Source organism: Nostoc sp. LPT, from assembly GCF_017115165.1.
In the GTDB taxonomy this organism is placed as follows: Bacteria; Cyanobacteriota; Cyanobacteriia; order Cyanobacteriales; family Nostocaceae; genus Nostoc.
The window spans coordinates 1-50,319 of the sequence record NZ_JABXKF010000033.1 but is presented as its reverse complement, the minus strand read 5'-3'; the positions used below and the strand labels follow the sequence as shown (position 1 = coordinate 50,319).

At 41.8% G+C, this 50,319-nt stretch carries 38 protein-coding genes, 2 tRNA genes, 1 pseudogene and 1 CRISPR repeat array; of the genes and pseudogenes, 15 read left to right on the top strand and 26 right to left on the bottom strand.

All coding sequences use genetic code 11. From position 1 onward, the window contains the following. Positions 1-224 precede the first annotated feature (224 nt). From HWQ58_RS08020 to HWQ58_RS08010, 3 genes are all read right to left on the bottom strand, one after another. Entirely contained in the window at positions 225-407 is a 183-nt protein-coding gene (locus tag HWQ58_RS08020; RefSeq protein WP_292860061.1) for a type II toxin-antitoxin system RelE/ParE family toxin, read from the bottom strand. Then, positions 407-673: a type II toxin-antitoxin system ParD family antitoxin gene (locus tag HWQ58_RS08015; protein WP_292860058.1), complete on the bottom strand. Its 267-nt coding sequence runs from the start codon at positions 671-673 to the stop codon at positions 407-409. The genes HWQ58_RS08020 and HWQ58_RS08015 overlap by 1 nt, the downstream gene beginning before the upstream one ends. Positions 674-770: 97 nt before the next feature. Next, positions 771-1,001: a hypothetical protein gene (locus HWQ58_RS08010; protein ID WP_292860055.1), complete on the bottom strand. Its 231-nt coding sequence runs from the start codon at positions 999-1,001 to the stop codon at positions 771-773. A gap of 54 nt (positions 1,002-1,055) precedes the next feature. Between HWQ58_RS08010 and HWQ58_RS08005 the strand changes: the two genes are divergently transcribed. Continuing rightward, on the top strand, positions 1,056-1,535 hold the full coding sequence (locus HWQ58_RS08005; RefSeq protein ID WP_292860052.1) for a hypothetical protein: 480 nt from the start codon (positions 1,056-1,058) through the stop codon (positions 1,533-1,535). 33 nt (positions 1,536-1,568) lie between these two features. On the opposite strand, the gene HWQ58_RS08000 is transcribed toward HWQ58_RS08005, so the two are convergent. Further along, positions 1,569-3,953, bottom strand: a complete 2,385-nt coding sequence (locus HWQ58_RS08000; RefSeq protein WP_366837556.1) for a filamentous hemagglutinin N-terminal domain-containing protein — start codon at positions 3,951-3,953, stop codon at positions 1,569-1,571. 327 nt (positions 3,954-4,280) lie between these two features. Continuing rightward, positions 4,281-4,583, bottom strand: a complete 303-nt coding sequence (locus HWQ58_RS07995) for a hypothetical protein (protein ID WP_292860049.1) — start codon at positions 4,581-4,583, stop codon at positions 4,281-4,283. 1,749 nt (positions 4,584-6,332) lie between these two features. On the opposite strand from HWQ58_RS07995, the gene HWQ58_RS07990 reads away from it, so the two are divergent. The 3 genes from HWQ58_RS07990 to HWQ58_RS07980 all read left to right on the top strand — a co-directional run bounded on the left by HWQ58_RS07990 (position 6,333) and on the right by HWQ58_RS07980 (position 11,405). Beyond that, entirely contained in the window at positions 6,333-7,292 is a 960-nt protein-coding gene (locus tag HWQ58_RS07990) for a ribonuclease Z (protein WP_292860046.1), read from the top strand. Positions 7,293-7,860: 568 nt separating this feature from the next. After that, positions 7,861-10,053: a polysaccharide biosynthesis tyrosine autokinase gene (locus HWQ58_RS07985; protein WP_292860043.1), complete on the top strand. Its 2,193-nt coding sequence runs from the start codon at positions 7,861-7,863 to the stop codon at positions 10,051-10,053. A 206-nt stretch (positions 10,054-10,259) separates the two neighbouring features. Then, a complete protein-coding gene (locus HWQ58_RS07980; protein ID WP_292860040.1) occupies positions 10,260-11,405 on the top strand; it encodes a SpoIID/LytB domain-containing protein in 1,146 nt (381 codons plus the stop codon). Between the two features lie 115 nt (positions 11,406-11,520). On the opposite strand, the gene HWQ58_RS07975 is transcribed toward HWQ58_RS07980, so the two are convergent. Beyond that, a complete protein-coding gene (locus HWQ58_RS07975; protein ID WP_292860037.1) occupies positions 11,521-12,819 on the bottom strand; it encodes a hypothetical protein in 1,299 nt (432 codons plus the stop codon). Positions 12,820-13,156: 337 nt separating this feature from the next. Here HWQ58_RS07975 and HWQ58_RS07970 point away from each other — a divergent pair, with 337 nt between their 5' ends. Further along, positions 13,157-13,636 (top strand): hypothetical protein, encoded by a 480-nt coding sequence (locus HWQ58_RS07970; RefSeq protein WP_104907408.1) that lies wholly within the window; start codon positions 13,157-13,159, stop codon positions 13,634-13,636. Between the two features lie 89 nt (positions 13,637-13,725). On the opposite strand, the gene HWQ58_RS07965 is transcribed toward HWQ58_RS07970, so the two are convergent. From HWQ58_RS07965 to HWQ58_RS07935, 7 genes and pseudogenes are all read right to left on the bottom strand, one after another. Continuing rightward, a tRNA-Gln gene (locus HWQ58_RS07965) sits at positions 13,726-13,797 on the bottom strand. 254 nt (positions 13,798-14,051) lie between these two features. Next, positions 14,052-14,846 (bottom strand): WecB/TagA/CpsF family glycosyltransferase, encoded by a 795-nt coding sequence (locus tag HWQ58_RS07960; protein ID WP_292860032.1) that lies wholly within the window; start codon positions 14,844-14,846, stop codon positions 14,052-14,054. 747 nt (positions 14,847-15,593) lie between these two features. Further along, positions 15,594-16,374: pseudogene (locus HWQ58_RS07955) on the bottom strand (IS982 family transposase); the annotation flags it as partial. 101 nt (positions 16,375-16,475) lie between these two features. Continuing rightward, positions 16,476-16,730, bottom strand: coding sequence for a hypothetical protein (locus HWQ58_RS07950; RefSeq protein WP_292860029.1), 255 nt, complete (start codon positions 16,728-16,730; stop codon positions 16,476-16,478). A gap of 34 nt (positions 16,731-16,764) precedes the next feature. Then, positions 16,765-16,848: transfer RNA gene (locus tag HWQ58_RS07945), tRNA-Leu, on the bottom strand. 106 nt (positions 16,849-16,954) lie between these two features. Further along, positions 16,955-18,079 carry an alpha-hydroxy acid oxidase gene (locus tag HWQ58_RS07940; protein WP_292860026.1) on the bottom strand — a complete coding sequence of 375 codons (1,125 nt, stop codon included), beginning with the start codon at positions 18,077-18,079 and terminating at the stop codon, positions 16,955-16,957. Positions 18,080-18,562: 483 nt separating this feature from the next. Continuing rightward, complete coding sequence (locus HWQ58_RS07935; protein ID WP_292751326.1) at positions 18,563-18,796, bottom strand: hypothetical protein; 234 nt, start codon at positions 18,794-18,796, stop codon at positions 18,563-18,565. A 160-nt stretch (positions 18,797-18,956) separates the two neighbouring features. Here HWQ58_RS07935 and HWQ58_RS07930 point away from each other — a divergent pair, with 160 nt between their 5' ends. Beyond that, entirely contained in the window at positions 18,957-21,092 is a 2,136-nt protein-coding gene (locus tag HWQ58_RS07930) for a flavin-dependent dehydrogenase (protein WP_292860024.1), read from the top strand. Between the two features lie 42 nt (positions 21,093-21,134). Here the strand turns inward: HWQ58_RS07930 and HWQ58_RS07925 are convergent, their stop codons facing one another. Then, the gene (locus HWQ58_RS07925; RefSeq protein ID WP_292860021.1) at positions 21,135-22,676 is read right to left on the bottom strand and encodes a hypothetical protein; all 1,542 of its coding nucleotides are present in this window, start codon (positions 22,674-22,676) and stop codon (positions 21,135-21,137) included. 1,020 nt (positions 22,677-23,696) lie between these two features. Here HWQ58_RS07925 and HWQ58_RS07920 point away from each other — a divergent pair. From HWQ58_RS07920 to HWQ58_RS07910, 3 genes are all read left to right on the top strand, one after another. Next, complete coding sequence (locus HWQ58_RS07920) at positions 23,697-25,151, top strand: aminotransferase class V-fold PLP-dependent enzyme (protein WP_292860018.1); 1,455 nt, start codon at positions 23,697-23,699, stop codon at positions 25,149-25,151. Positions 25,152-25,274: 123 nt separating this feature from the next. After that, positions 25,275-26,561 carry a sulfite oxidase gene (locus HWQ58_RS07915; protein WP_292860015.1) on the top strand — a complete coding sequence of 429 codons (1,287 nt, stop codon included), beginning with the start codon at positions 25,275-25,277 and terminating at the stop codon, positions 26,559-26,561. Positions 26,562-26,597: 36 nt separating this feature from the next. After that, positions 26,598-27,437 (top strand): sulfite exporter TauE/SafE family protein, encoded by an 840-nt coding sequence (locus tag HWQ58_RS07910; protein ID WP_292860012.1) that lies wholly within the window; start codon positions 26,598-26,600, stop codon positions 27,435-27,437. Positions 27,438-27,459: 22 nt separating this feature from the next. Here HWQ58_RS07910 and HWQ58_RS07905 read toward each other — a convergent pair whose 3' ends face one another. The 6 genes from HWQ58_RS07905 to HWQ58_RS07880 form a co-directional block, all read right to left on the bottom strand. Continuing rightward, positions 27,460-28,959 carry an Ig-like domain-containing protein gene (locus HWQ58_RS07905; protein ID WP_292860009.1) on the bottom strand — a complete coding sequence of 500 codons (1,500 nt, stop codon included), beginning with the start codon at positions 28,957-28,959 and terminating at the stop codon, positions 27,460-27,462. Positions 28,960-29,005: 46 nt separating this feature from the next. Further along, the gene (locus HWQ58_RS07900; RefSeq protein ID WP_292860006.1) at positions 29,006-29,779 is read right to left on the bottom strand and encodes a TIGR03943 family protein; all 774 of its coding nucleotides are present in this window, start codon (positions 29,777-29,779) and stop codon (positions 29,006-29,008) included. An 84-nt stretch (positions 29,780-29,863) separates the two neighbouring features. Beyond that, a complete protein-coding gene (locus HWQ58_RS07895; RefSeq protein WP_292860003.1) occupies positions 29,864-30,916 on the bottom strand; it encodes a permease in 1,053 nt (350 codons plus the stop codon). Between the two features lie 661 nt (positions 30,917-31,577). Further along, positions 31,578-32,585, bottom strand: coding sequence for a WD40 repeat domain-containing protein (locus HWQ58_RS07890; RefSeq protein ID WP_292860070.1), 1,008 nt, complete (start codon positions 32,583-32,585; stop codon positions 31,578-31,580). A 138-nt stretch (positions 32,586-32,723) separates the two neighbouring features. Next, positions 32,724-33,017 carry a hypothetical protein gene (locus tag HWQ58_RS07885; RefSeq protein ID WP_292860067.1) on the bottom strand — a complete coding sequence of 98 codons (294 nt, stop codon included), beginning with the start codon at positions 33,015-33,017 and terminating at the stop codon, positions 32,724-32,726. Between the two features lie 366 nt (positions 33,018-33,383). Continuing rightward, positions 33,384-33,554 carry a hypothetical protein gene (locus tag HWQ58_RS07880; RefSeq protein WP_099099534.1) on the bottom strand — a complete coding sequence of 57 codons (171 nt, stop codon included), beginning with the start codon at positions 33,552-33,554 and terminating at the stop codon, positions 33,384-33,386. A gap of 576 nt (positions 33,555-34,130) precedes the next feature. Between HWQ58_RS07880 and ald the strand changes: the two genes are divergently transcribed. Continuing rightward, positions 34,131-35,222, top strand: coding sequence for an alanine dehydrogenase (ald, locus tag HWQ58_RS07875; RefSeq protein ID WP_292860000.1), 1,092 nt, complete (start codon positions 34,131-34,133; stop codon positions 35,220-35,222). A 301-nt stretch (positions 35,223-35,523) separates the two neighbouring features. Continuing rightward, a CRISPR array of direct repeats spans positions 35,524-36,862; the repeat unit is 37 nt; unit sequence ATTGCAATTTAATAAAATCCCTATTAGGGATTGAAAC. A gap of 74 nt (positions 36,863-36,936) precedes the next feature. Here the strand turns inward: ald and HWQ58_RS07870 are convergent. The 3 genes from HWQ58_RS07870 to HWQ58_RS07860 all read right to left on the bottom strand — a co-directional run bounded on the left by HWQ58_RS07870 (position 36,937) and on the right by HWQ58_RS07860 (position 40,213). Continuing rightward, entirely contained in the window at positions 36,937-37,641 is a 705-nt protein-coding gene (locus tag HWQ58_RS07870; protein WP_292859998.1) for a DevA family ABC transporter ATP-binding protein, read from the bottom strand. An 89-nt stretch (positions 37,642-37,730) separates the two neighbouring features. Then, a complete protein-coding gene (gene devC, locus HWQ58_RS07865; RefSeq protein WP_292859995.1) occupies positions 37,731-38,906 on the bottom strand; it encodes an ABC transporter permease DevC in 1,176 nt (391 codons plus the stop codon). Further along, positions 38,903-40,213, bottom strand: coding sequence for an HlyD family efflux transporter periplasmic adaptor subunit (locus HWQ58_RS07860; RefSeq protein ID WP_292859992.1), 1,311 nt, complete (start codon positions 40,211-40,213; stop codon positions 38,903-38,905). Before HWQ58_RS07860 ends, devC begins: the two co-directional genes overlap by 4 nt. A gap of 419 nt (positions 40,214-40,632) precedes the next feature. Here HWQ58_RS07860 and HWQ58_RS07855 point away from each other — a divergent pair, with 419 nt between their 5' ends. Then, on the top strand, positions 40,633-41,247 hold the full coding sequence (locus tag HWQ58_RS07855) for a TetR/AcrR family transcriptional regulator (protein ID WP_292859989.1): 615 nt from the start codon (positions 40,633-40,635) through the stop codon (positions 41,245-41,247). Between the two features lie 159 nt (positions 41,248-41,406). Here HWQ58_RS07855 and infC read toward each other — a convergent pair whose 3' ends face one another. Next, entirely contained in the window at positions 41,407-41,919 is a 513-nt protein-coding gene (gene infC / locus HWQ58_RS07850) for a translation initiation factor IF-3 (protein WP_104907695.1), read from the bottom strand. 215 nt (positions 41,920-42,134) lie between these two features. On the opposite strand from infC, the gene HWQ58_RS07845 reads away from it, so the two are divergent. Continuing rightward, positions 42,135-43,436, top strand: a complete 1,302-nt coding sequence (locus HWQ58_RS07845; RefSeq protein ID WP_292859986.1) for a DEAD/DEAH box helicase — start codon at positions 42,135-42,137, stop codon at positions 43,434-43,436. Positions 43,437-44,000: 564 nt separating this feature from the next. After that, the gene (locus HWQ58_RS07840) at positions 44,001-45,653 is read left to right on the top strand and encodes an adenylate/guanylate cyclase domain-containing protein (RefSeq protein ID WP_292860064.1); all 1,653 of its coding nucleotides are present in this window, start codon (positions 44,001-44,003) and stop codon (positions 45,651-45,653) included. Positions 45,654-45,811: 158 nt separating this feature from the next. Here HWQ58_RS07840 and HWQ58_RS07835 read toward each other — a convergent pair whose 3' ends face one another. Next, positions 45,812-46,435 carry a Uma2 family endonuclease gene (locus HWQ58_RS07835; protein ID WP_292859983.1) on the bottom strand — a complete coding sequence of 208 codons (624 nt, stop codon included), beginning with the start codon at positions 46,433-46,435 and terminating at the stop codon, positions 45,812-45,814. Between the two features lie 259 nt (positions 46,436-46,694). Between HWQ58_RS07835 and HWQ58_RS07830 the strand changes: the two genes are divergently transcribed. Both HWQ58_RS07830 and HWQ58_RS07825 read left to right on the top strand, forming a co-directional pair. Further along, positions 46,695-48,062 (top strand): NAD-dependent succinate-semialdehyde dehydrogenase, encoded by a 1,368-nt coding sequence (locus HWQ58_RS07830; RefSeq protein ID WP_292859980.1) that lies wholly within the window; start codon positions 46,695-46,697, stop codon positions 48,060-48,062. Positions 48,063-48,290: 228 nt separating this feature from the next. Then, positions 48,291-49,934: an acetolactate synthase large subunit gene (locus HWQ58_RS07825; RefSeq protein WP_292859977.1), complete on the top strand. Its 1,644-nt coding sequence runs from the start codon at positions 48,291-48,293 to the stop codon at positions 49,932-49,934. Positions 49,935-50,059: 125 nt separating this feature from the next. Here HWQ58_RS07825 and HWQ58_RS07820 read toward each other — a convergent pair. Continuing rightward, positions 50,060-50,319: hypothetical protein (locus HWQ58_RS07820; protein ID WP_292859974.1), on the bottom strand; the 260-nt coding region annotated here is incomplete at its 5' end.

Here is a 50,319-nt window from a genome sequence, read left to right as displayed (position 1 = left end):
TTGTACTTTTTATTTACCTTTTATGGGTTTGTTCGGTTAGGTGCAAGATGTGAGTCACTGCGGATAAAGTTTGGATTTGTGGGTTATCATGACATTCACTCATCGTCTGGCTGATCAAAAAGCGCATCCAAATCACGATAGCCACTAACCACTCGCAGAACTTCAATTCCGGTTTCAATTGGGCGATAAAATATTAAATAATCATCAACTGGAAAGCTCCGCAATCAAGGCAAAAGCTCAGACCTCTTACGCCCCATGCTGAGAAACATTGCTAAATTATTACACTTACCGTTGATTTTATTGAGAAATCTATCCGCTGCATCCAAACCACTGGTATCAGCAATAAAATCGATAATATTTTCAATATCTCGACTAGCCGGAACAGTAAAAGAGCAAATATTCCTCATTAACTAGCCTGTTCCCGACGCTCTTGTAACTTCTGTTGTAGCTGGTGGAAAACTGTTTCACCATCAATAACCTCTCCTCGTTCGGAAGCTTCAACACCAATCATAATCAAGCGTTGTAACTCCTCAAATCGTCCCTTGTAGATATTTTCTCTTACTTCCAATTGCTTGATAGCTGCCAGAATCACTTCTTCAGACGAAGAGTATTTACCGCTTTCAACCTGACTTTGGATAAACTGCTCAAGCTCTGGAGTTAATGATACATACATTAATGTTTACCATAATTTTTGCTAAAGGTATTCTTATTCTATCCAAGAGATGAATTAGAGAATAGGCGATGCCTACGGCTGGCTACACTTACACAGTTTATCTTTCAGTCTTTGGAATTGCTGAGAGTAAAGCACGGAGAGCGTTGTTAACAGCTTCTGAGGTTTTAAATATCTCAGCAACATCAGCATCGAGGGTAACTGTCAAAGGAGCTTTTTCTTGCTGACTGGCGAAACGGTTGGGCAAGGCTTTGCGATAGTCAAAGTTATACTCTGGAAGCAAGTCATCATCTGCATTGTTGCGGAATTCACAGGCTTCTGAATTCTTCATAATCTCTTCGTTCTTTCTTGGTTGCTAGACGTGCGCTAATGATACGGATAACGTTTGCTCATCGCGTTTGTTATTTCAGCAACAGCATTTGCTATATTGGCGTACGCATTTGCTATATCGGCGTACGCATTTGCTATTTTGGCGAACGCATTTGCTATTTTGGCGTACGCATTTGCTATTTTGGCGAACGCATTTGCTATTTTGGCGAACGCATTTGCTATTTTGACGTACGCAATTGTTATTTCGGCGTACGCAATTGTTATTTCGGCGTATGCAATTGTTATTTCGGCGTATGCAATTGTTATTTCGGCGTACGCAATTGTTATTTCGGCGTACGCATTTGCTATTTCGGCGAACGCAATTGCTATTTCGGCGAACGCAATTGTTATTTCGGCGATGCCTACGGCTGGCTACGCCTACACAATTGCTGATTGCGTTTATCCTAAAACAATCTTAAGACAAAGACCTCTCCCTGATTTGACTACGCAAAACCTGTCCCTCTTTAGATCAAAGAGGGACAAGCTTGAACTTTAGTTCAAGGTAGGGAGAGGTTTGTTGAACTCACGCCTAATTAGCAGGGCAAGATTTAGAGGTAAGCGAGGAGTTATAGAGCGTCGCTGCAGGTACTTGAGCAACTAGAACCACGTTCCCATTGGCATCCATTACCCATCCTTGGGCTTCTACAATTTGAGTCGGTTCATTGACAGAATTAACTTTCTGTGATTTTTCTTCTGTGTTTCGCTGCCCCTGAACAACGGCTCTTTTCTGAATACCGCCAGCACGATTCTGACTCTGTGGAGAGAGTGTGATCCAATCTGCAAGCACTGCATCATCAGCTATCAATGGCTCCGTGGGATCGGCTACTAGTCCTCCACGTCCAGTGGTAATAAATGAATTTCGTGCTATTTTTCCACCAGTACTACAACTAGCAACAATTTGCCGCGAAGCATCAACCAGATTTACGGGTAGTTCTACTAATCCTTTACTGGGGTCAGCATCTGGTGAGTTGATTTGTACAGTGCCGTTTAATGAAGGGTTTTGCTGAGAAAACGCCGTGATGTCATTTGTTTGGAGATTATTCGGGTCTTTTTCTTCTGGATCAAGCCTCTCTACCTCTGCACCTGTGCGGGGTACAAAACCAAAGATATTCTTAGCAGTGATTGTGATTTTACCACCAGAGCCGAAGTTGGCGTTGGCAGTGATATCGCTATTTCCAAAGGGAGTGGCAACAAGGAAGCCATTTGGTGCATTGATGGTAATATTACCGCCATCTCCATCACTCCTTGCATTAGTGGATATTTGGCTATTGCGGCGCATTAGTAATAAGTCCCGCACCTGTAGCGAAATATTACCACCTTTACCTGATTCACTATTAGATGTGAGTTTTCCTTCGTTGTCCAAAAGTATAGAGCGAGCATTTATATTTAGTTCACCTGCTGAACCTAAGTTGCTTGTATTCCCTATGTAAGTTCCAAATGTTAAAATTTCACTACTCACAGTTACTTCAGCTTTGTCCCGGACAATCAATTGTCCTGTGGTAATTGTCAATTTTCCGGCATCTCCGGAACCATTAGTAGAAGCAAACAAGCCACTGGAAAAACCATTTGTTGTAGTTCCCATTAGCTCTACAGATTGGGAGGCGTTGACCGTCAAATTTCCTCCTGATCCTGTGGCTATTATAAATTGTGAGTCTTTCAACGTTCCACTAGAATCTGTTGATACACGTCCCCCATTTTGAATAAGCAACTTCCCGGTGTTGATTATTAAGTCACCCGCTCTGCCAGCAGCACCAGTTGAACTAAACAATACACTAGGTCGATCAAAATTACTCATTGGTATGGTAGAGCTACCAATTACCTTTACGGATTCGGGGGCGTTCACGATCAAATTTCCCCCATCACCCTCACCTATAGTAGAAGTGAATACTTGTGCACCATCCTGAACAACTAATTTCGTGGTGTTAATCGTTAAGTCTCCGCCTTTTCCCGCACCTGTAGTCTGAGTTGTTAAGCTTACAAAATTGCCAATTAGTTCAACTGTCCTACCCTGCACCTTGATATTTCCACCATTCTTGCCACTAGTAGCTACCTGAGATGGAAACTCTTTACCGTCAACAGTTCGTCGGATAAGTTGAATGTTCTGAAAATTCTGGACACCTTCATACCCAAAACTCCAGCCTTGGTTTGTTTGATTTAGACTCACCAGACTATTGCTAGCGACACTACCTAACTCAATTTGTCCAGACTGTGCTGTTAAATTTCCCCCATCCAGTGTTATGTCGCCGCCTACAAGTGCCAATGTTTTGCCTGGCTTCACCTGTATACCAACATTTCCATCAAGACTATTAGTCGCGTTATCTGGACTCTTTGCTTGAGATTGATTGCGGATAGAAGCCGCAGCGGCTCCGAATTGTAAGCCGATCGGAACACTTACTGTTAATAGGGGTGTGATTTGGCTATTTGTAGAACTAAACTTAGTACCATCAGCAAAGTTGAGACTACTTGCTGTACTCGCCACGAATGAACCACCGATGTTTAAAGAAGCATTAGGGCCAAAAATAATCCCGTTGGGATTAATTATAAACAAGTTAGCTATGCCGTTAGCTTTCAGGATGCCATCAATATTAGAAATAGACTTGCCTGTCACTCGGCTGATGATGTTTTGAATATTTGTCCCGTTGTTAAAGTAGGCTGTGCTGTTAGTAGGTACAGAAAAATTTTCAAAGCTGTGGAACAAGTTAGTACCGCGAATTGCTCCACCATCGATTTGGTCAATAGGATGTCCATCAATATCTAGCTGGGGTGTAACAACTGAACTTTCAGACCCTAGAGTATCATCCTTTTGAATTTGGGCTAAGGCACAACTTCCACATAATAAAAGTGTTCCAGCAAGTGTTAATCCACTTGCTAGTCCTAACTTACAATACCAAGCGGTTGGTCTTTGGTGTATCACAGAATTTGCACCCAAAAAAAGTAATTTAGTGTAATTTTATTGCCAACAATCCAAGAATGAGGATAAACATTAAGCTAATAATGGTGGATCTTTCAGTACCTAAATTCATTATACAAATTATTGTTTTTAGCCTAAAACTATTTTCTTGTGGTCAATCTTGAGCTTATAAAATTGTCAACTTGACAACTGACAAACTTATTGATTGAAATCAATGGTGTAATAAAATACCTAACATTAAAATGCAATTTACAGGATAAATCTATTACATTTATTCTCAATGTTTTTAAAGTATGGCAATTAAGTTGACAATACTATTAAAGCTAATAATTAACCACAAATCATACCTTGATTAGTGATAATACAACCTTTAAGTACAATTTTATTACATGGTATTGCCGCTACAAAATTCTGAACTTTATGGTTGTCAACAACATGACTATTTTGGATTTTATCTAGGTTGAGAGTGCAATGAACTTCAAGGATATTTTCTCCTGATATACCATATTTTTCTAGCACATTATTTAAGTTAGAGTTCTTCATAATTTCATGCATTTCCTGCTGAATCTCGTCTTGTACCTGCTGTAATATTTGAGCATCTATAACTGTTGACTGTACTGTTTGAGATTCCATGAATTTTGCTCTCCTTGCAGACTGGTAAATGTGTGAACTTGTTTTGTGATGTACTAAATTAACGTGACTTCGATTAGTACAGTTTGGCAACAAAGGAATCAATAATACAAAGTCTAGAGTGGTACAAAAGCATTAAGTTTCTAACGCTCTTGTGAACTCTGATAATTATGACTTCAACTTAACTAGTAATAATTACGCACTGTGTAACAAAACTTCATATATTTCTGTCGAATTTCTTTAAAAGATTGATGAATTTGGCTAATGACCATTGATCGCTCAAGAGAATTGAGTAATTGATACCTCCTCAAGTCTCACACTCTGCTTACGGTTTGGATAAATCCAGAAGCTTTATTAAGGCGATCGCTTATATAAAGTTCATTGCAAAGCAGCGATGTCTATGGTAAGCTACGCCAAAGCACTACACCTGATTTGAGTAGAAGAGGCGATCGCTTGTGTGAAGGTCATAGCGAAGAAGCGATCGCACCCACAGCTTAGTTTAGTAGAAGGGGCGATCGCTTGTGTGAAGGTCATAACGAAAAGAGATCGCACCTAGAGCTTAGTTTAGTAGAAAAGGCGATCGCTTATATAAAGGTGATTGCGAAGAAGCGATCACACTGATACCTGAGTTTAGTAGAAGGTGCGATCGCTTGTATGAAGGTGATGGTGAAGAAGCGATCACACCTACAGATGAGTTTTAGTAGAAGAGGCGATGAGGTCATCACTTGTGTGAACGAAAGTGGGATACTCCCAAATTATTTAATGGCACGGGCAGTTAACAAAGTCGTGTACATCATTTGACCAGCAAGTGCACTGCGGTAGATTTCTTTTAGATTGAGTTCCACCTTTAATAATTCTGATACTCTTCTGTGTTGCAACGCCAAAATTATTAGATAGAGTAGCATCCTGGTTAACTTTGGCAATAGTAGAGTTTCCAGAGAAAACTATTGCACCACTTATTGCAATTCCTAGACCCTTAACCCAGTACGGAAGATTGCTCATACTTAATATCACAGCTTTCTAAAAAAGTAAAAATTGCTGTACAGCAGCGAAGCTTTAGCAATATGAAGCAGGATACATCAAAATCGATAATCAGTTTTTTATTTTTTGTCAGAGTTTATAGAGTTTCACTTTTGTACACAATTAATAAAGATTTGGCACACAACAATCTTCTACCTTAATGCGAAACATATATTACATTACAATCTTTTAAATCCCTCGCTTTCCATCCCGCCAGGGAATCAAATTTCCTTATTTTTGGGTGTGGGTATTGAGGATGATGGAAAAAGCGATACCTTCAGTGGGCTAGCGCCAACGCACACACAGCTTAGTTGAGTATAAGAAGCGATCACTTATATGAAGCTCATAGCGAATTAATGATACCTTTAGTGGGCTACGCCAACGTACCAACACTTAGTTATTATAAGGGGCGATCGCGCCGAGAAAAGTTACTGAGAATTAAACATTAATCCAAAGACTGTTTAACTTATCTCAATTTTTAATTAGCAGCGCAAGAAGTAGTGGTGAGCGAGAAATTTTGCATAAAATATGACTTAGACAGAAAGTCTTGTATAAGTCACACTGAGCGAACGGTTTCGATAAACTCAGAAACTTCATTAAGGCGATCGCTAACTATGCCCAATGCCCAATGCCCCATGCCCAATCTCCAAAATCCTAAATATTTTACTCATTAACCGTGCCACTATAGAAAATAGAGCTGCAAATTGAGCAATAGGAAGACTAAAGAACACTGTGCAGATAACATTCTTAGGGACGAGTTCCGGTGTACCCACGCGATCGCGCAATGTTTCCAGTGTCGCTCTGAGATTACCCCAAAGGGCAGAACTGTGGTTATTCGACTGTGGCGAAGGTACTCAGCATCAAATTATGCGGAGTGAACTGAAAATTAGTCAACTCTCCCGAATTTTTATCACCCACATGCACGGCGACCACATCTTTGGCTTGATGGGACTTCTTGCTACTTGCGGCTTGGCTGGTAATGTGAAACGAATTGATATCTATGGCCCACCTGGATTAAATGATTACATTCAATCCGCCTCACGTTATTCCTACACGCACTTTTCTTACCCAATCAAAGTTCACGCCATCCGTCCAGGAATAATTTATGAAGACGATGACTTCACTGTTAGCTGCGGTAATTTGCATCATCGGATTACAGCTTTCGGCTACCGCGTAACCGAAAAAGACCGAGCCGGACGTTTTGATGTGGAAAAAGCCAAAGCGTTGCAAATTCCTCCTGGTCGGGTTTACGGTCAACTCAAGCGCGGTGAAACAGTTACCCTTACGGACGGACGGGTGATTGATGGCACCCAATTGTGCGGCCCTACAGAAATTGGTCGAAAGATTGCCTATTGTACAGACACAATTTATTGTGATGGTGCAGTGGAATTAGCTGATGATGTCGATGTATTAATTCACGAAGCAACCTTTGCCCATCAAGATGCAGATATGGCTTTCCAGCGATTGCATTCCACAACCACAATGGCAGCGCAAACAGCTTTAGCTGCTGGGGCGCATCAACTGATTATGAGTCATTTCAGTCCCCGCTATGCTCCCGGAAATACTTTGGAGTTGAAGGATCTCCTCAAAGAAGCTCGTGCTATTTTTCCCCGTACTGATATGGCTTACGATTTTATGATTCATGAAGTACCCAGACGGCGGGAAGTAGAGTTAACCAAGGTAGGCGTTTAAATTTTGGATTTTGGATTTTAGATTTCTTATTGAACGCTTCTAATCTAAAATCTAAAATTAACCAGGCTCTATCTTAGATTTGAATAGTCTCAATTAGAATGTCAAGCAAATAAACAGAGTTCAGTTTTCCGAGTAAGTCAACTATTTAACCAACAATTTACAATTAACTAGATGTATCAATAATATACAAATATTATGGGTTAAATATTTTTCTCAGTGTGTTTTATCTTATAAGTTATCAAAATAACATTAAAATATACTAAGATTGGAAATTGGATAATTTTATACTCAAATACTTAGGAAAAATAATTAATTTTTCGTCAAGATTTTTCTTCCTTAAATAAAATATTTATTAAAAATTTATCCTTCCAACACTGATTAAGAATTTATATGCATGAATTGATGAACATGAAAGCACCAGTTGGCATAATATTGTGCCAAATTAGCTTGTCATTGTTGGAAGAATAATTAAGTATGCGATCGCAGCTATTAGGTGTAAAAAATCATTTCATATTTCTCATAAATCTTCCAAATAAACATAGTGTTTCGATATTAAAGGAGCTTAATAGTGGCTAAGATTAGTCTGAATCAAGAGCAACAGGTTACTACTTCAGCAAAAGGCACAGTTGACATCAGACAACTATCTACTATTTTGCTTCGCCGACGCTTTCTGATCTTTGGGGTTTCCTGTGTAGTTATGTCAGCTGCTAGCCTCTTGGCTATCAATGCCAAACCTACTTACCAGAGTAATATGCAGATATTGGTGAATTCCAATTTATCTGAAGGGGCACAGTCAAATACTCAAGTTACTAATTCAAATTCTCAAGTTGTTGATTCCACTACTCAGATGAAACTCATGCTGAGTTCTAAGTTGCTTCAGAAAGCTGTAGATTTACTCCATTCTGATTATCCTGATATTACTTTACAAGATATCAATGGTCAAAAAGAACATAACAAAAAAGCACCTTTAGAGGTAACACCAGAAGCGGGAGGCATAGGAGCAAATAAAGTTTTTAATCAGGCATTTAAAGTTTCTTTTAATGATCAAGACCCAGTAAAAGCACAAAGAGTACTTCAAGCTCTACAGAAAGTCTATCAAAACTACAACAAACAGCAGCAAAAAGAACGTCTTAATCAGGGATTAGCTTTTGTAAACACTCGCCTACCTGAGATAAAAAAAGAGGTGAGTAAAGCTGAGAAAAACTTAGAACAGTTTCGCAAAAAACATAAATTACTCGATCCCGAAGTCCAAAGTAAAATTCTGCTAGAATCTCTAGCCGATATTCAACAACAGCTACAAACCACTCGTGCCAACCTTCAAGATGTAAACGCTCGCTACGATAATCTAGAGCAACTAATAGCGTCTTCGTCTCAGCAGAATACACTAATTTCTTCTCGTTTAAATCAGTCAAGTCGCTATCAAGCATTATTAAGTGAAATTCAAAAGACTGAACTAGCGTTAGCTAAGGAGCGGCTCCGCTATACAGATGATTACCCATCGGTACAAAAATTAAAACAGCAACGTCAAAGTCAACTGTCCCTATTACGAGAAGAGGTAAAAACTATTACTAATAGCAATAAGGAAAAACCCTTATTCAAAGGACAAATACTAGGGGTTGATCCAACGCTTGTAGATGAGTTTGTTTTGGTACAAACAAGTGTTTTAGGACTAACTGCCAATGAAAAAAATCTAGTCGAGTCAGAACAGCAACTACGCTCTGAGCTAAACAAATACCCAAGTTTAATAGCAGAGTATAATCGTCTGCTACCAAAGGTAGAAACTAGTCGCAAAAACCTTGAACAACTACTCCAGGCGCAACAGTCATTGGGACTGAAAATTGCTCAGGAAGGATATAACTGGCAAGTTTTGTCAGAACCTTCTCCCGGTACTTATATGGGTAATAACAGATTATTACTCTTGCTTGGAGGAGCGGTAATTGGGCCGATTTTAGGTATCTTAGTAGCCCTGACTTTGGAAAAGTTTAATGACGCTATTTATTCTGCCGGAGATTTAAAGAAACTGACGAACCTACGTGTACTGGGATCGGTACCAAAACTACCGTCACGTGGTATCAAAAAGTGGCGGCTGGGACTGCCTTGGAATGGCCGAGGAAGCTCAGATTATTCTGTAATAGAAGCTAGTAATAAATTGCCCGTCCATGAAACTTTGGACATGATCTACCAAAATATTCAAATATTAAAATATCCCTTACCGTTCAAGTCGCTGATGTTTACTTCAGCACTACCAGGGGAAGGGAAGACAACCTTAGTATTAGGTCTTGTAGCTAGTGCTACCCGGATGCATCGACGGGTATTAGTAATTGATGCTAACCTACATAATCCTAGCCTGCACAAAATCCTGGAACTATCCAATGACTGGGGGCTATCTCTGTTATTAGTTGATGAGACAACTACTCATTTTCAAGATTACATCCAGCCGATTCACCCCTCCATTGATATTTTGACTGCTGGGCCAGAACCAGAAGACACAGTGAAGTTGCTCAGTTCTCAACGGATGAAAGAACTAATAGAGGTGTTTGAGCAAAGTTATGACCTAGTACTAATAGATGCTCCATCTATTTTAGGCACGGTTGATGCCAGGATTGTGGCATCTTTTTGCAGTGGTATTGTAATGGTAGAGCGCATGGGGAAAGTGACTCGAACTGAACTGACTCAAGCAACAGAAATTTTGAGTAAGTTGAATTTAATTGGAATTATCGCTAATGAAGTGAGCAATTCTCAAAAGGTATTGGCATCGTAAATCGGAGAATAAAAGTTTCTCTTCCACAGCAGTCAGATTTGGACGATTCACTTTCCCTAATATCTGATTTCTACCTTATAGTTAAAGCAAAATGCATAATTAGTAGGAGGTGGCAACCTCCTGCGTTGGAGAACTGTCTCATCTTAAAGTAGTAGACGCCATAATCCAGAGCGTCAATTAGATACTAGTGTGATTAGATGATCGGTATGAAATTCCAACTTTACTTAGGCTTTTTATTTTCTCAGATTAAAGTACGTTATTGGTGGGTAAGTATCTTTTTGTGGATAGCTTTGGTTGCCCCAGCCCAAGCGTCTGTAATTTTACGTGTGGCAATTGAGAGGGGCGTTAATCAGGTAAAAGTGGGTAGTTCCACCACTGGGATCGTTAAGGATAGTACTGGCCGGACTCTTGGACAGTTGCCAGCAATGAGTGCATATTATGCCCAAGCCGTTACTGGCGGTGTTGCTTTAGACAAGTGGCAGTCTGGTTTATTTTGGATTGAGCCAACTGGCAAAGGATTTGTTTATATTGGCGATCGCTGGTATCGAGGCAGAACTCTGGTTGTCCCCACAGAAAAAGGCTTAACCGCTGTTAACTGGGTTGATGACCAAGAATATCTCTACAGCGTTCTCGGTGGCGAAATGGATGCTAGCTGGCCCCAAGAAGCTTTAAAAGCTCAAGCGATCGCAGCCCGTACTTATGCCCTCTACGAACGAGAAAAACAACGGAATAATCCCGTTTACGATTTAGGCAATACCCCCGATCGCTGGCAAATTTACAAAGGTGTCATCAGTGAATCTCCTGCTACTTATGCCGCAGTGGATTCTACTCTAGGGCAGGTACTAACTTACAAAAACCGGATTATTCTCTCAGTCTTCCACGCTTGTTCTGGGGGACACACTGAAAACGTAGAAGATGTTTGGGGAAGCAGCGAACCTTATCTACGTGCTGTTCAAGACTACGATCAAAATATCCGCGAGTGTAATTGGGTGAAAACCTTCTCGCCCAGTGAAATTAGCGCTAAATTTCCTGAGGTGGGCAGTGTGACGGCGATGATTCCAGAGACATACTCACCTTTTGGCAGTGTTAAAGTTTTAAAAATTGTCGGCAACAAGGGCACGAAGGTGCTAGAAGGCGAGAAAGTGCGAACAGCCCTGAAGTTAAAAAGTACCAAATTTAGCGTTACTAAGGGGGCTGATGGTAGTTTTGTACTGCAAGGGCTTGGCTACGGTCATGCTTTAGGCATGAGTCAGTGGGGGGCGTACAATCTGGCTCGGCAAGGAGTGAACCATCTGCAAATTTTGGGACATTATTATCAAGGTGTAGCCCTAACACCGATTCAGGCGAAGTAATCAGAAATTGGGGATTGGGCATTGGGCATGGAGAAGAGATGAGGGACACAAGGAAGAGGGGGGAGATAAGGGAAAGATTTATTCAAATAATTCCCCCTCATCTCCCCCTACTCCCCTATTCCCCACTCCCACGTTCTAAGCGCCGTTGCCATTCAGCATCAATTTTTGCAGAACGTTCAACTTCTTGGTCGAGTAAGTCAGTTTCGCTAGAATACACTAAATCTTCGTTGCCAATGACTTTTTCTGTTGCAAATTGTTGGGCATAGTTGATTTTTTGTTGCAAAAGTGCATCAGGACTTGCCAATAGCCTTGCTCTGGAAAGGCGATCGCGGTTGCGATCGCCTATTTTGCGATTACGCCACTGAATCCAGAAATAACGCAATAACGGTATGCCTAAAAAACCTGCTCCGTAAGCCAATAGCAGCCAATAAATTCCTTGTACAAAAGCTACCAGTCCACCTAACTGGACGGCAACAGTTCCATCTCTCAGTAAACTTCCCAGTACTAAAGCACCAACAAAATTTAGTATCCCTAACCCAGCACTCAGCATAATTTGCCCGGAACTTGCGGCGCTAAAACGCCAGGGAAATTCCTCTAAGCGATCTGATATTGCATGACGGCGTTTTTTAACTGCACTCACCTGCAACTCCGGAAAGTAATAAACAATTTGCCCTTCTGGACTTACCCCTGGTTGCCCATTAAATCGCGTTAGAACGGGCAGCATATAATCTTCGTACTCTCTTGTGTATCCCTCACCGATGTCATCCAAATATGGGGCAATTTGTTCTGCCACCACTGCACCACTGTTACTCCGAATCACCGTAGCAATTTCTTGCCAGCGACGTTCTTCTAAGTTGGCGTTCGGATTACCATCGCCAAACAAAAACGAAAAAACAGCTTCAAAGAAATTCAGATTGCTTTCTTCCTGGCTTCCACGTCGCGGTTCCTGGTAGTGGGTGTCATAATTTGGGCTAAGATACCAAAATAAATTTGGAAAATAGAAGAAGCCCCCACCGCCAGAATTACTGCCTCGATTGTCGCCGTCACGGTCTGAATTGATAGAGGTAATGATAATGAAGATGGTAACAGTTATCAGGGCGATGGAAACAGTTAAGAAAATTCCAAAAGAAATGCGAATCAGGTAAAACAGAACACTCCAGACCTTTTTCCACCATTCCTGCAATCGTAACCGGAAGTATTTATTACGCAAAATTGCTCGAAAATTTTGTGGAAAAAGAAAAACTATATCACCAGAATCCGCTACCTGTAAATGTCCGCCAGCATCAGATGCCAGGGCTAACAAGCTTTGATTAGCTTCAGCGACGTTCAATCCTGCCTGAGTTGCCACATCACCAACAGTGACACGGTAGCCCAGTTGTTCCACAGCTTGCATGATGGTGGGACTGGGAGCCATTGCTCTCCCCTCCTGTTAAAACTTATTCCCTTTTCTTAAGTATAAAGTTTTATTTTGAGCGACTTAGCAGGGATAGAGGTAACAATTCAAAATTCAAAATTGTTTGCGCAGCTTCTGGTAGAGAAGAGAGTTTGAAATTCTAATTTAAACTCCCACTCTAGCTTCCTTCCCACAGAGTAACTGAGCAAATTCGGAACCACTAAACTTTCCCGAACTACGTGTTGACGTTCGGTCTGAAACTCTTTAATTGACTATACAATCAACAAATGATCTGACACGCAAAATGATATAATTACATGCTTCAGCTTGATTAAATCAGCAAATTTTCTGCTCAAATATGGTTCAATACACTCTCGCTCAAAGCCCAGAAATTATCCTTACTGTTTCTGGAAAAGATTCAGCTAAAGCCCGTGATAAAGCAATGGATCAGCTAATGGAACTGATGGATGCAGGTAAGCTATCCACGGAACTGGAAGAAGGATTTGGCCCTCAACAATTAATTGAGGTAAAAGAGTCAACTATTGATACTGCTAGTGGTGAGGATACAATTACACAAGCTGTCCAGATTCTGAGTAACCTGGCAACGCTCAAGCTGAAAGTTCAGGAGTCACGATCTGAAGCGTTGGAAATTCGCAAAGCTGTTGATATTCTGTTCACCGATGAGTCGGTGACTGAAGAGGAAATTACTCGACTCAAGGAAGGTTTTAAAGTTCTCAAAAATTTTGCTCAAGCTAATGTGCGTTACCAAGAAGCGCGGTCTAAAGCAGAACTAGCTAGGCAGACTCTAGATCAAGCTCTCAAATCCCCTGACAAGTAACATTTGCAGAATTACATGCATTGAGATACATCTTAAAAATGCAATTAAAAATTTAGAACACAGGCTAAAAAGCCTATGTTCTAGATTAACTGGGGCGCTAGGATTCGAACCCAGGGATGGCGAGACCAAAACCCGCTGCCTTACCACTTGGCGACGCCCCAACAATTTCATTATGCTTAATATAACACTTAGTCTTGGGTTAATGTCAAGTACTTTAATAGTTGATTTCAGATAATGGGTTTTTACAGCAGGACATTGATGAGTCGGAATCCTTACACTTAGAATCTTTGATCATTTTGAGGTTGACCCCTTGAATCTTGATGCTTAAAGCATAAAATTCTTTCCTTAGCATCTAAAATCTGCTTTACTTGATGGGTGAACGCCTTAGAGTTATGTCTCACCTATTTCTTTTTCTTTAGTCCCCAGTCTCGTGAAGGAAGACCGCTGCAATCCGACTTGATGATAATAGTTGTTTAGTAGCTAGCCATATAAAGAGTGGAATAGTCTTCGCATAACGACCACAAAGTCGGCGCGGTTCTTGAATCCATCGATATAGCCATTCAAGTCCTAAGTCTCGAACTATGCGGGGTGCGCGCTTATGAATTCCGGCATAAACTGGGAAAACTCCACCCAGTCCAATCATTACAGCTTGTATTTTGCCCTTATGTTGAGCTATCCAATTTTCTTGTTTGGGACATCCCAGAGAAACTAAAACAGCGCTAGCACCACTAGAGTTAATCTTTTGAACCAAGGCATCATCTTCAGTTTCAGTCAGAGGACGAAAGGGTAGAGGTTCCATCGCCGCAATCTTTATCTGCGGAAATTCCTTCTCTAACCTTTTTTGCATCCTAGACAGAATTTCTGTTTGGGAACCTACAAAGAAAATACTCAGATTTTGGGTTTGAGTTAGCTGACACAATGCGAGAAAAATATCCATCCCTGCCACACGGTCTTGGTACGCTCCCATTTTTCGCATCATCCATACCAGAGGCATACCATCAGGAGTAACTATATCTGCATTTCGCAATACGGTGGCAAACTCTGGATTCCAATGGGCTTCAATGAGCATGTGTACATTGGCTACATATACAGTTTTACTCTCACGCCTACTCGCCCACTTCAGTATTGTTTGTATCTGCTCGTCAAACCGTAAAGCAGTAATAGGAAAATCAAGCACTTTTTTAGTAGGTAGAAGCACTCTCGCCACCATCAATAACTCCTGTATCCAAGAAAACAATTCATAGATTACCTAGACCAATCCAAATTATTTAATATTTCGGATTGGATGACTCCTGACTTTTTGTCGACTTGTGTCATTGTTGGAAGTTAACACATGGAGGTGCAATTGCCTTTTTAGTATACTTTTGGCTTAATCGGTAATACTAGAATTATTTGCTGCTGTGTCTTAGCTTACTGTTTTATGTTAAGGATTTTAGACACTGCTTGACAAAATTCATACTTCCTTCATAATTAATTTTTGGTTAGTTCATCCAAGCATTATAATTGCGATAAATTCCTAGATAAATGTTGTATTCAAAGTAGTATATAGTACTTAACTCCTTAAGTAGGAAAGTAAAATGCTAACTATTAAGTCTGCCAATTTTATACGTAAATATGCGCTTAAGAGGTTGAATGAAAATTAGTATATTTTAAATAACAGCTAATAACTGTTGATATGATTTACAAATTTATTACAGATTTAATTTAACGTGAGTTCGATGAACTAAAAAACGGCAGGAGGAAGGGCCGGTAAGTCTTTAGGATAAATATCAAGTGAGGGTTTTTAGGCAAATAAGTGTAAGCAGCTAAACCAGCCATCAAGTTGACCAAAAAATTGAAAACACTTCGATGCCTAAAATGTTCAATTTGACACATGTTTTTCAGTAGGTCATTAACCCTTCGGGTTCGGCAGTTGCTCATGGGGGAAACCCCCAAGACCGCACTGCCTCACCGACTCAATGACTGCACGCTTGCGTAAAAGAATTTTATCAATTAATTTTACCAAGCGATTTTTCATATTTTTCTTAGAACGAGTAACTAATTGTAACCCCCGTTCATATAACTCCTCAAATAGCTTTTGTGAGATATATCCTCTGTCACCGAATAGTTGAGCCAGTGCGTTGGGCGGGCAAAGCCCGACTTGAAGCAACTGGCGTTACCAATTAAGTCCTTCGTCATATCTGGTACTGGCTTACGGTCATCGACATTTGCACTGGTTAGTTTAAATGCCAGCAATTCTCCCCGGTCATTAATAATCAAATGAAGTTTAAAACCTGCATTGCCAACCCACCGAATTTTTACCCCATTTGACTAATCCTTTAAATACCTTATGCGCGTGTGCACGACATCGATGACAAACTTCTATTGGGGTGGAATCGATAAAACTAATCCCTGTTATTTCACCTATTCTTGTGTTCAAAAAACAACACAGCAGCATCAGGCACCACGGCATCAATTCAACGAATCTAGTGTAACTGACCAAATTTGGGAATGCGCCACGCCAACTTTGCAGTACATGCAGCCTATAAAACTCCTTAAATGTACGATAGCCCGAACCATCAAAGGCGTTCGCCCTTAGCGTTGGCGAAGCCATCGCTATCGTCATAACTTCCGATAGATGCATCCTTGATTTGCTGCGACGCTCTCCAGTCATTGATGGTATGCGGTACTTGTTGCCACATCCTCTCCCATGAGGAGCAGAAATCATTGACATCACAAAAAATTTGCGTTACATCCAGCCGAGATACAATAGATTCCATCGTTGAGACACCATGCGTATTTTTCCTTTAATTCAAGTCTCAGCCTTTTTTTGTACCTAAATCAACCCGTCGAACTCACGTTAATTTAGTCTCTCTATTGATGAAAAATCTCTAGATTTTATTTTTTTCTGAAATAAAAGCCCAAAAAATAAGGGAAAGATAAATTTATCTTTCCCTGCTCTCTGGTTTTTATTATTGTCTGGGTTGTTACTTTCTTTAAGTCTTTGGCGTAACATTTGCCTTTGTTTTTTCAGTTGACGCTTCCTAGCAGAACCGCCTCTACCTTTATCATTTCTGCCTTCTTTACGGGGAGATTCCCATCTTTTCAGGCGCATAAATTTTTAACCTCTTTCGCAACTTGTTTGCTAGTGGGCAGGAGGAGAATCGAACTCCTATGACCGTAAGGCCGCCACATTTTGAGTGTGGTGCGTCTACCAATTCCGCCACCCGCCCTTATATCTAACCTTAACTAGTATACTCTAAATTAAGAGATTTTGTAACAAGTCTGAAAATTATTTCTCAAAGTTTTGCTGGAATAACAGTTTTAAGAATTTCCAGCTTAAAGGCGTGGCAGGTTCAATAAACTAGGGTCAATATCCTGTATTTTGGCACAGCCGCTAAGGGCCATTCCTACATTTAACTCTTCTTGCAGCAGTGAGATGATATGAGATACGCCGATTTGTCCTGCTACCGCTAGTCCCCACAGTATGGGTCGTCCGATTAGTACTGCTTTTGCTCCTAATGCCAGAGCTTTAAGAATGTCTGTGCCCCTACGAATGCCTCCATCCAACACCACTTCTACCTTACCATCTACTGCGGCTACTATTTCAGTGAGGGCATCTAAAGAAGCGATCGCACCATCGAGTTGTCTGCCACCATGATTAGAAACAACAATTGCTTTGGCTCCATATTCTACAGCCCGCACGGCATCATCTGGGCGTAAAACTCCTTTGATGACTAAAGGTAGCCCAGATAAAGACTGCAACCATTCCAAATCGTCCCAAGTGACTGCTGGGTTTAGCTGTTGGGCAAAGTAGGTAAATAACCCAGATTCGCCTTTTTCATGGGAAATATCTAGCCCTGAAATACTCGCAAGATTAGCCAGATGCAAGTCTTGGGGTAAGGCAAACTCATTACGTCTATCTCTCTCGCGCTGTCCGAGAACGGGTGCATCTACAGTAAGACAAAGTGCTTTGTAGCCTGCTTTATAGGCTTTTTCTACCAAAGCACGAGTTAATCCCCGGTCTTTATGGATGTAAAGCTGGAACCATCGTAGAGAATCTGGAAACTGATTACATGCAGTCGCCACTTCTTCAATGCTCTTTGTCGCCATTGTACTTAACACCATACCCACACCAGCTGATGCAGCAGCTAGGGCTGTGGCAACTTCTCCGTCTGGATGGGCTAGACATTGAAAAGCCATCGGTGCAATTAACAAAGGTAGTCGCAGGGGTTGTCCTAAAATAGAGGTACTTAGATTGCGATCGCTCACATCGACTAATATCCGAGGTCGCAGCTTGACTCGCTCAAAGGCAGCCCGATTATCTCGCAATGTGATTTCGTCCCAAGCACCACTGCTGTAGTAATCAAGTGTCGTTTGAGACAGATGTTTTTTTGCTAGCTTTTCGTACTCAAAAAGGTTGATGGGTTGAAAGCGATCGTCAGTGGATAAGTAGGTAGACATAATTAAATCTAAGATAAAACTTTTGTTCGTAGTCAGCTATTTATCGCTCTGCATAAGATTTTAAATGGCTAGAGCCCTGACTACGATTATTCATTGTCAAGGCTTTCAAATGGATTTGTCGCATAGTTGTATTTATTTTTACTCACTTAGTTAGCGATCGCTCAACTGAATTTATCTACCGAGGTGTTACTCAAACAGCATGAAAATTACTCCCAAAAAAAGACCTCTGCTTTGCGCCAGAGGTCTTTCCGTTTCAGAACGTTGTAAAATTCATAAGCAACGTAAAACGCTGATATAGTTAATTTCGTGGCTTCTGTGCCATGAACGCAAAAATAACAACCCAATTGCCAATTCCATACTGACCATTATTATTACTTCTATACCGAAAATGCGTAGGCGCAGCCCGCCGCAGGCATCGCCAACATTTAGGTATAGACCTAGAAATCTAATCCTGCGACCAAAACTTCGTCTTAATGCAAAGTTTTAGGAGAACTTTTCCCAGGATTGGGCAACTAATTGACTTAACCAGCGACGTTGTTGCCGATCCAACAGTGGATCGTCTGCTAACAACTGAGCGGTCAATTCTTCCAAAGATTGACCTTGAGCGCGGACAATTTTAATTACTCCAGCGATCGCACTGGCAACTAGTTCTTCATCAATCGGCTGTTGTCGCAGGGCAATAATTTCTTGGGGACTGTCTGGAATAGGATAATTCATGGCGTGGGTTTACAGAAATACAAAATGAACAATAACTTTGATAAACTCTTAAAATTTCTTCACTGAATCTTTACGAAACTAATAGGGCGGAGTCTACCTTACTTTGTGCCTTCAGAAAATCTGTCTTAGTGAGTAGATTTATGGGAGATATTAGGAAAAGATGAAAGAAATACTTTATTTAGAAGTTCCAACTCCAGATATAGAAACTGTGCGTAGTTGGTTACAAACAGATTTTGAACCTGGAAATGGAGAAAAAGTGCTTACCTCGGAAGGCTTTCGCCTTATAATACCCAGTGCTACTACACCTGCTAAAGTGGCTCCTTCCGAAAACTTGCCTACAGAACTTTCGGTATTTGTCTGGTCGGTGCAACGAACTACTTATCTGAAAGTGTTTCGCTGGTCAGAACAACCCTTTCCCAGTGAAAGACAAATTCTGCAACGCTTGACCAAGGAAATTAGAAGCCGTTTTCCGCATCATTATCCAGAACCGCCAGCAATTGATTTATCCCAGCAATCAATATTTGCCGCACTAGGCTCTACTTACCCCCTTACCGTCAAGTATTTTCAAAAAATGCCCAACGGTGAATATGACCTAACTCGTGCCTATTGGTGGGAAAAACGGTGGCGCGAAGGGGTGCAGAATCCGCAGCAGCCGCGTCAAGTGGTGTTTTCCCACTCAGGAACAAGAGCAGGGGGAGCAGGGGGAGATGGGGGAGTAACAGTAATATCTTCCTCATCCCCTACTTACGACCTGATTTACATCGGCGGCGCATTAGGTGTAATCCATGCAGCACTAATGGCAAAACTGGGATATAAAGTCTTGCTGGTGGAACGAATGCCCTTTGGGCGGATGAACCGAGAATGGAATATTTCGCGTGACGAGATTCAAAGCTTGGTTAACTTGGGTTTAGTCACCCCCGCTGAGTTAGAAACCATCATTGCCAGGGAATATAAAGATGGATTCAATAAGTTTTTTGATGCGAATAATCCAGCCAAACTGCGATCACCCGTCCTCCACACACCCACAGTCCTAAATTTAGGCTTGGATTCCGAAAAATGGCTCCAAATGTGTGGGCAAAAACTGCAAGCGGCAGGCGGTGAAATTTGGGATGAAACAGAATTTATCCGTGCAGATATTGATGTATCACAAGTAGTTTTGCAAGTCAAGCACTTGCCCAGTCAGATTGAGAAGCAAGTAAGTGGACGACTGCTAATAGATGCAATGGGAACTGCGTCCCCCATCGCTTGGCAATTAAACGGTGGTCGTGCCTTTGATAGTGTCTGTCCGACAGTAGGAGCGGCTATTGAAAGCGGATTTGAGCCGGGAGTATGGGATTCCCAATATGGGGACGTTCTTTACAGTCATGGGGATATTTCGCGGGGAAGGCAGTTGATTTGGGAATTGTTTCCCGCAGCTGATGATGAACTGACGATTTATTTATTTCATTACCACGAAGTCAATGCTGAAAATCCTGGTTCCTTGCTGGAGATGTACGAGGACTTTTTCACAATTTTGCCAGAGTATCGCAGGTGCGATATGGACAAACTGGTGTGGAAGAAGCCGACATTTGGGTATATACCAGGGCATTTTAGTGTGGGAAGTCGCGATCGCACAGTTGCCTTCGATCGATTGATGGCGATCGGTGATGCTGCATCACTCCAATCTCCCCTCGTTTTCACCGGTTTTGGTTCCTTAGTTCGCAACTTAGAGCGCTTAACAACGCTGTTGGATACTGCCCTCAAACATGACTTGTTGAGTTTTCGACACTTGAACCAAATTCGCGCCTACCAAAGCAACGTTTCCGTGACTTGGCTATTTTCCAAAGGCATGATGGTGCCCACAGGGAAATTTTTACCGCCGCAACGGATTAACTCTATGCTCAATACCTTCTTTGGGCTGTTAGCAGACGAACCGCCAGAGGTGGCAGATAACTTCATCAAAGATCGGTGTGATTGGTTAACCTTTAACCGCCTAGCACTGAAAGCAGCTAGGAAAAATCCTGCCTTGCTTTTATGGATTTGGGAACTTGCTGGCCCTAGAGATTTAGTGCGATGGCTTGGTAGTTATTTCAACTTCGGTCGTCATGCCCTGATTAGTGCTTTACTAAGTCCGTGGTTCTCGCGCTTCTTAAACCGAGTAGGTTTTTGGCTAGAACCCCGGAATCCAGGCTTGTGGCTGTGGCTGTTGGCGATTAATTATGCGATCGCCACAGGCAAACCGCGATCGTCCAGCCAGGTAGCAAAAACCAACCCAGAAGCCATAATTCCGAAGTCAGAAGCAAGGATTCTGAATTAGTCATTAGTCATTAGTCATTAGTTTTAGACAAATGACAACTAACTATTGACTCTTGGGGCGAAAATTCGGCAGTTCTACAGATGCCAATGATTTACGCCCCTTGGGTGGACGCTGGGGATAAACTACTGGTGAAGGTGAATTGTCATCATTGGTGTTATCACCTAATGACTCTGAGGACAAATTACTTGCTGACAATTCCACCTGTGTCATTTGTGAAACTTCTGACCAGTAGTCTTCAGTTTCTCCAATAGGCGTTTCGGTGTGAGATGGAGTGGAGGAAACCAGTAAGTTAGTGGCTGGTGAAAGCACAGAATCCGTCGTCCAAGAAGTAGAGGTAGTTGCCGGAGGATTAATTTCTGCTTCCAAATGTTTCTCCTGTGGATTTTCTAGTTCCTCATCGTCTTCTAAGATTGTTGCTAAACTCTCCCAAATAGGGGCATCACTAACATCCGTTTTCGCAGCAGGTGGTGGTGATGTAGATGCAGGCTGGGAGGTGAAAAACATTTGGATTAGACTATCTAATTGCCGATCTAAATTTGATGAACCCGAAGGTGAAACCGCTTCAGTTGTATCTGGAGAATTATCAACTTCTGGAGATGGCGCGGGTTGTGTTGGTGTTGGCGTGTCTTTCTTAACTGTCCAGTTCCAAGGAGATGATGGCGGCGTCGCAGAGGCTTCATTTCTTTGGAATGGGATTGGTGCTGAGGGTTCACCCCAAGAATTATCTAGATCGTTACTTAAGGATTCTTCTGCTGACCAAGGTTGAATTGGCTGGGCGTCAGGAAACAAAGACCGAGCTTTTCTAGAAAATCTTCCTTGGCTACTTGTTATGTCTTTAGGATGTTTTGCAGCATCTTCTAAAGAGTCATGGCTAGGAACCGATGTATCTAGACATTTTTCCAAAGCTGCTTTGAATTGCAGCGTCTGGCGTTGTTGTCGCATCAGTCTAGTACGTAACTCTCGACAAACATTTTCTGACAGCAATAGCTGCTGAGATTGTTCGTTGTTATTAGTGTGTAGCAACGTACATTCTCGCTCTAACTGGGCAAGGCGTTGTTGGCTAATTTGTAGCTGTGCTTTATAAGTATCAGTGAAAATTTCCTGGCGTTGAACAGTTTGTACAGCAGTTTCTAATTGTTGGAATAAAGACTTTATCTGTTCTTGAGCCGCAGCTAGTTCCTGAGTGTGTTGGTTGAGCATCGACTCACTAACGCTAGAACGCGTTTTCTGCCACTGCAAAACCTTTTCTGACTCAGCTAGGTTGTCTTTTAGCTGCTCCACTTGTTCATACAATTTATTGTTAGCCGCACGTAATTCTTCGTTCAATGCCAGCAGGTTCTGAAATTCCGAGTCAATAAGTGCTTGTTTGCCGCTTTCAGGCTCTGCAACCCAGTCCTGCTGGGTGGTATCTTGTAAAAATTGTGTATCTTCAGCTGGCATGAGGAGTGGCAGTTTTTTAACTGTCATATTGTCATTAGGTACAACTGAGTAAAAGGGACAACTCGCCTGCTCTGATTGTGGCGAATTAGCAGAATTTAGGGATTCCATCACAGCCCCCTTGTTTGAGGTGTCAGCTTCATTCATCACTCTTGACTCACCTGCTTAAAAATATTCAGCAGTGCTGGCATTAGCATTGCTTATCAACTGTGTCTAATCAGGGTTTGCTCTAGAAGCTAAGTTTAACTCTCTCCAAGCACCAGCAATTAATCATCAATTGGTGTTCCCCATTTTGTATCTAGACTGATGCCGTTATAACACTATGATGCTCTGCCCCGTCAAGAAGAGGTAGAAGGGGAACTCTGGTCGCCTTTGAGGATAGGCGAAAAAGAGGAGAAACCCGATAGATTAAAAATTAAACTGTATTGGCTGGCTGATGAAGTTTTTTACATGAAAAAACTGCCTCAGGCTATACTTTATTTTTTATAATCGCATCTGTCTTAAGAGATAAATTATAATTTTCTCCTGAAATACATTTTGCAATGCCTTATTGAGTACTTAGATATAGATGTCCGTACAAGTATCTACTCTTCAATGATAATTCTCTAATCCTAAGCGATCGCTATTTCTATTTAATGTCAGCAAACAACCAAGAGCTTCCGCTATAACTGCAACGTTCAGAGATCCCGTTTCCTACAAGTAAATACTTATAATATTTTAAAAGCAAAGTAATAATTTATCTAAGTAAAATAATAAAATTTTTTTAAAGAGTAATCTCAAATTAGTCAGGGCTTTTTCTCGATAAATACATTGCCAGTAAGCAATTGCAGGTTGTATTAGTTATAAGCTTTTCGATCGACTTATCTTCAATACGTCAAGTTTGTTTAATGACTAGAAGAAAATCGTTTAAAGTATACTTTACTACTTAAAAATATTATTTATATTGTATATTAGTTTATATATAAATATTTAAATTAAGTATTAATACGAATGCTATTTTTAATTATTTTATTAAAGAATAATTGTAGTAACCGCGTTTTCTAGTAGAAAAAAAGTAATTATAAAGACCATAGTTACTGACAATTAATCCGATTGCAGCGCGAAATAAAGTGTTGTGGCAGTTAGGCTTTTTCAAAAAAATCAAAATTTAAAATAGGGGTGCCAAAGATGACTGATGTACTTGCAATGGGCGCAAATATCAAGCAAAAGACTGCTAAATTACCGCTGTTTGTAGAAAATTGTGACAGCTTTTGGGACAAAGAAATTAGACCGTTATTTACAGATGAGTCTCTATCTTTCAAGGTGAAAACTCTTAACGAAAACTATGTCAACTACGTGAACTTGGATAATGGAGCTACAACTACACCCTTTGCAACTCTCAAGCAGTACGTGGACGAAATGCTTGACACCTATGGCAGCGTACATCGAGGTTCTGGGCAAAAATCCATCATCACTACACGAGAATATGACGCCAGTCGAAACATCATTCGCGACTTTGTAGGGTCATCTTCAGACAACTATGTAATCTATGCGAAGAATACAACAGAAGCAATTAATGGAGCTGCCACACTTTGGGCAAAAAAACCTGGGAAAATCTTAGTTTCTGATATCGAGCATTCATCTAACCTGCTACCTTGGGTTACTAGAGATGAAGTCGTGCAGTACAGAACGCAGCCGGATGGAAGTGTAAGCGTTATAGAAATTGAAGATATCTTCAAGGCACACCAAAATCTCCCCGAAGCCGAGCAAATTAAGTTAGTAACTATTACAGGTGCTTCGACAATTACAGGTTACAGACCTCCGATTTACGAAATTGCAGCTTTAGCACATCGGTATGGTGCGAAGATATTTGCCGACGTGTGTCAGTTAATTCAGCATGAACGAGTTGATATGCGTGCTGATGACGATCCATGTCATTTAGATTTTGTGGCTTTCTCTGGACACAAGATGTATGCCCCTTATGGAACTGGGGTTTTGCTGGGGCCAAAGGAATTTTTTGATAGCTCCTACCCTTATCAAATTGGGGGTAGGAACCTGCCTTATATCACTAGAAACCTGGAGATCAAGCGTTTTTATACAGAACGGGCGCACGATCCTGGAACACCAAACGCAATGGGTGCGATCGCCATTGCTAAGGCGATTGAAATTATCGAAGCAGTAGGGCGCGATCGCATTGCTCAATATGAACACTCTCTAGTTGAATTTACATATATACGGCTTGGGCTGATTCCTGATGTCAAAATACATATTCCCGGAGATAATTTAGCCCATGTTATTCCCTTTGATATTGATGGATTTGACGGACGCTTAGTAGCAGAAATTTTAGCACAAGAATATGGCATTGGCGTTCGGGCTAGGGCTTTCTGCACTTATGAATACATTCGCAAACTCAAGAATATTTCAGACGAGCAAGACTGCGAGATTGCTCGGGAAGTAGACAGAGGAATTACGCGTAATATTCCTAGTATTATCCGAGCTAGCTTTGCTGTATATAATACATTAGAAGATTGCGATCGCTTTATAGATGCGATCGCTCAAATAGCTAAAAACGGATTGTCTCACTATTTGCCTAACTACACACAAGATCCGATAACTGGTGTTTGGACAGCGATAAACAGCTAGTTTTTCAGAGCATAGGGAAGAGGCAGAGGAGCAGGGGGCAGGGAGCAGAGGAAAGAAATTTTCTGGCTGCTCCGACTCCCTCATCTATGTGCCTTAAATTACGAATTAAAAGGGGGTAATAGCTTGAGCGATGAAAACCTCTTTGACCAAGAGGATTATTTACAGGCACGGGTTGAACAGTGCATCTGGCAAAAAAGTACAAATGCGGGTATTTCGCGCCAGCGCTTTCTGAAAATACTAGCTACTATGGTTGGCGCCACAGCCATCGGGGGATTAGCTAAACCTTCGCCTGCTCACAGTCAGACAGCCATTAAAACTAAAGCCAGCAAAATAATTAAGCCATTGCCACCAGGATATATCTCTCATAGCAAGGGCACATTAGAGATGAACTGGGAAGCGATGTATGGGCGTGGCTACTTAGTACCAAATGATTGGTTTTATGTTCACAACCGCAGTACACCTCCGACCTTTGACCCATCTAAATGGCGTTTGCAAATTCATGGAACTGGTGTTTCTGCACCTTGCGAGTTTACTTACGATGAAATCATCGCCATGCCATCGATCTCAGTCACTTGTGCGATTGAGTGTGCTGCTAACGGTCGGCGCTTCTTTGAAGAGGCTTACAACACACCACTCCCTGGAACGCGGTGGAGACTTGGGGCTATTGGTGTGGCTGAGTGGACTGGTGTACCACTTGGTATGTTATTAGAGCGAGCTGGACTGAAATCCACAGCGAAAGATGTACTTGTTGAGGGTGCAGATGTAGATTTGCTGGACTCAAAGGAGACAAATAAATCCAAGTTCAGCAATGTAGTTCCAATTAGCAAAGCATTAGCAGATAACTCGCTCGTCGTCTATGCCATGAACGGAGAACCATTACCTCCAGATCATGGCCAGCCATGTCGTGCCCTATTCCCTGGTTGGGGAGGAAACGCCAACGTTAAATGGATTGAGCGAATTGAGGTTTCTGAAACACCGATATATACGCAGTGGGTAACGGAGCAGATGGTGCTAGTTGGTGCAGATTACCCAGCGATCGCACCATATAAAGGTAAGCTGATTACCTATCAAAATGTCAAAAGCGCCTTTGAGTTGGCTTGGCCAGCTACGCTTTCTGCTAAAAGCCACTTACTACGTGGACGTTCTTGGTCTGGGAAAGGAAAGATTGTACGTGTGGAAGTCAGCCTGGATGGCGGCAAAACTTGGCAATTTGCACGACTGAGAGAACCAAATTTTCCATTTGCGTGGGTACGCTGGGACATTGAATGGAACCCACTTCCTGGGGAATATTTTCTCCAGGCTCGTGCTACTGACAATTTAGGTAATACACAACCGAGTACAGTTCCGTGGAATGACTCTGGATTGCTCTACGGAGGTGTTGTTAGCCATCCAGTGACAGTACAAGGTTAATTACACCAAGTCAGTTCTGTAGAAAAATAATTATTTATGATTGATTTTAGTTGGTTGATTTTAGTGAGTGGGGGTTTAATATCTGGAGTCATAGCTGGACTTTTAGGAATAGGTGGCGGTATTATCACAATTCCTCTTTTAGTCACACTAGGTTATACTCCCGTTCAGGCGATCGCTACTAGTAGCCTTGCTATTGTGATTACTTCAATTTCTGGAAGTTTGCAAAATTGGTGGATGGGTTACTTTGACTTTAAACGAGTAATTTATTTAGGAATTCCAGCTTTTCTAACTACTGGAATAGGTGTATATTTCGCCAATAAAATTCCATCTTATATAATACTTTTTACATTTGGCATCATACTACTTGCTAATATCTATCTGATTGAGCTTCGCAAGCAACTATCCTTCCAGGAAAAAGAGGATACAGCCCCAGTATTTAACCCATTATTTTCTAAAATTGGCACTGGGGGAGCAGCAGGAATTTTAGCAGGTTTATTCGGCTTAGGTGGTGGTACGATTATGGTGCCACTACAAATGCTACTACTGGGAGAAGAAATTAAAGTAGCAATTCAGACTAGTTTGGGCGTGATTGTCATCACTGCTTTAGCTGCCTGTACAGGACATACATTAGAGGGAAATATTCTGTTTGTTCAAGGTATAGTTTTGGGATGTGGCGGTCTTTTAGGCGTTCAAATGAGTACTCGTACACTGCCAAAACTACCAGATTCTACTGTGAGTTTAGTACTTCGTATTTTCTTAGGAATACTATCAATTTATATTTTTTGGGAAGCTTGGACAAATTATCAATTCATAGTTTCAAATCCAATAAATGAGGAATTGGCAGCTTGGTATCAACAAGATTCCCGACTTCTCTAAAAAGTCGGGAATCTAAGCTTTTTCAAGGTAGCCAGCGGGGATGAAATCCGGCTAAGGGGAGTTGTTCTGGTCTAATTTCAACAGTCGCAGCATCAGCGATGGGCAACAGAGGCATTAACCACAGGCTACTGGTAGCAATAACATCTCCATCATCGGTTTTCAAAGTGTTTGTGGGTAATGATGCTGTTGTGTTTGTCTGGGGTACTACTTGGTCAAATAACAAGCCCAAACCGTCGGCAGATAAACTCATTTGCACATTTCGTTGAGCGGGAGGCAATACTAACAGTGGTTTCTGTTGCCCAGTTTTCAAATCAATTGCCACCACATAGGGCTGTTCTATATATTGTTCTTTGGATACTAGCTGTGTTAGCAAGCAGTAGAGGGTAGGTGAGGCGATGTCAAATTGGCAACTGAGAATTGAACCTGTTGTTTTTAATAGCTGTTTCTGCACACCTTGGTTTGTCACCAAAAATAAATCCCGCGTGTAATCTGTATTAAACTTTACCATCGCTGCTTGAGAGCCATCTTTGGAAAAAGCTTGTACCAAACCAAACTGCGGCAGAAAATCCAAAGGTTTACTGGCATCACCTTGCAGTGGTAAAATCGCTGCTCCCTGTCCTTGAGCAACCGCTACGGCTTTACTATCTGGTGTCACCATAAAGTCTCCTCCCGGCTGGCTTTTTAGACGTTTGGGAGTGGGTTTTTCTGCTGAACCATCACTGGTTGCTGGCATAAACCATAGTCCAAAGTCGCCAGGATTAGTTTTATTTCCCCGCTGGATGACAATAGTTTGCCCATCAGGTGATAAGTCAAATTTCAGGTTTTGATAATCTTTACTATCTAAAGTCAGGTCAACTTTGCCTTCTGGTTCTGCTTTTTGTCCAGATTTAGCAGAAACGCCTGTTGTCACTGTATACAGTTGGGCTGAAAGTAAGTCTTGATTGTTTGCGGCGCGAGCAGAAAATAAAATTTTCTCCCCATCAGGAAATGACTCAAAGTCGATTACTATCAGGTCTTTGGGGGTAAGTACCCTTTTTTGCTCTTGAGTCAAGTTATAAAGAACTAACCGTCCCTGTTCTTCTTGCTCGGTTCCGATGTAAAGGATAACGCGATCGCGTGTCCGAAAGCTACCTGTAAAGGGCTGTATGACCCGATTTTTGCCTTCTTGCTCCGCAAATTTATCTTTAGCTCCCTGTAACTGCACTTTGTAATTTGTGCCATAAGGTGCTGGTGTCACCAGTGTATAAACCATCCGCCGCCCTGCCCAACTGAATTTACCTGCTAGGGGTGGCTCGATTTTCAAGTTATCCTCGACGCTTTTTACTTCCATTGGGCGGCTGAAGGTGAGGGTGAAGGAATTATCTTCGGCTCCAATTTGTTGATTTTGCCAAGTAAATTCCCGGACACGAGCAGTTACCACATCACCTTGCAAGATGATTAACCCAATCAGCACACTCAGCAGTAGCATTAGTGCGATCGCTATACGATCCAGTGGTTGGATAAATGCTTTAGATTTTGTCATTTGTCATTTGTCATTTGTCATTTGTCATTTGTCATCAACAAATTAACTAATAACTATAAGGATTTTGGGGTTGAGGAATCTTTTTGAGAGAGGTAGCGGCAATGGTAAGTTGGCGTTTACCTGCCAAATTTTCTGTCGCCATTTGTCCTTCGACTTCCAGCCAGGTATCAGCAGAGTAAGGCTCTTGATTATTTTGTAGTTTGACGGGCAATCCCACAGGGTAAGCATCTGCTGCACAGCAAGTTAAGACAAATCGTGCTAAAAACAAATATTCTTTTCCTATATCTGGCGGGTGAATGACAAATCCCTGTACCTTGACTTTTTGCCCCGTATATGTATCGGGTTCTGGATAGACATTGACGGTGCGTACCCAGTCTACAAGCGATCGCTCCTCTGGACGAACAGTAGCGCGAAAGGCTTGGGGTTTGACACGCGTACTTCCCAATAAATCAGTTGTTACCCCCCTTTGCAGTGCTTTGTCACTAGCAAAAACTTGCGGTGTAATCATAAAACCTAAAATCGCTGTAGTCAACAACAAAGCACTGCCCCAACCTGGGGGAAATAAACTAATATGCGGGGTGTTTGGTGTAATATCACGGCGACGACGTTGCCAAAGTTCCTGCATCTTGAAGAAACCAATAATAATCAAGCTGATACCTGTCACGACCACGAACCAAATGTAATTTGGATGAATCAACAGGTTCAGCTTATTAGTTAGCCAATATCTCAACATCAAAGTGCCCCAAACTGTAACTGCTAAAGCATCCAGCCAAGGGAGTAATAGATTTGGAATTTTAGATTTGGGATTTTTGTTAGTCATTAGTCATTGGTCATTGGTCATTAGTCATTGGTCATTAATCATTAACAAAGGACAAAGGACTAATGACTAATGACTAATAATTTTTTAAAAGACGTGCAAGTTCAAGAAAAGGGTGAACACAAATGTTAATTGTGCTGCTAAAGCAAATAAGTAAAAAACTGTTTTGGGTTTAAAAATGGATAACATCAAACCAATGCCTTTGATGTCAATCATTGGCCCAAACACTAGAAATGCTAACAATGAACCGCTGCTAAAGGTTGAGGCAAAAGATAGGGCAAAGAAAGAATCAACTGTAGAACAAATAGACACTACTACTGCTAATATCAGCATGACAACAATTGAGGTAATGGGCCCAGCACCCAAACTGAGAATTAATTCACGGGGAGCTAGGACTTGAATCGCAGCAGCGATCGCACTTCCAACAACCATGACTCCGCCGAGTTCTCGGAATTCTTGGATGCTATTATCCACAACTAGGCGCAGTTTCGCTACCAGCGGTTTATTAGAAGTAGAGACTGAGGTAGGTGGTACGAAATTAGCATCTATCCGTAGAGGTATACCTGCTTTTCCTCCTAAGATATAAGTCCCAGATTGCAAGATATTCGGTGTCAGTGCTTCCTCCTGTGCTTGGTAACCCTTACCACGGCGTTTGGTTTCAGGCTGCGCGGGTGGATTAAACTTCATATAACGAGCGATCGCAGGTTGGATTATGGGATTTAAGTCCTTTTGAAAACTGAAAACAAACCCGATAATTGTGGCAATTGTTAGGGAAAATACGACTCGTAAGACTACTATTTCTGGCTGATCTCGAAATGCTGTCCAAGTTGACCAAATTACAATTGGGTTAATTGTTGGTGCTGCTAGCAAAAAACCAATTGCGACTGGTGTGGGTACTCCTTGAATCAGGAATCGCCGCGCTACCGGTACATTCCCGCACTCACACACCGGAAACAAAAAGCCGATCGCGCTGCCAACTAAAGCACCCAACAGCGGATTTTTGGGCATTTTTTCTACTAGTTTGCGCTCATCAACAAAAAACAGCAGCAAACTGGAGAATAAAACCCCAAGAAGTAAAAAAGGCATCGCCTCGACTAGCAGACTTAAAAATAGCGTAAAACCATTGTTCAATTGATTCATGAGCTCGCAGTCAAAAGCGGTTTTTAGTTTTAGGGTTCTGCCTAGTCATTCTATCGAAATGGGGATCAAAAGCAGTTCGGGAAAATTAAACATTATTTAAGTAGCAAGTTATCCTACCTTCAAAATAGCGGTTAAGCGCTACAAACCTTGGCTTCACACGAGTTCGTGACTTTTAATTGAGTGCATTTACTGACGATGACCATTTCTAAGATTGTCTAAGTTCAGAAATTGTTCCGATTTAGAGGGCAAGTAACTGCACAGATGATTTTAAATTACCTATGTTTATACTTACAGGAATTTGCTGGATAAGATATTAGTTGGCTGTATTTTCATCAAGTATTCACAGTTCTTCAAGATTTGGGGATCGCTGTTGGTTTCTACCATTATTGATTTTGACTAGTTATAGCAAAATTTCATCTGAGCTTTGGTTGATTTTTTACTACAAAAACTCTAAAAAGGCAAAACCAAAGTTTAGCAGATACAGGAGATAATTGGGGGAATCTTTCGGCGTTAGCGATAGCCTGACTTTCTAGATGACGTGAAAAGTTGAGCTATGACGAGTCACTCAGCCTTGAAAGGAGCGTCAAAATGATATCCCCAATTTCTTTTCAGAAGTCGGGGATATAGTCTACTCTTTGACGATTATTTTGTCCAATCGCTATTAATTACGTTTTGTTGGAATGCCCCAAATCTTGATTTGTCGATCGAATCCACCACTGGCAAGAATTTTACCATTTGGACTAAAAGCGATCGCACTTACCCAGTCTGTATGTCCATTCAGTGTATTTATTAACTCGCCTGTAGTTAAATCCCACAATTTAATTCCATCCCTACCGGCACTAGCAAGGGTTTGTCCATCGGGATTAAGAGCGATCGCATTTACCCAGTTATTATGTCCTGTAAGAGTGCGGACTAATTCTCCAGTATTAATATTCCACAATTTTATGGTGCGATCGTGGCTAGCACTAACTAATGTTTGTCCATCTTGTGTAAATATCACACCGCTAACAGCACTAGAATGAGCTACCAATTCACTGATTAATTTACCAGTACTCAAATTCCACAGCTTGATTACACCCTTATTATCACCACTAGCCAACGTCTGTCCATCACGACTAATAGCTAGAGTATAAATCGAATTATCAAAGCGCACTATAGTCCCTAGAGGACGCTGCTGTAGCAAATCCCAGAGACGAATCCCATCTAAAGCTCCACTGACAAGAACTTTACTATCAGGAGACACCGCTAAAGATAATACATTACTGGTATGTCCGACAAAAGACCGGCTAAATTTTAAATTTTTTAGGCTCCAAAGGTTAATCGTATCGTCATCGCTACAGCTAGCAAGGGTTTGCCCATCTGGTGAAATCACTAAAGATTCTACAGCAGCTTTGTGTGCTTTGTTAATAGTCGCCAACTTTTTGCCCTTTGCTAAATTCCACAGGCGAATGACACCTTCGTTTTCTGCACCTCCACTCACAAGAATTCTGCTATCTGGAGTGAAAGCGAGGGATTTAATGGTTCCATTATGTCCTATGAGTGTGTAGAGCAATTGAGCATTAGCAAAGTTGGTATTAGCTGGGAAGTTTGGTGTTACTTCAATGGCAGCATCAGCTTGATGAATATAAAACCCTTCCCAGGTAATCACTGGAAGGGCCACAGCTGCCATAAATGCCAGGATAATATCCGGCCGCAGAAATTTACCGCCACCTCTTCCCTCACTACTCACTATTTTTCCTCACTTTATATAAATACAGTTAAACCCAATAAATTTTGCAGAGTTATTTAAGTAATAACTCTGCACATCTTAAAGAGGTGGTTTTTTCTTAGAAACGCTTAACATTGGTAAAGGCGCACTAGAAGAACGAGAGGGCAAATAATGTTGCACTACAGGCTCCTCTGGTAAAGAACGACGCTGCTGAAAACGCCACAACTTAAAGCCTAGCGCTATCCCTGTCGTTCCCAAACCAAAAGCAAACAACGACCAGCTATCATTCAATCCGCCAATCAGGGCATCCATAACACCCATTGTCATCAATACACTGATTAGTGGCTCTTTTCGGTAGGTTGACTTCAAAAAACGAGGTAATACAGCATTCATCACAGCTTGGTTGGTTCCAGTTCACCTTTTGTGTATATTTACCAAGAATACCTCACCCATAATTTGCCTTTCTCATTCAAGGCAGACACTAATTTATGATTTTTTTAGTAGGGGGAGGAAATTTACTCATTAATTGCCTTGCATATACTAGTTGCAAGTCTATGATATTTTGATCGCTAATAAATATTTAGATTCCTCTCTTGCTTACATTCTAGAGCAGTTATTTATGAATTAAGTATAATTAATCTATCTAGGGCAAAGTACTCCGCTATCAATTATTGAAGTCAAAACCAACTGGTTGTTCCAGCTGGTTGAAACTCTTTTAATTACTAGCTTACAACTTCAAGATCGTGCTTGTTGATAGCACTACTTCAGACCCAGCCATGATAGCACCCCTTGATTGGTAACATATTCAATCACCAGCATTAAACCAAAGCCAATCATTGCAGCTCGACCATTCAAGCGTTCGGCATATTCGTTAAAGCCAAACTTAGGCTCTTCTAGTTTAGGTGTAATTGTCGGTTGTGTTTGTGTCATCTTTTTAAGAAACCTTTTTTGGCAAACGGGACTTGATATCAGACTTCTGGTAGAAGTCAGGGAATGTAGGTATAATCGCTACTTACTTTTCATGGTATCTGGAAAACTTCTCTCTAAATCCTCTCCTGAAAAGAGAGAGACTTTGAATTTTTACAGATGACGTAGAAAAGTCAGGATAGCTTAAAAGCTGATTGCAGTACTTGAATGTCAAGATGACTTGATAAATTTAGCAAGAGCTTCCCACTAATCCACTACATCAACTTTGATGGATGAATAAGTTCGTCGTAAAGACTTTAGCCCTCGCTACCAACTCCGCAAGGTTGGCTTGATAGAATACTAGTAGGGAGCAATACAATCGTTTTTTTAATAAATTGTTACTATTCTTTATATATTGTATAAATACTGGGGCAATAGTCAAGGGTAAGAGTTTGGGCTACTCAGATTGAATTGAGAAAGTTAGAACAGAAGTTAGGTATCTCTAATCCAGCTATCTCTAATACGGAACTAGCAAGATGGAAGTAGCAAGCTTGAAATTGGAAGGCTACAGTTAAACAAAAAAATTATCTGAGGCGATATATGGAAATCGGCGTTCCCAAGGAAAATAAGGATCAAGAGTTTCGGGTAGGGTTAAGTCCTTCTAGTGTGCGGGTGCTGCGAGAAAATGGTCATAGCATCTTCGTCGAGACGCAAGCAGGTAATGGTGCTGGATTCTCCGATGATGACTACAGAAGTGCTGGAGCCGAGATTGTCCCTACATCAGAAACGGCTTGGAATCGGGAATTGGTTGTTAAAGTCAAAGAGCCTTTGACATCTGAGTATAAATTTTTGCAAAAAGGGCAGATATTATTTACTTATTTACATTTAGCAGCCGATCGCAAATTGACAGAGCATTTAATTGATTGTGGCACAACTGCGATCGCTTACGAAACTGTAGAACAACCTGGGGCAAACAGACTACCTTTGCTCACCCCCATGAGCGTAATTGCTGGTCGGCTAGCAGTACAATTTGGGGCGAGATTCTTAGAACGTCAGCAAGGTGGTAGAGGTGTACTTTTGAGTGGTGTCCCTGGAGTTAAACCAGGCAAAGTAGTAATTTTAGGGGGCGGCGTTGTCGGCACAGAAGCAGCTAAAATTGCTGTAGGCATGGGTGCTAGCGTCCAGATTTTAGATGTGAGTGTCGAGCGCTTATCTTACTTAGAAACACTCTTTGGATCTAGAGTGGAATTGCTTTATAGCAACTCTGCTCATATTGAAGCCGCAGTCATTGAAGCCGATTTGCTTATTGGTGCAGTTTTAGTGTTAGGACGTAGAGCGCCAATATTAGTATCTCGCGAATTTGTCAAACAAATGCGTCCTGGTTCGGTAATAGTTGATGTTGCCGTTGACCAAGGCGGTTGCATAGAAACCTTACACCCTACATCCCACACAAATCCGGTATACGTTGAAGAAGGTGTGGTGCATTATGGCGTTCCTAATATGCCAGGAGCAGTACCTTGGACAGCAACTCAGGCACTAAATAATAGTACATTACCTTATGTTGTCCAGTTGGCGAATTTTGGAATTTTGGCACTGGAGGTTAACCCAGCATTAGCTAAGGGTGTGAATGTGCAGAATCATCACTTAGTGCATCCTGCTGTACAAGAGGTATTCCCTGATTTGGTAAATTAAGGTGTGCAAGTGTTAGGCGATCGCTTATTTTAATGGTAGTAGCGATCGCCAATCAGGCTAATTTTCTTGCCAAATGGGCGGATGGGTAGATGTACAAAATGAGAAGGAGCGAAAAAGGCTGTACGCTCCATCTATACAAGACTTTCAGGGCAATGGTACTTTCAACCCATCCGCGCACCTTATGGGGAGTGGTTTTCAGCGATTTGCATCTTGTGATATCACTATTCCCTGTGTTATGATTCGTTCATTCGTGCAACTGAACCTTGAAAACCAAATACAGCAGCGCTTTGAGAAGCCAGCTATTGCAATTTAATAAAATCCCTATTAGGGATTGAAACTTTGTGGCGTTTGCATACTCAGCGAATCTAGGGCGGATTGCAATTTAATAAAATCCCTATTAGGGATTGAAACTTTGCCTAGAGAATCCCCGCATCGTGGATTGAAATTGCAATTTAATAAAATCCCTATTAGGGATTGAAACTCCTTTATCACCCTTAACCCCAGCATCCCCCTTCATTGCAATTTAATAAAATCCCTATTAGGGATTGAAACTCCTTTATCACCCTTATCTCCTTTATCTCCTTTCTATTGCAATTTAATAAAATCCCTATTAGGGATTGAAACTACTAAGGAGTAACAATCAAATGGCAATTTGCACATTGCAATTTAATAAAATCCCTATTAGGGATTGAAACTCGGGTATTTAACTTTGAATCCTAACAAATGTAAAGATTGCAATTTAATAAAATCCCTATTAGGGATTGAAACTAGCTTGATTAGCCGTGGGCAAAATCCCTAAACAGATTGCAATTTAATAAAATCCCTATTAAGGATTGAAACGAGATACCTCGCGAAGTCTGACGTAGTGGGTATTCATTGCAATTTAATAAAATCCCTATTAGGGATTGAAACGCCAGTATCCCTGATAATACTTCAATAACTGTTCTATTGCAATTTAATAAAATCCCTATTAGGGATTGAAACACAGAAATTCTGCCTATTTTCAACGGGGAATTGTCATTGCAATTTAATAAAATCCCTATTAGGGATTGAAACATTAACTACATAAGCTTCCACTAGCTGAATGGCATTGCAATTTAATAAAATCCCTATTAGGGATTGAAACTGCTTCAGTATTTTGTGCTTCGATTCCAAGCTGTGTAATTGCAATTTAATAAAATCCCTATTAGGGATTGAAACTTTTGGCTTAACCGTGAGGGTTGCAGAAGATTGAGATTGCAATTTAATAAAATCCCTATTAGGGATTGAAACCAATCTCATCTTGGATTAATTGCATTGAAGCAGTATTGCAATTTAATAAAATCCCTATTAGGGATTGAAACAGAAAATGTGTGGAGGTATCGCACTTTTGAATCATTCCGATTGCAATTTAATAAAATCCCTATTAGGGATTGAAACTTGCTTTAAAGTTGCTTCCCGACGACTAGTTTTATATTGCAATTTAATAAAATCCCTATTAGGGATTGAAACCAAGAAACGCAAGGTAAGCATCGCACCCATTGGTAGCAAGGATTGCAATTTAATAAAATCCCTATTAGGGATTGAAACAAAAACAGACTCGTATGAATCTGCAAGCTGTTTTATTGCAATTTAATAAAATCCCTATTAGAGATTGAAACTTTTGCAGTCTCTACAAAGGCTCTGGATAACGCATATTTAATTTCACCACATATCTGTTGGAAGACCTAGCAGCCTAACTAGCTGCAACAACAGCACTGTCATTTACTAACTTGCCATCTTCCATGTAGACAATGCGATCGGCAATATCTAGAATGCGGTTGTCATGAGTAACCAAGAGAATGGTACAATCTTGCTCTTTAGCTAGTGTTTGCATCAGGTTGACCACATCTCGTCCCGATTTACTGTCAAGGGCGGCGGTGGGTTCATCCGCTAAGACAATTTTAGGACGACTGACCAACGCACGAGCGATCGCTACCCGTTGTTTTTGTCCCCCAGATAAATCATCAGGATAATAATTCAAACGATCTCCTAATCCTACCTCCTCTAATATTTGGGCTGACCGGGTTTTCATTTCTGGCGGTGAAATATTATTATGTACTTCCAAGCCCATTCTGACGTTCTGGAGTGCTGTTAGGCTACCGTGCAAGTTGTGGGCTTGGAAAATATAACCGTTACTGCGTCGCGCTTGGGTGAGTTGTCCTTTGTTAGCACCACACAGTTCTTGTTCCAATATTTGCAAACTACCGGATTGGGCAGAACGCAAGCCGCCGACTAAGGTGAGAAGTGTAGTTTTACCAGAACCAGAAGGCCCAGTCATAATAATAATTTCGCCGGCGTTAATATCCAGGTTGATATCAAAGAGAACTTGCTTGCGGAGTTGACCATGACCAAAATAGTGGTCGAGATTTTTTACAGAGATGACGGGTTTACTAATCATAAATAGCTCGATTACTCGTGATGACCGTCATTTGTTCTTTGTCATTTGTCCTTTGCAAATGACCAGTGACCAATGACAAATGACAATTTTTAAAACATATCTGCGGGGTCGGCAGATTGTAATTTCCGGGTGGCGATCGCACCAGAAATCATGCACATAATCATAGTCAGTGTTAATACCGTCAAGGCCCGTGCTACGGTCATGTAAACTGGCAAATTGGTGGCATTACGAGTTAAATGATAAAGTCCTAAAGGTGCGATCGCTCCTGGGATAAAACCCAAAATTGCCAAAATTATCGCCTCTTCAAACACCACACCTAATAAATACAGATTGTTATACCCCATTGCTTTGAAAGTGGCGTATTCTTTGATATGGGAATTCACATCTGTAGAAAGAACTTGATAGACGATAATCACGCCCACCAGAAACCCCATTGTGACACCCAGGCTGAAGATAAATCCGATCGCCGTATTTGTTTTCCAGTAATTTATTTCAAATTCGAGAAATTCTGCTTTGGTTAAAACTTTAACATCATTATCTAAATGAGATTGTAAAGCTGTTTTCATCTGTTTTGGGTCATAGCCTGGTTGCAGTTGCACCAAACCAAGACTGACACTGCTGGCTTCTTGTCTGGGAAATAGTCGCAAAAAATTTTGATCGCTGGTAATTAAAGTACCATCGGCTATGAAGGAAGCCCCGACTGAAAATAAGCCGCTAACAGTAATTGTCCGCCGTTCTATTTCGGTTGTAACAGGTTTACCTTGGTCAATTTTGGCGAGTACTTCGTTGTAATCTCCTCTAGAGGCGCGATCGAACAGAACAGTATCTGGTAGCTTAATAGCATCTATCTGGCGATTCACATCCGCTAAGTTCAATACTTGCCGATCGGGATTGAACCCCATAACTAATATTGTCGTTTTCTGATGTGTTTGGGGATTTTTCCAATCAACAATGTTGACATACATTCCTTCTGCCGACTTTACACCTGGTACATCCATTGCTTGATACAACCGCCGCCGCGTAAAGCTAGACATATATGCTAGGTTACGTGCTTGGGGGCTGATGACAAATATATCAGCCTGCATACTGCGATGCAGCATTGTGTTACTTTCAAACAGGGCATTCTGAAACCCTAGCTGCATGAACATCAGAACATCGGCAAAGGCAATACCTGACAATGCCACCAAAAGACGACCTTTTTCATGACTCAGTTGCAGCCATCCTAAAGGCGTTCGCCGCCGCAGTTGCTGGATAAATCCAATCACAGTTCAATTACCGCCTTGACTTGCAAATTAGTTAAGCTAGAAGCATTTTGGCTGGATAGTTTATTTAGTTGCACATGCACTTCCACTACTCTGGCATCAATATTGCTAGAGGGGTCAGCGTTGATCAGATTTTGCCGCTTTACCTGCATCCCAATCCAATCGACTCTTCCCCCTAATTCATTGCGGAGGGAATCACTGCTTACCAGCACCGGTTGTCCCGGACGCACTCTCTTGATATCACTTTGGTAGACTTCTACTACTGCATACATCTGGTCGGTTTGACCTAAAGCCACAATTCCTTCATTGCCAACAGTTTCTCCGGCTCGTGTATTAATCTCCAAAATTCGACCAGCTTTAGGAGCCACAACGTATGCCTCTGCCAGTTCTGCTCTAATTTTCTCCACTGTGGCTTGAGCACTGTCTATCTCTGCTTGTGCATTTGCTATATCTGTGGGACGAACTTCAGTGGTTTGATTTAGGTTAGCTTTTGCTTCGTTAATCTGCTGCTGCAAGCTGGCGAGGGTTTGATTTTGGTTGGCTTTTGCTTCGTTAAGCTGCTGTTGTAGGGTCGCTACAGTTCTTGTCTGGGTGGCTTGGCTTTCAATTAAGGCTTGAGTAGAAGTTTCGGCGCTTAAGCGTCTTTTATCAACTTCTTGGCTAGAAATTGCTCCTGCTTTGTATAAAGTCTCGTAGCGCTGTACGTCAGCTTGGGCATTAGCTTTCTCGGCTGCTACGCGAGCTACTGTTGCTTGCAAGCTTCGTTGTTGCCCAAGGAGTTCTGCTTCTAGACGATTAATAGTGGCTTGCTGAGTTTTAATGTTTCCTTGTAGTTCTACTTGTACACGATTCACCGTAGCTTGACGCGCTCCAATTTCTCCCTGTTTAGCTCCAGCTTTTACCTGGTTAAGGCGGGATTTGGCAACTTGAACTTGTTTTTGTGCTTCACCCAAAGTAGCTTGTAGGCGAGCGCGGTTATCCATAATCGCAACTACCTGCCCAGCTTTGACGCGATCGCCTTCTTTCACCAATAATTGCTCCACCCGATTTCCTTCACCATTTGAAGAAGGCGCTGACAGTTTTATTACCTCTCCCTTTGGTTCCAACCGCCCTAATGCTGTTACTGTTTTTACCACAGGCTGAACTGCTACTGGTGCTTTTTGCTTTTCATTACCTGTAGCCTGATGCCTCATTACTGTATAAACACTGAAGCCGCCTATGGCAAAAGATGCAATTATTGCAAGTAGAAGAGGCGATCGCAAAAGATTCTGAGAAGACCTTAAACCCTCTGAATTCCTGTTTTGCTCCATACTATTTTCCCCTGACCACCAGTAGCAACTTGTACTAAACTGTACAGTTCAATTTATGCTAAACTAAACGGACTAGTTTAGTCAACATGATATAACTAAACTTGTCAATTAATTTGCAAAGGCATTATGCAGCGGAATGTTATTCCCTATTGCGATTGATTGTCTACTACAACAAAGTAGAACAGAGGAAAGCTGATAAAAGAGGCTTTTGAGCTTTATCGAAGGGTAAGTAAGTTGGCACAATTAAACCAAACTATGTGAAGAAAGATAAACTACACTAAAACCCTCTTCCCTCCTGCCTCCTGACTTATTCCTACGACAAATTTTTCCGCCGACCTACTTATGTTTATTTTCGCCATTTTGTATTGGGTATTTTGCAGCATCTATTAATATTGTTTATAAGAAAGGATGATTAATAAATGGTACGCATCAAAGCTGACGAAGTTGATCGAGACAATTCCGTTGATAAGGTGGAGCAAATTCTGCAAGGGGCAATGCAAGAATTCCTTCAACATGGCTATGCTGGTACAAGCATGGATCGAGTAGCGGTAGCAGCAGGTGTTTCTAAAGCGACAGTCTACAGCCACTTTCAAGATAAAGAAGGACTTTTTAAAGTACTGTTAGAGCAACTGACAAGCAAAAAGAACAGTTCTATTTTTGGTACAGAACCTATTCAGGGAGAACCAGTCGCCATACTGCACCAGGTAGCAACCAAAGCATTAGAGCAAATGCTTAACGACAAAGAACATAGTGCATTTATGCGAGTACTAATTGGGGAATCTGGGCGTTTTCCAGAGTTAGCTCAAATTTGTGTTCGGGTGATGATTAAGCCAGTAGCCCAAACTCTCACTCACTACTTAGCAGCTCCAGAATTAAACATACCTGACCCAGAAGCAACGGCGAGAATTCTCTTAGGAGCATTGGTGCATTTTCATATTACTCAAAATGTGATGCATGGGAAGGACATTGTACCAATGGAAAGCGATCGCCTGATTGATGCCTTGACACACCTAATTACTAAATGCGCCGATTGATTGGTTATATCCCGGCGCGTGGCGCTTGATTTGGTCGGAAAGTCAAATTCACCTTGAGTAACAGTTGACTGTTTTTTCCATAGAAGCTACAGTACTATTTCCGGCTTTTTTCGTTCCTTACAAGCTGCCACAAATACATCCTCTAGCGATCGCCAGATACTAGGCAGGAATGACTTGAACAACTAGGGCGCGTTTATCCAGCGACTGGATTTTACCTACTTGACTGAGATCGTTTGCAATTCGGTCTAGCAGTTCTCCCGCTTTGTCACGATATTGATGTTCTCGGCCTCGTAAACGAATGGCAAACTTGACAGAATCGCCTTTACTTAACCACTCACCTGCTTGTTCAATACGTAAATTGTAATCAGCCACACCCACGTTTAGACCGAATCGAACTTCTTTTACCGTGGGTCTAGCACTTTGGCTCTGACGTTTTTTCTTTTGATATTGAAGCTTGCCATAATTGAGAATCTTGGCGATTGGAGCGTCTTTACCTTGGGAGACTACAACTAAGTCAAGCTCTAAGCTTTCGGCTAGCTGTAACGCCTCATTGGTGTCGATCAGACCACGATTGTTATTCTCATGGTCAATCAAGAAGACGCTAGGTGATTTGATTTGTGAATTAATCAGTTGCTTTTGGATTGCGATAATGAATTTCTCCCATTTGTTCAATACTTTGCTTTACAAGCAGGTAATGCCAATTTAACACAACACTGAATCAGAGCAACTTTAACAACACAATAGACGGCAATCTGTTAGAATGAGGGACTGCGGCACTCGCTCTCAGTCTTTGCGCTACTGCCCATCCAGCTTTTCCATGATTTTTATCCGTCCGCCTAAGACTGACGCCATCATTGGCGACAGGCCGATGTTATTTTTGGAGTCTTATGTCCTTTTCCGATCTCGGCTTGTCCAATGAAATTCTTCGTGCTGTTACCGAACGAGGATACACGGAACCCACGCCAATTCAGATGCAGGCGATTCCTGCTGTCTTATCGGGTAGAGATTTATTAGCTGGGGCACAAACTGGCACTGGAAAGACCGCTAGTTTTACACTGCCGCTGTTGCATCGATTGTCGTCTAACAAAAGCAAAGGTACGCCTAATGGATACCCGCCGATCCGGGCGCTGATTCTCACTCCGACTCGCGAACTCGCTGCACAAGTAGAAGAAAGCGTGCGCGAGTATGGCAAGTACTTAAATCTCAACTCGATGGTGATGTTTGGCGGAGTCAGTATTAATCTGCAAAAACAGCGTTTGAGGGGTCGAGTGGATATTTTGGTCGCTACTCCAGGACGACTGCTAGACCACATACAGCAGGGTACGCTGAACCTATCGCAAATTGAGGTTTTGGTACTGGATGAAGCCGATCGGATGCTGGACATGGGTTTTATTAATGATATCCGCCGTATCCTCTCACTCTTGCCCAAACAGCGACAGAATTTGCTATTCTTCGCTACTTTCTCAGACAAAATTAAGGCCCTGGCCGCCGGACTACTCAATCACCCGACGATGATTGAGGTAGCACGCCGCAACGTTACTGCCGACACGATCGCACAGAAAGTTTACCAGGTAGACCGTGACAAGAAACGCCAATTACTTGCTCATTTGATTCGACGAGATAATTGGTATCAAGTGCTAGTGTTCACTCGCACTAAGTATGGCGCTGACCGTTTGGTGAAGCAGTTGGGCGAAGACCGCATTCAAGCATTGGCAATCCACGGTAATAAGAGCCAGCCGGTGCGTACCAACGCTCTAGCAAAGTTCAAAAATGGCAGCTTACAAGTACTGGTGGCGACAGATATTGCTGCTAGGGGTCTTGACATTAGCGAACTGCTCCATGTTGTTAACTTTGATTTGCCCAATGTACCAGAAGATTATGTTCATCGTATTGGTCGCACCGGTCGCGCTGGCGCATCAGGTGAAGCTATATCGCTAGTGTGCATCGATGAACAGCATCTATTGACAGATATCGAAAAACTGATTGAGCAGCGCTTACCGAAGGAAGTGGTTGCTGGTTTTGCGCCCAACCCTGATAGCAACCCCGAACCAATCCCAAATGGAAAGCAACACAGAGCCAAGCCCAGAAGTGAGAAACGCCCGGCTCGAACTGCTAAACCGTTACCACAGACATCGGCTAAACGTAAAGCAGCGCCTGCCACCAATGGCGATAAACCTGGCGATCGTTAACAGTGCCTCGGCAAGCAAGTAACTCGATTTAGAGTATAAAAGTAAAATTAATTGCACTCAGCATATAGGGTAGTTGCGCCCCTAAGCTGATGCGCGTCTAGTTTGTACATTTTTGCATTCAGACCGTTCTAAGGGACTTCCAAATAAAAAAATATCCCATCGCTTTTAGGGCAGGGGGCAGGGGGAGAGAAAGTCGTTTTGATGGGCGTGAAATTGGATAATTTATTTCTTGGAAGTCCCTAAGTCAATTGGTCATCTGTCCTTTGAAATACAAATGACTAATGACCAATGACCAATGACAACTCTCACAATTAAATATACAAATTAAATGCGTAACAGCTTAAGAGCAAAGTTCTGTTCGCCCCTGGCGTTGGCGTTCGCCTAGTTTTAACTATGGGGTTATACTCAGCACTCAGCACTCAGCACTCAGCACTCAGCACTACTGAAATACAGTTGTCGGAATGCAGTTAGCAGTGTCATAAAGAAAAGGTGAAGGTTAACCTGTAGGGTATAACTTACCTTAAAGTTGCTTGACCTCTAGCTTCGATGGATCGTATCACACTCATGACTGAACTCACGCTACGCCTACAAGAAGGAGATACTGAGACAACGATCGCAGTTGACCAAGATGTATTTACGATTGGTCGTTTGCCGGAATGTAACTTGTACTTACCTTTTGGTGGAGTATCCCGCAACCATGCTCGCTTAGTAAAAACGGCTGACGGTGTGTGGACTATTGAGGATCTGGGCAGCAAAAACGGGACGCAAGTCAATAAATATCTTGTTAATTATCCCCAAGAGTTACATCACGGCGATATCATTTGGCTAGGTAATGTCAGTCTGGTAGTGTTGCTCACAAACCCTGTTTCTCAACCGACACCTGAGTATCCCGGAATTTCGGACATCAATGAGCAAAGAACAATCCTTCACAATGTCGAACACTTACAACAGCAATGGATTGCACCTGATAGTAAAGATGGCGACAACTCTAATAAGGACAAAACCATTGCCCGTCTCAAAGACTTAGTGGACATAGCAAAAAATCTCTGTGCAGCCGCGTCTATAGAAGAGATTTTTTCTCAGGTGCAGCAAGTAGTTTTTCGTTACCTTGATAGTATTGATCGCTTGGCATTATTAATTGATGTCAATGGTCGCGGCCAGTTGGAATTAATGAATGCTGCTACTAGAAATATTTCCCAACAGAAACATCTCCCTTCTGATGGTAGTTGGATTAGTCGTAGTATCTGTCAAAAGGTATTTGAGGAAAAAGTCGCCATTCAAACTGGTGATACTCAGCAGGATGAACGGTTTGCTAGCGAACAGAGTATTTTAGTCAAAGGCATTCGTAGCGCGATGGCAGTGCCTTTATGGGATGAAACTAAAGTTGTGGGCGTACTGTATGCCGATGCCAATTTTTCTTCTTACCATTGGGCAAATGAAGGTGAAGAAGAATTAAGCTTTTTTTCAGCTTTAGCAAACCTTGTAGCTTCTAGTGTGCAGCGTTGGCTGTTAGTAGAGAAACTCAAAACTGAAGAGATGATTCGTCACCGACTAGAACGTTATCATTCTCCAGCAGTTGTACAGCAGTTGATCTCTGTAGGCGGATTACCGGGTGGTCGTTTAGCTCCCGCCGAAAGCGAAATCAGTATTTTGTTTGCTGATTTAGTTGGCTTTACCGCAATTTCTGAAAGGTTAACACCAACTGCGATCGCTCAACTATTAAATAATTTATTTGAAGAAATGCTAAAAGAAGTGTTTGGTTGCGGCGGCACTTTAGATAAGTATATTGGCGATTGTATTATGGCATTTTTTGGCGCTCCAGAACCGCAAGCAGATCATGCCGATCGCGCTGTTACTGCTGCCAAGGGAATGCTCACTCGTCTCGAACATCTTAATGCCAATGGTTTTTGGCACGAACCCCTGCAATTACGTATTGCAATTAATAGCGGTAAGGCGGTGGTGGGAGATGTCGGTAGTTCCCAAAGGGTAGATTATACGGCATTAGGCGCGACGATTAATCTTGCTGCTCGCATGGAAGCAGTTTGTCCCCCTAGTGAATGCGTGATTAGTGAAGCCACCCATACAATGCTTTCACAACCCTCAGACTTCCAAGAAATGGGAGATTATCGTTTCAAAGGTATTGAGCGATTAGTTAAGGTTTATCAGACAAAATTGCAGCCAGTACCAACAATTGTTGCTCCAATCATTAATCTTTAGGGATTGGGCATAATGGGGAATAGGAAAAAATCACTAATTATGAATTACCTTAGAGGCTTCCAAATAAAAAATACCTAACTATCCTGGTTAGATAAATCTGTTATGCATAGCTGTGACAGCCTCTCTCTTACGAAAGGTTGAATAGCTTGATGCTAAATTTAGCTGACTATGCCAGCGCAAAAAATTTGCTCTGCGGTTAAATTAAACTCTGGAAATGTTGGCGACTGGATACGGTCATCTCCTCGAAACTTACTAATGCGATACTCACCTTCTTCTAAACAGCAAACCAAAAGAGTAGGTTGTTTGGGCTTGCCAATAAATTCTCTACCGCCCAATGCAGCATAATCAATAATCCAGTATTCAGGAATTCCCATTTCTTCATAGTCAGCGTATTTTTTCAGATAATCATCACGCCAGTTTGTACTTACCACCTCAATTACTAAAGGGATTGATGCTGCTTGAGTAACAGTTGATTCTTTTTTCCACAGAGGTTCATCAACTAAATTAGGAAGATTTAGTATCAGGACATCTGGTGAGTAAGCTGATTCGTTTTCAAGTGGTTTTACTAATACTGTTTTTGGTATACCATACGGCAGACTGAGGCGACTATATTCTAAAGTGATTTTTGTAGATAAAAATACAACAATCTCTTCATGGTCGCCTGTTGGTTGGGGCATTTCGACTACTAGTCCATCATATAGTTCGTAACGTTTGCCTGTATTATCTGGATATTTAGCAACGAATTCATCGAATGTCACTAGTTTGCGTAAAGCTTGAGTCATAGCTTAATTCCTCTATAGCTTGCATGGTTGAGAATTGAAATGCTGCAATTGTCTGAATTCTAGCAACTCTACTTGCATTTAATTTATCACTATTAATACTTATTGATTGGTATATTTTATTTCAAAAATAATTGCAAAATTGTAATATTCAACAACCAATTCTGGGTTAAAAGACTAGAATTTGGGTGGTAGCTTCCAGAATTGATCTGTGTAACACTAGGAAGCCTACCGAAGCTATTTTTTAACGGGAGGTCAGGTAATGGCGATCGCCACCATTAATCCCGCCACTGGGGAGACGCTCAAAACCTTTGAGGCGCTCAATGATGAAGAGATTGTCGCTAAACTCGATTTAGCCAATCGGACTTTTGAACAATATCGTCAGACTAGTTTCTCGGAACGATCGCACTGGCTGCAAAAGGCTGCTGATATTTTAGAGCAAGATAAAGCAGAATTTGCTAAGTTAATGACTCTAGAAATGGGTAAGCCATTTAAAGCTGCGATCGCGGAAGTCGAAAAATGTGCCGTAGTCTGTCGCTACTATGCCGAACACGCTCCTGGTTTTCTAGCTGATGTCAGTATAAAAACTGATGCCAACCAGAGTTTTGTACGTTATCAACCAATGGGTGCGATTCTCGCGGTGATGCCGTGGAATTTCCCTTTTTGGCAAGTTTTTCGCTTTGCCGCACCAGCCCTGATGGCGGGGAATGTCGGTTTACTCAAACACGCTTCCAACGTGCCCCAATGCGCCTTGGCAATTGAAGATATTATCCGACGGGCAGGTTTTCCTGAAGGTGCGTTTCAAACTCTATTAATAGGCGCTGCCAAAGTTGCCGATTTAATGGCTGATGACCGCGTAAAAGCTGCTACCTTGACAGGAAGCGAACCAGCAGGTGCATCCCTCGCTGTCGCCGCCGGCAAACAAATTAAAAAAACAGTTTTGGAATTAGGAGGAAGTGACCCATTTATTGTGTTAGAAAGTGCTGACTTAGAGACAGCAGTTGTCACAGCTACTACAGCGCGGATGTTAAATAACGGGCAATCATGTATTGCAGCAAAACGTTTTATTGTCGCAGAAGCGATCGCAGACAAATTTGAAAAATTGCTTTTAGAAAAATTTGAGGCGCTGAAAGTAGGCGATCCTATGCAACCAGATACCGATTTAGGGCCACTGGCAACTCCTGGTATTCTCCAGGATTTAGATCAACAAGTGCAAGGTGCTATTAGCAGCGGTGGTAAAGTCATCATCGGTGGACATCCTTTATCAGATCGTCCTGGAAACTTTTATCCGCCAACGATTATCATAGATATCCCCACCGACACACCAATTGCCAAAGAAGAATTCTTTGGCCCGGTAGCCTTGTTATTTCGGGTTCCAGATATCGATGCTGCCATTAAACTCGCCAATAACTCACCCTTTGGTTTAGGTGCAAGTGCTTGGACAACCAATAACCAAGAGAGCGATCGCTTGGTTGAAGAAATTGAAGCAGGTGCCGTGTTTATTAACAGTATGGTCAAATCCGATCCTCGGTTGCCCTTTGGTGGCATCAAGCGTTCTGGATATGGCAGAGAATTGAGTATCCAAGGTATACATGAGTTTGTCAATGTTAAAACCGTATGGGTGAAGTGATAGGGATTGGGTATTGGGGACTGGGTATTGGGTATTGGGAACTGGGTATTGGGATTAGATATTAAGAATTAGCGATTAGGTATTAGGAAGGATTTTTCACATTCCCCATTTCCCAGTCCCTAGTTTTCAGTCTCCAGTCCCTAGTCCTCATTCCCCAGTCCCCATTCCCCATTCCCCAGTCCCCAGTACCCAGTCCCCAGTCTTATTCGTTGCTAGTTAGGAAATAAAATGAATACAGCAGAGTTATTGGTGCAGTGCCTAGAAAATGAAGGAGTGCAATACATTTTTGGACTTCCTGGTGAAGAAAACCTTCACGTTTTGGAAGCGTTAAAACATTCTTCGATTAAATTTATTACGACTCGTCATGAACAGGGTGCAGCATTCATGGCTGATGTCTACGGACGCTTAACCGGAAAAGCCGGAGTATGTCTTTCTACTCTTGGCCCTGGGGCAACCAATTTGATGACTGGGGTAGCAGATGCTAACCTCGATGGTGCGCCCTTAGTGGCGATTACTGGTCAAGTGGGAACAGATAGAATGCACATTGAATCCCATCAATATTTAGATTTGGTGGCAATGTTTGCACCTGTTACCAAGTGGAATAAGCAGATTGTGCGACCGAGTATTACACCAGAAGTAGTGCGGAAAGCATTTAAGCGATCACAATCGGAAAAACCTGGTGCAGTTCACATTGATTTGCCAGAAAATATTGCTGCCATGCCTGTAGAAGGCAAACCTTTGCGTAAGGATAATAGCGAAAAAACCTATGCATCTTTTGCTAGCATTCGGGCAGCTGCCGCCGCAATTTGCCAAGCAGTTAACCCATTAATTTTAGTCGGAAATGGGGCAATTCGCGCCCATGCAAGTGATGCAGTCACGCAATTTGCCACCCTGATGAATATACCTGTTGTCAATACTTTCATGGGTAAAGGCGTGATTCCCTACACCCATCACTTAGCTTTGTGGGCAGTGGGATTACAGCAAAGAGATTTCATTACCTGTGGGTTTGATAACACAGATTTAGTAATTGCGATCGGCTATGATTTGATTGAGTTTTCTCCCAAGAAATGGAATCGGAATGGTGAAATTCCCATTGTGCATATTGGGGTAAGTCCGGCAGAAATTGATAGTAGTTATATTCCCAACGCTGAAGTTGTGGGAGATATTTCAGATTCACTCTATGAAATCTTAAAATTAGCAGACCGACAAGGTAAACCCGATCCCTTTGGCATCAGTTTAAGGTCAGATATTCGGGCTGATTACGAACAGTATGCCCATGATGACGGATTTCCCATCAAGCCGCAAAAGTTAATTTATGACTTACGCCAAGTGATGGGCCCAGATGATATCGTCATCTCTGATGTTGGCGCACATAAAATGTGGATGGCCCGTCATTATCATTGCCATAGTCCCAATACTTGCATAATTTCCAACGGCTTCGCGGCTATGGGTATTGCTATTCCTGGCGCTTTAGCAGCAAAACTGGTTCATCCCAAGCGCAAAGTCGTTGCTGTAACAGGCGATGGCGGCTTTATGATGAATTCTCAAGAATTAGAAACAGCCTTGCGTGTTGGTACGCCTTTTGTCACGATAATTTTCAATGATGGTGGCTATGGATTAATTGAGTGGAAGCAAGAAAATCAATTTGGCAAAGGAAACTCAGCCTTTGTGCATTTTAGCAATCCCGATTTTGTTAAATTAGCGGAAAGTATGGGTTTAAAAGGCTACCGAGTTGAATCAGCTTTAGATTTGATTCCCACTTTGAAAGAAGCCCTCGCTCAAGATGTGCCCGCCGTGATAGATTGTCCCGTAGATTATCGGGAGAATCACCGCTTCAGTCAAAAAGCCGGCGAGTTGACTTGTGCGTTGTAAAAATTAGAGACGCGATTAATCGCGTCTGTACAAGAGTTAGGAGTAATTTATTCTTAACTCCTTATTAATTTCCACTCCTTTAACGTTTTGGTAGGGTGCGTTACGCCAAAGGCTAACGCACTGCTTTACTTCATTTCATTTATAGAGATATTTCTTCTCCTTCTTCGCGTCCTTTGCGTCTTTAGCGGTTCGTTAAAAAAACTACGAGTATCAAAGACTCGTCCGCGAGTATCAAAGACTCGTCCACGAGTATCAAAGACTCGTCCGCGAGTATCAAAGACTCGTCCACAAGTATCAAAGACTCGTCCGCGAGTATCAAAGACTCGTCCGCGAGTATCAAAGACTCGTCCACGAGTATCAAAGACTCGTCCACGAGTATCAAAGA

What these genes read in the sequence shown, in the direction of transcription:
- HWQ58_RS08020 (WP_292860061.1), bottom strand. Translation starts at nt 407, where the DNA reads ATGAGGAATATTTGCTCTTTTACTGTTCCGGCTAGTCGAGATATTGAA.
- HWQ58_RS08015 (WP_292860058.1), bottom strand. Translation starts at nt 673, where the DNA reads ATGTATGTATCATTAACTCCAGAGCTTGAGCAGTTTATCCAAAGTCAG.
- HWQ58_RS08010 (WP_292860055.1), bottom strand. Translation starts at nt 1,001, where the DNA reads ATGAAGAATTCAGAAGCCTGTGAATTCCGCAACAATGCAGATGATGAC.
- HWQ58_RS07995 (WP_292860049.1), bottom strand. Translation starts at nt 4,583, where the DNA reads ATGGAATCTCAAACAGTACAGTCAACAGTTATAGATGCTCAAATATTA.
- HWQ58_RS07980 (WP_292860040.1), top strand. Translation starts at nt 10,260, where the DNA reads ATGAAATTCCAACTTTACTTAGGCTTTTTATTTTCTCAGATTAAAGTA.
- HWQ58_RS07975 (WP_292860037.1), bottom strand. Translation starts at nt 12,819, where the DNA reads ATGGCTCCCAGTCCCACCATCATGCAAGCTGTGGAACAACTGGGCTAC.
- HWQ58_RS07970 (WP_104907408.1), top strand. Translation starts at nt 13,157, where the DNA reads ATGGTTCAATACACTCTCGCTCAAAGCCCAGAAATTATCCTTACTGTT.
- HWQ58_RS07960 (WP_292860032.1), bottom strand. Translation starts at nt 14,846, where the DNA reads ATGGTGGCGAGAGTGCTTCTACCTACTAAAAAAGTGCTTGATTTTCCT.
- HWQ58_RS07950 (WP_292860029.1), bottom strand. Translation starts at nt 16,730, where the DNA reads ATGCGCCTGAAAAGATGGGAATCTCCCCGTAAAGAAGGCAGAAATGAT.
- HWQ58_RS07940 (WP_292860026.1), bottom strand. Translation starts at nt 18,079, where the DNA reads ATGTCTACCTACTTATCCACTGACGATCGCTTTCAACCCATCAACCTT.
- HWQ58_RS07935 (WP_292751326.1), bottom strand. Translation starts at nt 18,796, where the DNA reads ATGAATTATCCTATTCCAGACAGTCCCCAAGAAATTATTGCCCTGCGA.
- HWQ58_RS07930 (WP_292860024.1), top strand. Translation starts at nt 18,957, where the DNA reads ATGAAAGAAATACTTTATTTAGAAGTTCCAACTCCAGATATAGAAACT.
- HWQ58_RS07925 (WP_292860021.1), bottom strand. Translation starts at nt 22,676, where the DNA reads ATGAATGAAGCTGACACCTCAAACAAGGGGGCTGTGATGGAATCCCTA.
- HWQ58_RS07920 (WP_292860018.1), top strand. Translation starts at nt 23,697, where the DNA reads ATGACTGATGTACTTGCAATGGGCGCAAATATCAAGCAAAAGACTGCT.
- HWQ58_RS07910 (WP_292860012.1), top strand. Translation starts at nt 26,598, where the DNA reads ATGATTGATTTTAGTTGGTTGATTTTAGTGAGTGGGGGTTTAATATCT.
- HWQ58_RS07905 (WP_292860009.1), bottom strand. Translation starts at nt 28,959, where the DNA reads ATGACAAAATCTAAAGCATTTATCCAACCACTGGATCGTATAGCGATC.
- HWQ58_RS07900 (WP_292860006.1), bottom strand. Translation starts at nt 29,779, where the DNA reads ATGACTAACAAAAATCCCAAATCTAAAATTCCAAATCTATTACTCCCT.
- HWQ58_RS07895 (WP_292860003.1), bottom strand. Translation starts at nt 30,916, where the DNA reads ATGAATCAATTGAACAATGGTTTTACGCTATTTTTAAGTCTGCTAGTC.
- HWQ58_RS07890 (WP_292860070.1), bottom strand. Translation starts at nt 32,585, where the DNA reads ATGGCAGCTGTGGCCCTTCCAGTGATTACCTGGGAAGGGTTTTATATT.
- HWQ58_RS07885 (WP_292860067.1), bottom strand. Translation starts at nt 33,017, where the DNA reads ATGAATGCTGTATTACCTCGTTTTTTGAAGTCAACCTACCGAAAAGAG.
- HWQ58_RS07880 (WP_099099534.1), bottom strand. Translation starts at nt 33,554, where the DNA reads ATGACACAAACACAACCGACAATTACACCTAAACTAGAAGAGCCTAAG.
- ald (WP_292860000.1), top strand. Translation starts at nt 34,131, where the DNA reads ATGGAAATCGGCGTTCCCAAGGAAAATAAGGATCAAGAGTTTCGGGTA.
- HWQ58_RS07870 (WP_292859998.1), bottom strand. Translation starts at nt 37,641, where the DNA reads ATGATTAGTAAACCCGTCATCTCTGTAAAAAATCTCGACCACTATTTT.
- HWQ58_RS07860 (WP_292859992.1), bottom strand. Translation starts at nt 40,213, where the DNA reads ATGGAGCAAAACAGGAATTCAGAGGGTTTAAGGTCTTCTCAGAATCTT.
- HWQ58_RS07855 (WP_292859989.1), top strand. Translation starts at nt 40,633, where the DNA reads ATGGTACGCATCAAAGCTGACGAAGTTGATCGAGACAATTCCGTTGAT.
- HWQ58_RS07845 (WP_292859986.1), top strand. Translation starts at nt 42,135, where the DNA reads ATGTCCTTTTCCGATCTCGGCTTGTCCAATGAAATTCTTCGTGCTGTT.
- HWQ58_RS07840 (WP_292860064.1), top strand. Translation starts at nt 44,001, where the DNA reads ATGACTGAACTCACGCTACGCCTACAAGAAGGAGATACTGAGACAACG.
- HWQ58_RS07835 (WP_292859983.1), bottom strand. Translation starts at nt 46,435, where the DNA reads ATGACTCAAGCTTTACGCAAACTAGTGACATTCGATGAATTCGTTGCT.
- HWQ58_RS07830 (WP_292859980.1), top strand. Translation starts at nt 46,695, where the DNA reads ATGGCGATCGCCACCATTAATCCCGCCACTGGGGAGACGCTCAAAACC.
- HWQ58_RS07825 (WP_292859977.1), top strand. Translation starts at nt 48,291, where the DNA reads ATGAATACAGCAGAGTTATTGGTGCAGTGCCTAGAAAATGAAGGAGTG.